Annotated in this window: 34 protein-coding genes and 1 rRNA gene; 24 read left to right on the top strand and 11 right to left on the bottom strand. The window is 43.2% G+C overall.

The features are described 5' to 3' along the window. From rrf to FTU42_RS13260, 6 genes are all read left to right on the top strand, one after another. Positions 1-96: ribosomal RNA gene (rrf, locus tag FTU42_RS13285) — 5S ribosomal RNA — on the top strand; the annotation flags it as partial. Positions 97-260: 164 nt separating this feature from the next. After that, positions 261-1508: an esterase-like activity of phytase family protein gene (locus FTU42_RS13280; protein ID WP_257225597.1), complete on the top strand. Its 1248-nt coding sequence runs from the start codon at positions 261-263 to the stop codon at positions 1506-1508. 288 nt (positions 1509-1796) lie between these two features. Further along, positions 1797-3161 (top strand): MFS transporter, encoded by a 1365-nt coding sequence (locus FTU42_RS13275; RefSeq protein WP_171294226.1) that lies wholly within the window; start codon positions 1797-1799, stop codon positions 3159-3161. A 336-nt stretch (positions 3162-3497) separates the two neighbouring features. After that, on the top strand, positions 3498-4847 hold the full coding sequence (locus FTU42_RS13270; protein WP_074383777.1) for an aromatic acid/H+ symport family MFS transporter: 1350 nt from the start codon (positions 3498-3500) through the stop codon (positions 4845-4847). A 95-nt stretch (positions 4848-4942) separates the two neighbouring features. Then, entirely contained in the window at positions 4943-5617 is a 675-nt protein-coding gene (locus tag FTU42_RS13265) for a hypothetical protein (RefSeq protein WP_159516523.1), read from the top strand. 17 nt (positions 5618-5634) lie between these two features. Next, on the top strand, positions 5635-5958 hold the full coding sequence (locus FTU42_RS13260; RefSeq protein ID WP_180083578.1) for an ankyrin repeat domain-containing protein: 324 nt from the start codon (positions 5635-5637) through the stop codon (positions 5956-5958). 47 nt (positions 5959-6005) lie between these two features. Here the strand turns inward: FTU42_RS13260 and FTU42_RS13255 are convergent, their stop codons facing one another. Beyond that, positions 6006-6557 (bottom strand): type 1 glutamine amidotransferase domain-containing protein, encoded by a 552-nt coding sequence (locus FTU42_RS13255; protein ID WP_005173569.1) that lies wholly within the window; start codon positions 6555-6557, stop codon positions 6006-6008. Positions 6558-6936: 379 nt separating this feature from the next. Then, the gene (locus FTU42_RS13250) at positions 6937-7626 is read right to left on the bottom strand and encodes a TIGR04219 family outer membrane beta-barrel protein (RefSeq protein ID WP_180072911.1); all 690 of its coding nucleotides are present in this window, start codon (positions 7624-7626) and stop codon (positions 6937-6939) included. Positions 7627-7761: 135 nt separating this feature from the next. On the opposite strand from FTU42_RS13250, the gene FTU42_RS13245 reads away from it, so the two are divergent. From FTU42_RS13245 to zupT, 4 genes are all read left to right on the top strand, one after another. Next, entirely contained in the window at positions 7762-9210 is a 1449-nt protein-coding gene (locus FTU42_RS13245) for an aldehyde dehydrogenase family protein (protein ID WP_180075602.1), read from the top strand. Between the two features lie 596 nt (positions 9211-9806). Beyond that, entirely contained in the window at positions 9807-11282 is a 1476-nt protein-coding gene (locus FTU42_RS13240; RefSeq protein WP_074383770.1) for a sodium-dependent transporter, read from the top strand. Between the two features lie 10 nt (positions 11283-11292). Then, positions 11293-11403 (top strand): methionine/alanine import family NSS transporter small subunit, encoded by a 111-nt coding sequence (locus tag FTU42_RS13235; RefSeq protein WP_005173576.1) that lies wholly within the window; start codon positions 11293-11295, stop codon positions 11401-11403. A 90-nt stretch (positions 11404-11493) separates the two neighbouring features. Next, a complete protein-coding gene (gene zupT / locus FTU42_RS13230) occupies positions 11494-12303 on the top strand; it encodes a zinc transporter ZupT (protein ID WP_074383769.1) in 810 nt (269 codons plus the stop codon). 71 nt (positions 12304-12374) lie between these two features. On the opposite strand, the gene rsmB is transcribed toward zupT, so the two are convergent. Beyond that, on the bottom strand, positions 12375-13682 hold the full coding sequence (gene rsmB, locus FTU42_RS13225) for a 16S rRNA (cytosine(967)-C(5))-methyltransferase RsmB (RefSeq protein WP_180083575.1): 1308 nt from the start codon (positions 13680-13682) through the stop codon (positions 12375-12377). Then, positions 13679-14641, bottom strand: a complete 963-nt coding sequence (fmt, locus tag FTU42_RS13220) for a methionyl-tRNA formyltransferase (RefSeq protein WP_100329643.1) — start codon at positions 14639-14641, stop codon at positions 13679-13681. The genes rsmB and fmt overlap by 4 nt, the downstream gene beginning before the upstream one ends. Positions 14642-15049: 408 nt before the next feature. Here fmt and ilvD (FTU42_RS13215) point away from each other — a divergent pair, with 408 nt between their 5' ends. The 5 genes from ilvD (FTU42_RS13215) to FTU42_RS13195 all read left to right on the top strand — a co-directional run bounded on the left by ilvD (FTU42_RS13215) (position 15050) and on the right by FTU42_RS13195 (position 21936). After that, positions 15050-16879 carry a dihydroxy-acid dehydratase gene (gene ilvD, locus FTU42_RS13215; protein ID WP_180083573.1) on the top strand — a complete coding sequence of 610 codons (1830 nt, stop codon included), beginning with the start codon at positions 15050-15052 and terminating at the stop codon, positions 16877-16879. Between the two features lie 196 nt (positions 16880-17075). Continuing rightward, positions 17076-18383, top strand: coding sequence for an RNA-guided endonuclease TnpB family protein (locus tag FTU42_RS13210; protein ID WP_180083570.1), 1308 nt, complete (start codon positions 17076-17078; stop codon positions 18381-18383). A gap of 126 nt (positions 18384-18509) precedes the next feature. Then, entirely contained in the window at positions 18510-20195 is a 1686-nt protein-coding gene (gene ilvD, locus FTU42_RS13205; protein WP_004280835.1) for a dihydroxy-acid dehydratase, read from the top strand. A 150-nt stretch (positions 20196-20345) separates the two neighbouring features. Further along, a complete protein-coding gene (locus FTU42_RS13200) occupies positions 20346-21668 on the top strand; it encodes a hypothetical protein (protein WP_180083567.1) in 1323 nt (440 codons plus the stop codon). Then, positions 21649-21936, top strand: a complete 288-nt coding sequence (locus FTU42_RS13195; protein WP_005173592.1) for a chorismate mutase — start codon at positions 21649-21651, stop codon at positions 21934-21936. The genes FTU42_RS13200 and FTU42_RS13195 overlap by 20 nt, the downstream gene beginning before the upstream one ends. A 122-nt stretch (positions 21937-22058) precedes the next feature. Here FTU42_RS13195 and FTU42_RS13190 read toward each other — a convergent pair whose 3' ends face one another. The 3 genes from FTU42_RS13190 to FTU42_RS13180 form a co-directional block, all read right to left on the bottom strand. Next, complete coding sequence (locus tag FTU42_RS13190) at positions 22059-23354, bottom strand: solute carrier family 23 protein (protein WP_148334914.1); 1296 nt, start codon at positions 23352-23354, stop codon at positions 22059-22061. Positions 23355-23660: 306 nt separating this feature from the next. Further along, entirely contained in the window at positions 23661-26345 is a 2685-nt protein-coding gene (gene ppc, locus FTU42_RS13185; RefSeq protein ID WP_180083564.1) for a phosphoenolpyruvate carboxylase, read from the bottom strand. Positions 26346-26495: 150 nt separating this feature from the next. Then, complete coding sequence (locus FTU42_RS13180; RefSeq protein WP_100535506.1) at positions 26496-27119, bottom strand: TetR/AcrR family transcriptional regulator; 624 nt, start codon at positions 27117-27119, stop codon at positions 26496-26498. 148 nt (positions 27120-27267) lie between these two features. On the opposite strand from FTU42_RS13180, the gene FTU42_RS13175 reads away from it, so the two are divergent. From FTU42_RS13175 to FTU42_RS13155, 5 genes are all read left to right on the top strand, one after another. Then, on the top strand, positions 27268-28371 hold the full coding sequence (locus tag FTU42_RS13175) for an efflux RND transporter periplasmic adaptor subunit (protein ID WP_180083560.1): 1104 nt from the start codon (positions 27268-27270) through the stop codon (positions 28369-28371). Between the two features lie 2 nt (positions 28372-28373). Further along, entirely contained in the window at positions 28374-31511 is a 3138-nt protein-coding gene (locus FTU42_RS13170) for an efflux RND transporter permease subunit (protein WP_180083557.1), read from the top strand. Positions 31512-31641: 130 nt separating this feature from the next. Beyond that, positions 31642-32019 (top strand): hypothetical protein, encoded by a 378-nt coding sequence (locus FTU42_RS13165; protein WP_180083555.1) that lies wholly within the window; start codon positions 31642-31644, stop codon positions 32017-32019. 104 nt (positions 32020-32123) lie between these two features. After that, positions 32124-33242, top strand: a complete 1119-nt coding sequence (dnaJ, locus tag FTU42_RS13160) for a molecular chaperone DnaJ (protein WP_005094779.1) — start codon at positions 32124-32126, stop codon at positions 33240-33242. Positions 33243-33547: 305 nt separating this feature from the next. After that, positions 33548-34018, top strand: coding sequence for a spore coat U domain-containing protein (locus FTU42_RS13155; protein WP_159138977.1), 471 nt, complete (start codon positions 33548-33550; stop codon positions 34016-34018). A gap of 12 nt (positions 34019-34030) precedes the next feature. On the opposite strand, the gene FTU42_RS13150 is transcribed toward FTU42_RS13155, so the two are convergent. From FTU42_RS13150 to FTU42_RS13135, 4 genes are read right to left on the bottom strand one after another with little or no spacing between them, the layout of a single operon-like run. Next, positions 34031-35017, bottom strand: coding sequence for a spore coat U domain-containing protein (locus tag FTU42_RS13150; protein ID WP_180078782.1), 987 nt, complete (start codon positions 35015-35017; stop codon positions 34031-34033). Continuing rightward, the gene (locus FTU42_RS13145; RefSeq protein ID WP_180078784.1) at positions 35008-37353 is read right to left on the bottom strand and encodes a fimbria/pilus outer membrane usher protein; all 2346 of its coding nucleotides are present in this window, start codon (positions 37351-37353) and stop codon (positions 35008-35010) included. Before FTU42_RS13145 ends, FTU42_RS13150 begins: the two co-directional genes overlap by 10 nt. Positions 37354-37390: 37 nt before the next feature. After that, positions 37391-38140: a molecular chaperone gene (locus FTU42_RS13140; RefSeq protein WP_166134614.1), complete on the bottom strand. Its 750-nt coding sequence runs from the start codon at positions 38138-38140 to the stop codon at positions 37391-37393. A gap of 24 nt (positions 38141-38164) precedes the next feature. After that, complete coding sequence (locus tag FTU42_RS13135; protein ID WP_180078786.1) at positions 38165-38704, bottom strand: spore coat U domain-containing protein; 540 nt, start codon at positions 38702-38704, stop codon at positions 38165-38167. A 707-nt stretch (positions 38705-39411) separates the two neighbouring features. Here FTU42_RS13135 and FTU42_RS13130 point away from each other — a divergent pair. From FTU42_RS13130 to FTU42_RS13115, 4 genes are read left to right on the top strand one after another with little or no spacing between them, the layout of a single operon-like run. After that, the gene (locus FTU42_RS13130; protein WP_005108768.1) at positions 39412-39690 is read left to right on the top strand and encodes a DUF4258 domain-containing protein; all 279 of its coding nucleotides are present in this window, start codon (positions 39412-39414) and stop codon (positions 39688-39690) included. Between the two features lie 15 nt (positions 39691-39705). Continuing rightward, positions 39706-40143, top strand: coding sequence for a hypothetical protein (locus FTU42_RS13125; protein WP_005108767.1), 438 nt, complete (start codon positions 39706-39708; stop codon positions 40141-40143). Beyond that, positions 40143-40472, top strand: a complete 330-nt coding sequence (locus FTU42_RS13120) for a hypothetical protein (protein WP_005108764.1) — start codon at positions 40143-40145, stop codon at positions 40470-40472. Before FTU42_RS13125 ends, FTU42_RS13120 begins: the two co-directional genes overlap by 1 nt. Before the next feature lie 31 nt (positions 40473-40503). After that, positions 40504-41379: a hypothetical protein gene (locus tag FTU42_RS13115; protein ID WP_180083552.1), complete on the top strand. Its 876-nt coding sequence runs from the start codon at positions 40504-40506 to the stop codon at positions 41377-41379. Positions 41380-41685: the final 306 nt, after the last annotated feature.

Raw genomic sequence — 41685 nt, 5'->3', positions numbered from 1 at the left:
GTGAACCACCTGATCCCTTCCCGAACTCAGAAGTGAAACCTCTTTGCGCTGATGGTAGTGTGGGGTTACCCATGTGAGAGTAAGTCATCGCCAGCTCATTATTCGAAACACCCTCAAGCCAAGGCTTGGGGGTGTTTTTTTGTGCGCGGGATAATATTATTAAGATAAAACTGTCCTTAAAACTTCATCTCATCGCAACTGTCCTGTCATTCAAACTGTATTAAATAAGACGTCGACTTTATAAAAAGATGAATAGACGTATGAGAAAAATTTCTTTAAGTTTGCTGGCGGTCTCTGTATTCTCTCTGACGGCATGCAATGAATCCGATGATAAAACCCTTCAGCCCATCGAAAGCGTAACTGAACCAACTTTGGTGTCTTTTGCCAAACTGGATGTAGAGACCTATGCAGAAGGACCTGATTCAGGACGAGATGTACGTGGGACAAATGGTATTTTTCCTCCATTTTCAGGCCAGCCTGTACAGGGTTTTTCTGCTGCATTAAAGCAGCCGGATGGAACTTATCTGGTGATGTCGGATAATGGCTTTGGCTCGCAAGATAATTCTTCTGATTATTTATTGCGTTTGCATCATCTTTCTAGCGATTTCAGAACCAAGGCGGGCGGTACAGCAACTGTCAAACATTTATCTTATATTCAGCTTCGTGATCCGAACAAACTGATTCCTTTTGAAATTGTCCATCAGAATACTCAAGAGCGTTTATTGACAGGTGCTGACTTTGATCCGGAATCTATGCAGCGCGCGCCCAATGGCGATATCTGGATTGGAGATGAATTTGGCCCTTATTTATTACATTTTAGTGCAGATGGAATATTAAAAAGTCCGCCGATTGCTTTAGCGCATCCATTAGAAGCTGGAACTGAACTCAGATCTCCACAAAATCAGCTAAACAAGGGGACTACCGGTTATATTGAACCTTTGGTACAGCGGAGTGGGGGCTTTGAAGGTATGGCAATTTCCCCCAATGGTCGCTATTTATATCCTTTACTTGAAAAACCTTTATTAAATGCCACGACGCCACAACTAATCATTTCAGAATTTGATCTGGAAAAGAAAGTTTATACTAGAAATTTCTATTATTTTGAGTTGGCTTCGAAAGCCTCTGCAATTGGTGATTTTCAGTTATTTAGTGCCAAAGAAGGTGTGATTATTGAACGTGATGACAGTGAAAATAATCTGGGCGGCTATAAAAAATTAATCAAGGTCAGATTGAATCAGTCCGGTGAGTCTGTCGCACGTGAAGAACTGGTTAATTTAATGGATCTGGCCAATCCAGATTTACTTTATGGTCCGGTACGTCCGGGAGATCTTGCCACCGGTCAGCGCTTTGGTTTTCCATTTCAGACCATTGAAGACATTATTATTGAAGGGCCTGATTTAATTACCGTCTTGAATGACAATAACTTTCCCGGTTCAAGTGGTCGTAATCGAAATCTGGCAGATGATAATGAAATTATTCAGATCCGATTAGCTCAAGCATTATATTAATTTCAGTTTTTTCTAAATTTTAAAACGTTCCCTGAGTCTGAGAACTCAGGGATTTTTATATCGAAGAAGTGGCTTGAATTGTTAAGAAATCATTAAAAACTAGACGCATGGGTTTAGAATTTTGAGTAAAGCTTAAGACTTTAGTCGCATATTGCCTGAAAATTAGCTGTGTTGAACTAAGTTGTTGCACGAACATGGCGATAAGAATCATCAAAAATAATAAATAAGAGTTAGTGGCATGTGTCGTGCTGAAAACAACGAATAATAACTCACAGGAGGTGAGTAAAAATGGTAGAAAACACGAAAATGGCAGCAAATACGGTTAGTGTGAATGATGTGATTGATCAGGCAAAATTCACGAAATTTCACTTAAGCATTGTATTGTGGTGTTTGTTTATTGTTCTATTTGACGGGTATGATTTAGCAATTAACGGTGTCGTTCTGCCTCTACTGATGCAGGAGTGGGGCATGAGTGCTGTTGAAGCAGGCATGCTTGCCAGTACAGCACTAGCCGGCATGATGTTTGGTGCCATGCTGTTTGGGATGCTTGCAGACAAAATCGGTCGTAAAAAAGTGATTTTAATTTGTGTCACTTTATTTAGTGCTTTTACATTTTTGGGTGGATTTACCACCACTCCAACAGAGTTTGGTATTTTACGTTTTATTGCCGGCTTGGGCATAGGCGGGGTATTACCTAACCTGGTTGCTTTAACCTCTGAATATGCGCCTAAACGTTTAAAAAGTACACTTGTAACCACCATGTTTAGTGGTTATGCCGTAGGTGGGATTATGGCTGCATTATGTGGTACATGGTTTACCCCAAGTTTTGGTTGGGAAATTATGTTCTTCATTGCAGGTATTCCCTTACTTTTTGTTCCATTGTTTTGGAAGTTCTTACCTGAGTCTCTAACTTTCTTGGTTAAAGAACAAAAAATGAATGAGGCACGTCATTTTATAAAACGAGTTGAGCCAACTGCAGACGTACGAGCAGACACTGAACTGGTTCTAGCCACAGGCGATCAGACACAAAGTGCATCAGTAAAAGCGTTATTTACAGAAAATCGTGCAATGGGAACATTCTTATTCTGGATTGCTTTCTTTATGTGCTTGCTCATGCTTTATGCACTTGGAAGTTGGCTGCCAAAACTCATGATGGCTGCGGGATATTCTTTAGGCAGCAGTTTAATGTTCTTATTAGCACTGAATATTGGTGCCGTGATCGGAACCATTAGCGGTGGTATTCTGGCAGACCGTTTTGACTTTAAACCTGTTCTTATTAGTATGTTAACTGTGGGTGTACTGTCTCTGGTTGGTTTAGGCTTTAACTCTCCAACACCTGTTATTTATTTACTTGTCAGTTTGGCAGGTGCTTCATCTATTGGTACCAGTATCTTGTTATATAGCTATGTTGCTCAATACTATCCTGTTGCAGTACGTTCTACCGGTATTGGTTGGGCGTCTGCTGTGGGGCGTACAGGTGCAATTGTAGGTCCAATTGTGATTGGTATGCTGCTGGGTATGGAATTACCACATAAATGGAATTTCATCGCGGTTGCCATGCCGGGTATTATTGGCATCATCGCTATTTCAATGATTCGTCAACCACAACCCGGTCGCGTTCAGGTGAAACAATTAAAAGCAGCCAAAATTTAAACGATCCTCATAGATTCATTCAGCTAAAAAAGCCCCTTTGTCTGAAGGGGTTTTTTATATTTTTAGTATGAAATAAAACCACTCAAAAAAAGTGATTGAGCTAAAAAATCTACAAATTCTGCTTAAATTAAAGTCATTATGATTAATAGCTTAAAATTTAATTTTAATAATAATGTGACATATCACGCAAATAAATGGCATTACATTTATCATAGCAGAATATCAATTAGTCTTATTGTGCCTTAAATCCCGCTTGCGTATATTGCCTGACATTGAAGATTGCCTTCAATCTTCAACAAAGATGTTATGGACAAGTACTCATGGGAGATGAGAACGATGACAACGGAAAAAATAGATGTAAATTCTGTAGTCGATAATGCGAAATTCACGCCTTTCCACTTCAATGTAGTTGCTTGGTGTTTACTCATTATCTTATTTGATGGCTACGATTTAGCAATCAATGGTGTGGTTTTACCCTTACTGATGCAAGACTGGGGCTTAAGTGCAGTGCAAGCGGGCATGCTTGCAAGTACCGCACTGGCTGGCATGATGTTTGGTGCGATGATCTTCGGTTCCCTCGCGGACAAGATCGGTCGTAAGAAAGTGATCATGATCTGTATTGTATTATTCAGTGGTTTAACTTTTGCGGGTGGCTTTGCCTCAAATCCAACCGAATTCGGTATTTTACGTTTTCTTGCCGGTCTGGGTATTGGTGGGGTCATGCCGAATCTGGTGGCATTGACTTCGGAATATGCGCCACAAAAAATGCGCAGTACCTTGGTAACCACCATGTTTAGTGGTTATGCCGTCGGTGGTGTAATGGCTGCGTTGTTGGGTTCATGGTTTACCCCAAGTTTTGGTTGGGAAATCATGTTCTTTATCGCGGGTATTCCATTATTTTTATTACCAGTGATCTGGAAATTTTTGCCTGAATCGCTGGCATTTATTGTGAAGCAAAACAAGCAGGCTGAAGCACGTCAAATTGTACGTCGTCTGGCACCAAATCTAACGGTTACCGAGAATACAACGCTTACCCTGCCACAGGAAAATGTGCCTGAAGCAGCGAACGTGGTGAGCTTGTTCCGTCGTGGCCGTGCGGTCAATACCTTATTGTTCTGGGTCGCGTTCTTCACTTGTCTGTTAACCATGTATGCTTTAAGTAGCTGGTTACCGAAGTTGATGATGGCAGCGGGCTACTCGATGGACAACAGTCTGATGTTCATGATGGTGATGAACGTGGGTGCGGTCGTGGGTATTGTGGGTGGTGGTATTCTGGCGGATCGTTTCCACTTGAAACCGGTACTGATGTTCCTGGGTATTATGGGTGCGATTGTGATGAGCCTGATGGGCTTCGCATCTAACCAATTCTTACTTTACATCCTGGTGTTTCTGGCGGGTGCAGCGTCGATTGGTTCACAAATGTTGCTATATAGCTATGTTGCGCAGTTCTACCCGCTTGCGGTACGTTCGACAGGCATTGGCTGGTCTTCTGCGATTGGTCGTATGGGCGCGATTGTAGGGCCGATCCTGATTGGTGGTTTGCTTGGTATGAACCTGCCTGCTTACTTCAACTTTATGGCAGTCGGCTTACCGGTTCTGATTACTGCAATTGCGGTTGCGTTAATCATGCATGACAATGAATCTGAAAAGATTGGTGCAATTGAGCCAGCAGTGTCTAAAGCTTAAAGCTAAGTTTTTAAATAAGAAGCCTCCGAAAGGGGGCTTTTTTATTATTATCATTAAATGATAAATTTTAAAAATATTAAAAAAGTGATAAATAAATGAACCTAAATGATCGTTTTAAGAAGTTTGCGGATTCTGAATATGAATCGATAGATGATATACAGGATATTAAATTTATAGGGCGTAAGGCAGATTATTTTGCTTTTGAGCGCTCATGGATTTTGGAAGTCAAATTTTTAGAAAAAGATAGACAGAGTACAATTAATGACTTTACAAATGATCAAGTAGATAAAGATCAGGATTTCCCAGAATTTTTTGGGACTGTACATATTGAAGAGTTGATCCAAAAACATAAAGATCCTAATTTTATTAGAAATAAATTATGTGATTATGCCTCTCGAAATTTGCGATCACTTCTTTCATCAGCAGATAAACAAATCTCTGAAACTAAAAAAGCTATAGGAAAAGATGATTGCACAGGGATATTAGTTCTTCTAAATGAAAGAAATGATTTTCATGATCAAGATTTTATTTACCAAGAAATAAGTCGTCTATTACATAGAAAAGATGAACAAGGCAATATTCAAAGAAAACATATACAGGGTGTATGGTATATCCATGAATATAAAGAAAATAATAAAAGAAATGTTTTCTCTAGTTTTTTAATGGGTCCTACAGCTAATATTGAGTCAGTTAAATCATTAGGAAATTTTTTGCACATGGATTGGATTAGTTATAATGGATATGCTTTTATACCCTCAGACTTAAAATAAATCTTGAGGTAGATTCTATGCAATTCGACTCATTCTCCCCAATCCCTGAAGATGATGACGAATTACATCTTCCTGAACTGGTGTACTGGGCATCTTTAGGCGACATCGAACAGGTCGAGCAGGGCTTGCAAGAAGGTCTGGACGTCAACTCCGCCGATGAAGAAGGCTATAGCGCCTTACAGGCCGCCGCTGAAAATGATCATCTAGACGTAGTCAAACTTCTGGTTAGCAAAGGTGCAGATATTGCCCATCGCAGTCCACATACGGCACTAGAACTGGCCGAAATGGCAGGCAATAAAGAAGTGATGGTTTATCTAAAAAGCTTGACCGGAACTATTTAAAGCAAAAGAGAACCTCAATCATGAGATTCTCTTTTTATGGTAGGAACTTAGGCAGCATCGCCTTCAAGTTCTTTTAAAATGGCTTCATTAAAGGCCGGAAGATCATCCGGATTCCGTGAAGTAATCAGTACCCAGCCGCCGGTATTACAGCGATGCACTTCTTCATCGACCCATTTACCGCCGGCATTTTCCAGATCCAGCTTGATGCTCTTATACGAGGTCAGATTCTTGTCTTTAATTCGATCTGCATCAATTAAGGCCCATGGCCCATGACAGATCGCCGCAATCGGTTTGTGATTGTCGGCAAAATGCTGAATAATTTTCTGGGCATCCTGATTAATTCTTAAAGTATCTGCGTTGACTGTACCACCTGGAATCACCAACAGATCATAATCATTCAGGTCGACATGGTCAAAACTGGTATCAGGCGTATATTGGGTAGCAGCTTTGGTATCACCTTTGACAGTGGCTACATCTTCATTTTTTTCTGCAGCATGAATCACTTCAAAACCTTTGGACTTTAAAAAATTTAAAGGCTCAGTCAGTTCATCATGTTCAATACCTTGATTGGATGTAATAAAGAGGACCTTTTTTACCATGATTGCTGTTCCCAAAAAATGTGAGGATTTTTAGCTTAACAACAAGCCGATTTTTACAATGTTGGAGTTTTAACTCGGAACTGTTAAGCAAAGATAAATAAAACAATGCACAGAAAAAGAAATAGCAGAAAAAAAGCCCCAACATCCTGTTGGGGCTTTTTCCGTATCTCGTGATTTAGGTATAACTCCTGTCGTACCTCACGTCCTGATGCTTGTTTATTCTTGTTGTTTTTAGGTTTTCGGAGCATCCTGCTCTCTATGTGTCTAAAGTAATACACAAGCAGATTTTGTACCAGCAGCAGATTGCGCTTATTGTTGTACGCTTTGACTTACATGAACGCAGAGAAATTGAGCACGACCAGCTGCTGAATTCTTGGCATCAAAAATGTACATCTAAGCCAATATACGGGCCTTTAAATTCCAGCTGTAAATCTGGACGTTGCTCCTGTTGAAAATCTACCGTCATCATGCGATAACCGATTTTGGCACCGACATCGACCAGCAGATTATCAATAAAATCATATTGTAACTCAGCCTGTACATCGGTCTTTTTACTATCGCTGCCATGACTGTAAACGGCTTCTGCTTTGGCACTCAGTCCGGTAAATGGCAATTTAACCCCTGCAGTTGCATAGAGCAGTGGAGTGTATTCATCCAGATCGTATTGCGTGAAAGCCCCGGTATTCAGGTTTTTTACCGTACCCTCCAGATTGCTTAAGCCTGCGCCTATATCGGCATGTACCACGGTATCCAGCAATTCGTAATACAGAATATAGTCAATATTCTTCAGTTTGATTTCTGAGGCATTGATCGGAGTGCTTTGTTCGCTGTTGCTGTCCAGATTGACATATTTGATTTTGGCATTTGGCAACAGTGGCACTGGATGTTCAAAAGCCACGGACAGCTGCGCCGTACCTTGTCGATCCAGATCATGTTTCATACTGCTATTTTCGCTATAACCGTTAAAATTCCAGTAGCTGAGATCGGCTTTTGCCCCGATGAAATCTGCATGACTGAGCGTGCTTAATCCAAAACTGAAGAATAATGTGGCGAGTATTTTTGTCTGCATGACAGTGAGTCCCTAAAGCTTTATTAAAATTGAGCGTGTCTGGTTACTTAAAAACATCTTCTTAATATTTATCAGCAAGTGCATGATATAGAGAATTTCAAAAATGTATATCCTGAGATTTTGAAGGACTAAAAAATGCGATCTACAGCAGTACAACAGTGTAAAGACTATTCATTCTATGTGGCTGGTCAGGCGGTTCAGACCGGAGAATGGCTAGAGGTTAAACATAAATATACGCAAGCACTCTATGCACGTGTCGCTTTGGCCGATGCCAAAAGTCTGGAGCAGGCCATCCAGTCTGCCCTAGACACCGAGGCAGAGATGGCGGCTTTAGAACCCTTTCAAAAACAGAAAATTCTACTGCATTGTGTGCGCCGTTTTCATGAAATTCGTGAAGAACTGACTGAAATTCTGATTGCAGAAGGCGGTAAACCGCGCAAAGCGGCAGAAGCCGAAGTCGAGCGTCTGATTAATACCTTTCAAATTGCCGCAGATGCCGTGACTCAAATTGATCAGGGACGTATGCTGCCTTTGGCTGTAACCGCGGCAGCATCGGGGTATCAGGGTATGGTTAAGCAGGTGCCGATTGGCGCAGTGTCTTTAATCAGCCCTTTTAATTTTCCCTTAAATCTGACCGCCCATAAAATTGCACCGGCAATTGCTGCCGGTTGTCCTTTCGTGTTGAAACCCGCCAGTCTGACGCCGATTTCTGCCTTGAAAATTGCCGAGATTCTGGCGGAAACCGATTTGCCGAAAGGCGCATTTTCAGTTTTACCCTGTCCGCGCGAGCTGGCCGATGTGCTGGTCACCGATGACCGTTTTAAATTACTCAGTTTTACCGGTTCCGATGTGGTGGGTTGGGATATGAAAGCGCGAGCTGGCCGCAAAAAAGTGGTTCTGGAGCTGGGCGGTAATGCCGCAGTGATGATCGAGCCGGATACCGAAATTAATGATGCCTTGATTACCCGTCTGGTTGGTGGTGCTTATGGTCATGCCGGGCAGGTCTGTATCAGTGTGCAGCGCATTCTGGTGCATCAGGATATTTATGCCGAAGTCAGAGATAAACTGCTTGCAAAACTCAAACATCTGAAAGCCACCGATCCAAATCTGAGCACAACTTTGGTGGGGCCGATGATCAAGGAAGCAGAAGCCAAACGCCTGAAAAAATGGCTGGAAAAAGCACTGAAAAAGGATGCCAGAATTCTGGTAGGTGGTGAGCTGGATGGAGTGATGTTCGCACCGACTTTATTGGAAAACGTGGATCATAATCTGGAAATTTACCGTGATGAAGTCTTTGGTCCGGTGGCGATGATTGAACCTTATCCTGATTTTGAAGCGGGGATTGCCTGTATCAATCGTAGCCGTTTTGGCTTGCAGGCCGGAGTTTATACCCAGAACTTGAACAAGATGCTGTATGCCTGGGATCATCTGCATGTCGGTGGGGTCATTATCAATGACATTCCATCTTTCCGGGTGGACAACATGCCCTATGGTGGGGTGAAGGATTCAGGTTTAGGCCGTGAAGGGATTCAATCTGCCATTCGCGATATGCAGGAAGAACGGATGCTGGTGATTAAATCTTAAGTAAATGACATCAATCGCTCAGATCCCGTGATGGATTTGCTGCAGGTCAGACCGGGGTATTGCAGTCCATTTTTAGATGTCAAAAATGCACGTGGAGCAGGGCGATCAGATCTCTGCTCCGCGCATTTCAGCTATAGAGTGGCTCACATCGCGATAAGCCTTTGACTTTAATTCTTCTATAAATATAAGGCGATTTGGATGATCGCAGCATGAGCTTTGCTTGACTACGGTTCTGTAGTCAAACTTAAGAAAGATATATTCCAAAAAGTTTGTCAATATATAACCTGTAAAATCAGGTAGGTTTCGTTGAATTATTGAACGCTTAATTCGAATAGATTATAAATAACGAATATTTTCAGCAGAATTTACAGAAAAAATTTAAAAAAGTCAGTATTGTTGAACCATCTACAAGGTCAGCTTTTCGATCAGACTTTAAGCAAGATGTAAGACCTGCTGACCTGTTTGTACATTAGAATTCGACGCCCAAAAGGTGCAGCTCTAATCCAAACACCCAAAATAATTGAAATGCTTCTTTATTTGCTTGCGCTATAACCATAACAAGCAGCATCTGAAGGGGTTTAAAGTTTAGGTGTTCTATGACAGAAACTCGTGAGAATTGGTCTGCACGATCAGGATTCATTATTGCAGCCATTGGTTCCGCCGTTGGCTTGGGAAATATCTGGCGTTTCCCTTATGTGGCTTATGAAAATGGGGGTGGGGCATTCCTGATCCCTTACCTGATTGCGATTTTTGCAGCAGGTTTGCCTTTATTGTTTTTAGACTATGCGGTCGGACACAAGTTCCGTAAAGCACCACCCATGGCCTATAAAAAACTCATGAATGCCGAATCCTTGGGTTGGTGGCAGGTGATGGTGACCCTGATCATCGGGATTTACTATGCCAGCGTCTTGTCTTGGGCCGGCAGTTATATGTTCTATTCCTTTGGGCAGCAGTGGGGCACAGATACCCAGGACTTTTTCTTTAACACTTATCTGCAAAATGGTGAAGGTTTAAGTTTAGGTTTTGTTCCTGTCCTGTTTTTCGGTCTGGTGGTTGTTTGGGCTGCGGTGATGCTGATTCTTTACGGTGGGGTACGCCGTGGGGTGGAACTGGCGAATAAAATCTTTATGCCACTTCTGGTAATTTTATTTTCTATTCTGGTGATTCAGGCGGTACGCTTACCGGGTGCAGTCGACGGCTTGAATGCTTTCTTTACGCCGAACTGGGAGGCCATGAGTAACTATAAAGTCTGGCTGGCCGCATTTGGTCATATCTTCTTCTCACTGTCGGTGGGCTTCGGGATTATGTTGACCTATGCCTCTTATTTGAAACGCAAAACCAACTTGACCGGTTCTGGGATCGTGGTAGCACTGGCCAACTCATCCTTTGAAATTCTGGCGGGTATTGGTGTATTTGCAGCGCTTGGTTTTATGGCCTTCAGCGCAGGTGCAAATGTTGAAGATGTCGTATCTGGCGGTATTGGTCTGGCCTTTATTGCTTTCCCGAAAATCATTTCCAGTTTAGGTGCAGGCGGTGACCTGTTTGGCTTCCTGTTCTTTGCTTCATTGACCGTTGCCGGTATTACCTCGATGGTCAGTATCCTGCAAGTTCCGATTGCCGCATTCCAGGACAAACTGGGCTGGTCGAAGAACAAGTCAGTCACGATTATTGCCGGTGGTTCAGCGGTGATTTCTACCTTGATGTTCTCGACCCATAGTGCGATTACCTTTGTCGACATTATTGACTACTTTGCCAATAATATCGGTATTGTCGGTGGTGGTTTGATCTCCATTATTCTGTTGTCGTGGTTCCGTCGTCCATTAATGAAGCAGCTGGAAGGCCATGTGAATCAGTTCGCCAGCGTGAAACTTGGTCGCAGCTGGAACTTCATGCTGACCGTCATCACGCCGTTGTCCTTATTAATGGCATTGGGTCTGACCCTGAAATCGATCATGGCAGAAGGTTATGGTGGCTATGCTGCCAGCACCCTGTGGATGGTGGGTGGAGGTGTCATGGCATTCTTTATTCTGGGCGCCATTCTGTTTAGTCTGGTCAAAGACCGTCATAGCTAGGAGAGCGACTATGAATACATCTGCACTGGTGATGATGATCATCTCTATCGTTTTATTGTGGGGTGGTCTGGTACTGTCCGTGATTCATCTGGCAAAAAATCCGGAAGAACCAGAAGACTAAAAATCTTCACATAAACCTACTGTTTTACTGTAAACGAAAGTCATTATCATCTATGGTGATAATGACTTTTTTAATGGCTGACGATTTGGCATGATTTCCGTTTCAGATGGACAAGTCTATACAGCCTTTGCCGTGACCTTCTTCGCTGGGCTTGCCACCGTGTTGGGTGGGGGACTGATACTCTTCTTAAAAAAACCCAATTTCCGTCTGCTGGCCTTTGGTCTGGCCTTTGCCGCGGGCGCCATGATCTATGTTTCTTTAACCGAAATTCTGAATAAATCGATTGCCTCCTTTAGTCTGGCTTTTGATGAAAAAACCGGTTTTGCCTTTGGCACCTTTGCATTTTTGTTGGGCGTGATTCTGGTGTTATTGCTGGATCATTTTGTGCCGAATCCGCATGAAACCGTTGAAACGCATGCCAGTGAAGGCGTCAGTTCACCGCAACTATTGCGTACCGGCATGCTGACTTTATTCGCCATTAGCGCACATAACCTGCCAGAAGGTCTGGCGACCTTTTTTGCCACGCTGGAAAGTCCTGCCTTGGGTGCGCCTTTGGCGGTGGCAATTGCGATTCATAATATCCCAGAAGGTGTGGCAATTGCCTTGCCAGTGTATATGGCGACCGGACGCAAAGATTATGCGCTCTGGGCCAGTCTGGTGTCGGGACTGGCTGAACCTTTGGGTGCCGCCTTGGGTTACTTTATTCTGGCACCTTATATGAGCGATACAGTATATGGTCTGGTTTTTGGTTTAATTGGCGGGGTAATGGTCTATCTGGCACTGGACGAGTTATTGCCGACTGCAAAACGTTATTCCGAAGGGCATGAAACGGTATATGGACTGGTGAGCGGTATGGCTGCGCTGGCCAGCAGTCTGGTGATCTTTAAGTTTATTCAGTAAGTCCTGTTGCCATCCGGCAACTCCATAAAAAAAGCAGCCTAAGCTGCTTTTTTTGATTGTAAACTAATGACTTATGAAGTTTTTTCAATACGGCAATAGAAGAAACCATCACCTTGATCGGCTGTTGGTAACAACTGACGACCGTGAATCTGTTCGATGCCCCAATCGGCTTCAATCTTGATTTCTTTGGCATCGCTATGCTGGGCAAAGAACTCGACCATCTGCTGTTCATTTTCCGCTTTTAGAATCGAACAGGTGATGTACAGCAAAGTACCACCCACTTTTAGTTGTTGCCACATATTTTCCAGAATCTGCTTTTGCAGCGCGACGGTTTGCGGAATATCTGTGGAATGACGCAGCAAGCGAATATCCGGATGACGACGGATCACACCAATCGCAGAACATGGCGCATCTAGTACGATACAGTCGACCGGTTCAGGCGCTGTCCAGTTGATGGCATCGGCTGCGATAATTTCAACTTCGGCATATTCTGTTAACAGTAGGCGTTCCAGATTTTCTGCCACACGCACTAAACGTTTGGCATCCTGATCAATTGCATACAGCTTTTTCGGGCTGTATTTTTCCAGAATATGCGCAGTTTTCCCACCCGGCGCAGCGCAGGCATCCACCACGACCTTGCCTTCAAGATCAGGCACTAAAGTTGCGCAAAGCTGTGCGTGTTCATCCTGAACCGAGAAACCGCCAGCTTCATAGCCCGGCAGGTTTGGAATATGTACATTCTGTTCCAGCACAATGCCGACTTCAGACAGGGTACAGGCGCGTGCCTCATAACCTTCTTCTTCCAGAATTTCCAGATATTCATCACGGCTGACCTGATTGACATTGACACGCAAGGTCAACGGCGCAATCTGTTTTAACTCGTGCGACAGTTCAGCCAGCTGTTCCGGCCAGTCTTTCTTTAAACGCTTAAATAACCAGCTTGGCAGGCCATGTGCCTGATTTAAAGCCAGATCAAATTCTTCTGTTTCACGTGAAACACGACGCAGCACTGCATTGACCAGACCACTTAAAGGTTCGAATCCCAGTTGTTTGGCTGCTGTCACCGTTTCTGAAATCGCAGCATGCGCCGGAATACGGGTACATAGAATCTGGTATAAACCTAAATATAAGCAGCTTTCCAAGGCCTGGTTATCGAGAGGTTTGGTTAATAGCGGCAGAGTAATGGCTTTCAGGCCATGCCATTGACGTAAACAGCCCAAGGTTAACTCGTGATACAAGCCACGGTCACGTTCAGACACAATATTGATATGTTGGTTGAGTACAGAAGCAAGTGATTGGCCGTTTTGTACAGCCAATAGCGTTTTGACAACTTGCGCGCGCAAATTCAAGTTTTTAGCTGATGATTGAATTTGGCTCATGTGAATTTATATCCTAGCGATAGTTTTTGAGTTTGATTAATTTGAACAGCATTCAGGGCTTTGCCGCCCGGCCATTGCAGATTGGTGATGCAAATGGCGCTCTGATCACCACACATCACATGTACGCCGTCTTTATCCAGGGCAATCACTTCACCAGGCAGAGCAGTGCTTGCGTTGTGCGTAGAAAGTGATGAGTTCCAGATGCGTAAATTGTTTGTGTCATCCAGCGGGGTAAAGGCTACCGGCCAAGGATTAAAAGCGCGGATATTACGGTCAATCTCTGCCGCAGCTTGTGTCCAGTCAATTTGCGCTTCTGCTTTAGACAGTTTATGTGCATAGACCGTCAGGCTGTCATCTTGCACTTCACGCTGTGCTAAATAGTGCTGCAAGGTCTGTTCCGATTCTAAAACCTTTAGCGTCGCTTCAGCGCCCTGTAGCGCCAGTTTGTCATGCAGGCTGGCAGAGGTATCTTCGGCGGTAATTGGGCAGATAGTTTTGTACAGCATGTCTCCGGTATCCAGACCGGCTGCCATTTTCATAATGGTCACACCGGTTTCGGTATCGCCAGTAGCAATCGCGCGCTGAATCGGGGCTGCACCGCGCCAGCGTGGCAACAGGGAACCATGAATATTCAGGCAACCATATTTTGGTGTATCCAGAACCACTTGTGGCAGGATCAGGCCATAGGCCGCCACCACCATCACATCTGCATTTAAGGCTTTGAGTTCTGCTTGCGCTGCCAGACCTTCTTCAGTCGAAGATTTGAAATGAAGCGGTTGGTACACTGGAATATTGTGTTCAAGCGCCAACTGCTTGACCGCAGATGCCGTGAGTTTTTGTCCGCGTCCGGCCTTGCGGTCAGGCTGGGTATACACCGCCACAATTTCATGCTCGGTTTTGAGCAGCGCAGCCAATGCAGTCGCTGCAAATTCTGGTGTGCCTGCAAATATGATCTTCACACATGAAATTCCAAATAAACTTAAAGCGTATTATAAGCCAAAAGCCAAATTTCAGCCTAATCGTTGCAAAAACTTATTGAATAAGACCGGTGAGTGCTTGAATTTCAGTGGAATTTTTATATAAAAAAAACTCATGCAAATTGTAAAAATTATTCATGAAAGTTTTGTATTGTCCTGATGATGATGACGGTATAGTAGATTTCATCAAGAAATTTTTATCGTCAGATCATTACGACCTCTCTATAGACATTTTTGCCTGCATCTACAACCAAAGGGTCATCTTGTAAAACAAGGGCTTGTAGTATGATAGGTGTAAAATTTAACTGATTTAAGCTTATTGTCAGTATGATTTAGCCAGAGTGGATCTGTCCGGTTCATTTCAAGCTCAAACTTTGTTGGAAATATAAAATGCCTGACTATCGTTCAAAAACATCGACACACGGAAGAAATATGGCTGGCGCACGCGGTTTATGGCGTGCTACCGGAATGAAAGATGAAGATTTCGGTAAGCCGATTATTGCGGTGGTGAACTCGTTCACCCAGTTTGTACCGGGTCATGTGCATCTCAAAGACCTGGGTCAGCTGGTGGCACGTCAAATTGAAGCGTCAGGCGGTGTGGCAAAAGAATTTAATACCATTGCAGTCGATGACGGCATCGCGATGGGTCATGACGGCATGCTGTATTCATTGCCTTCGCGTGACCTGATTGCAGACTCAGTTGAATACATGGTCAATGCGCATTGCGCTGATGCCATGGTGTGTATCTCAAACTGTGACAAAATTACCCCGGGCATGTTGATGGCTGCGATGCGTCTGAACATTCCCGTGGTATTTGTCTCTGGTGGCCCGATGGAAGCGGGTAAAGTCCAAATCCGTGGTAATGAACAGGCGATTGACCTTGTTGATGCGATGATCGTGGCTGCAGATGACAACTATACTGACGAAGAAGTCAAAGCCTATGAACGTTCTGCATGTCCAACCTGTGGTTCATGTTCAGGAATGTTCACGGCCAACTCCATGAACTGCTTAACCGAAGCGCTTGGTTTATCTTTACCGGGTAATGGCTCTACGCTGGCAACACATGCCAACCGTAAAAAATTATTCGAGCGTGCAGGTCAGTTGATTGTGGAAATCACCAAGCGTCATTATGAGCAAAATGATTACAGCGTATTGCCGCGTAATGTTGCGACCAAAGCATCGTATGAAAATGCCATGACTTTAGATATCGCGATGGGGGGGTCAACCAATACCGTTCTTCACTTGTTGGCGGCTGCACACGAAGCAGAAGTTGACTTCACCATGGATGACATTGATCGTTTATCGCGTAAAGTGCCAGTGCTATGTAAAGTTGCACCTGCGGTCAAAAATGTTCACATGGAAGACATTCACCGTGCTGGCGGCATTATGTCAATCCTCGGTGAATTAGACCGTGGTGGCTTACTCGATACCTCTGTACCTACCGTACATGAAGCAACCTTAAAAGATGCTTTAGACAAGTGGGATATTATCCGTACTGAAAATGAAGAGGTGTATAACTTCTTTAAATCAGCACCGGGCGGTGTACCGACGCAAACAGCATTCTCACAAGATCGTTACTACACCCGTTTAGATGGCGACCGTGAAAATGGTGTGATTCGTAATGTTGAACATGCCTTCTCGCAAGATGGTGGTTTAGCCGTCCTTTATGGCAACATCGCACTGGATGGTTGTATCGTCAAAACAGCAGGCGTGGACGACTCCATCTTAAAATTCAACGGCACAGCACGTGTCTTTGAGAGCCAGGATTCTGCAGTAGAAGCAATCTTAGGTGGCAAAATCACAGCAGGTGATGTGGTGGTGATCCGTTACGAAGGTCCACGTGGTGGTCCGGGTATGCAAGAAATGCTGTATCCAACCAGTTACTTAAAATCGAAAGGTTTGGGTAAAGACTGTGCGCTTGTTACAGATGGTCGTTTCTCGGGCGGTTCATCAGGTCTTTCCATTGGTCACGTTTCTCCAGAAGCAGCTGAAGGCGGTGCGATTGGTTTGGTTGAAGATGGCGATCGTATCGAAATTGATATTCCAAACCGTACGATTCACTTAGCGGTTGAAGATTCGGTGATGGCTGAACGCCGTGCAGCGCAAGAAGCCAAAGGCTGGCAACCCGCTGAAGAGCGTCCGCGTAAAATTTCAAAAGCATTGAAAGCCTATGCAATGCATACCACTAGTGCGGCGAAAGGTGCGGTACGTGATATCTAATTTGTAATTTTACAGATTTAAATAGCACTCCAGATGGGGTGCTTTTTTATACAAGAAACTATCTTAAAATGAAAGAGGACTCCACCCGACAGTCAGGGTGGAGGTGAATTTCGTAAGTTTTTTAATTTAGCTTTAATTCGTTTTTATGTTAAAATAAAAGAAATATAACATTGTATTTAAATAAGTTTTAAAAAAAATGAAAATCAACAAGGCGTATAAATTTAGGCTTGAGCCTAATGAAGAGCAAGAGGTTATTTTAAACAATCTTGTTGGTTCTGCGCGTTTTGTTTGGAATCAAATTTTAGTTGTGTCATTTGAAATGTTTGCAAAGAATGAATTTATCAATGCAACCAATTTGGTGAATAAAATCACCAGTCTTAAAAAGAATCCTGAATATGCTTTTTTAGCAAATCATTCTAATGCTGTTTCCCTACAGCAAAAAATTCGTGATCTGGCTTCGGCTTGGACAAGGTTTTTCAATGCAAAAGAACATGCAAGATTAAAAGAAAATAAGCGTAAACCACGCACGCCCAAATTCCTCAAACTCACTGATGGTTCTGAAATCCAGTTACGCCCACTGATGCCTAGATTTAAGAAAAAATCAGATGGTTACGATTCAATTAGATTGGTGCAATTTGATAAATATTGTCGAATTGAGGGTAATCGAGTTAAGCTGCCAAATGGCATAGGATTTGTGAAATTTAGAAAATCACAAGATATTCTAGGCACAATTAAGAATGTGACAATCAGTAAGAGATCAGGTCATTGGTATATTTCATTTGGCAGTGAAAAAGAGTTATTGGAAAATCCAGTACATCCATCCAAAACCGCAGTTGGTGTTGATTTAGGTGTCAAGAAATTAGTCACAACATCTGAGGGTGAGGTATTTAACCCAAAGAACAGTTTTAAAACCAACCAAATTAAATTAGCTAAACTTCAACGTAAGTTGAGCAAAAAATTGAAGTTTAGTGAAAATTGGAAAAAGTTGAACACCACAATTAACAAGCTACATTATCATATTGCTAATATTCGGCATGACTACCTACATAAAGTCACGACAACTCTCAGCAAAAACCACGCAATGATCGTAGTTGAGGACTTAAAAGTAGCCAATATGTCGAAGTCAGCAAGTGGCACAATCGAGAAAAAAGGAAAGAATGTCAAAGCCAAGTCGGGCTTAAACAAGGCAATCCTAGATCAAGGTTGGTCAATGCTTGTTGATATATTGGAGTACAAACAACAATGGCGAGGTGGTTTACTCGTTAAGATTGACCCGAAATACACAAGTCAAACGTGTAGCTCCTGCGGTCATGTTGCAAAAGAAAATAGGCTTACTCAGGCACATTTTGAATGTGTTGCGTGTGGCTTTAGCGAGAATGCGGATATTAACGCTTCTCGTAATATTTTGGCGGTGGGACACACCGTTTTGTCTGTGGAGGGTGGATGCGGTAAAGGTCGCCCGATGAAGCAGAAAGCAAGCGAAATCCGTGAGGAAGTCACCTAAGAGCTGATGCTTTTAGAATCCCCCACTTGAATAAAGTGAAAGTGGTGGGAGTATGTCAAACAATGATCTTAAAATAAATTGCCAAAGACCCATGTTTAAAATTGGTCATCGCCAAGGAATAAAATAATGAGTAAAGATAATATTCGTGAGCATTCAGCCCCTGTCTATGAAGGTATTGAAAATGCACCGGCGCGTTCCATGATGCGTGCCACCGGTTTTCAGGATGCCGATTTTAACCGGCCATTTATTGGCATCGCTTCGACCTGGGCCAATGTCACGCCTTGTAATATGCATATTGATGGTCTGGCCAGAACCGTAGAGCAGGGCGTGAGTGCGGCGGGTGGCAAGGGCATTATCTTTAATACCATTACCATTTCAGATGGCATTTCCAATGGCACCGAAGGCATGAAATATTCCCTGCTGTCACGGGAAGTGATCGCAGATTCGATTGAAACCGTGGTCGGCTGTCAGGCTTATGATGGTGTGATTGCCATTGGTGGCTGTGACAAAAACATGCCCGGTTGCATCATGGGATTGGCGCGCCTCAACCGTCCGGGGCTGTTTATTTATGGTGGAACCATTAAACCGGGCGAAGGCCATACCGACATGATTTCGGTGTTTGAAGCGGTGGGTCAATATGCCAAAGGTGAAATCAACGCGATTCAGGTCAAGCATATTGAAGAGGTTTCCTTGCCAGGTCCGGGTTCGTGTGGCGGTATGTACACGGCCAACTCGATGGCCTCTGCGATTGAAGCTTTAGGCATGAGCCTGCCGGGCTCTTCGGCACAGGAAGCGGTATCGGAAGACAAGCAAATTGACTGTGCCCGGGCCGGTGAAGCGGTGATGAACCTGTTGCGACTGGATATTAAGCCGCGCGACATCATGACCAAAGCCGCCTTTGAAAACTCAATTAAAGTCTTGATTGCGCTGGGTGGTTCGACCAATGGTGTACTGCATCTTTTAGCCATGGCACATACCGCAGGAGTGGAATTGAGTCTGGATGATTTCGTGCGGATTGGTAAAGATATTCCGGTGGTGGCCGACGTGCGTCCATCAGGTAAATATCTGATGTCAGAACTGATTGCGATTGGCGGGATTCAACCACTGATGAAGCGCATGCTGGATGCCGGCATGCTGGATGGCTCATGTCTGACGGTCACAGGTAAGACGCTGGCAGAAAATCTGGCCGATGTGCAGGACTATCCGGAAGGCCAGCAGATTATTCTGCCTTTTGATGCGCCAGTGAAAAAAGACTCGCATCTGGTGATTCTAAAAGGCAATCTGTCACCGAAGGGCGCGGTCGCCAAAATTACCGGTAAGGAAGGACTGCATTTTGCTGGCCCGGCTCGCGTGTTTGAAGGTGAGCAGGGTGCCATGCGCGGTATTCTGGATGGCGAAGTCCAGCCGGGTGAAGTGGTGGTGATTCGTGGCGTTGGTCCCAAAGGTGGCCCGGGAATGCCAGAAATGCTGAAACCGACCTCTGCGATTATCGGGAAGGGCTTAGGCGCTTCAGTTGCCCTGATTACCGATGGACGCTTCTCGGGTGGCAGTCACGGTTTTGTGATTGGTCATGTCACCCCCGAAGCTTATGATGGCGGCCCGATTGGTCTGGTACAAAATGGCGACCAGATTTCAATTAATGCGGAAACCCGGGAAATGACCTGGCATGTGGATGAGCCGGAGATTGCAGCACGTCAAGCAGCTTGGATCAAACCAAAACCGAACTATACCCATGGAGCACTGGCCAAATTCGCCAAACTGACCTCAGGTGCAGAAACCGGGGCGGTCACTGACTTGAATCTTGACCTCTAATCCATTGTTAAACATTGAACATTTGCTTATGACTTGATATAAGTTTTTACACCATGCAGGGCTTTGGCTCTGCGATCTTAAAAATAGATTATTCTGCGCAGATTTAGCTTTGTCGAGCTGCGCACTGTCATTCTTGTCGAGGCCGATCTCATGTCGCTGTTACGCCGTTGGTTTGATCCAATCCGATCGAGTTGGTTTTACCAGAAACCAATCCGTCAAACGGTGTTATCTATTCAAGATGGGCTGAGTATCCATTTAAGACTGGATGATGTGTACAGCTATCTGGCGGTACAGCAGTTACCGCAGCTTGAAGAAATTTTAAGTCCGCAGCTCAAGCCGCTGAAAGTCGTCATTTCCAGTGCGCATGCCGAAGCACCCAATCAGATGTCTTTTGAGGAATGGCAGCATTACACGATTAATGATGCCAAGATCTTGTCGAAACAGCATCGTTTCAGTTTTCATGACACGCCAGAATTGCCAAGCGCTGAAGCCTTGCAACAGGCGGAACTGATTTTACGGCGCACCCCGCTACGCGGGCAGGATTTCCTGTATCTGCTGGAAGATGTATTTCATATGCTCTGGCAAAAGCAGACCGGAAAATTACGTACCTTATATGCCATGGCCAGCCGCCATCATCAGCCACAGGATTTTCCCGAACGCATTTTTGACCAGACCCCGGTTCTGGCCAGCTATTTTGATTTGGGGGGCCGCCAGTATCAGGCGGTGGATGACCTATTACGTCTGACTCGGCGTCTGGAGCAGCAGAAACTGCTCACCGGCAATCCGATTTTCCTGATCAATCATATTGAATGGCGTGAGCATCTGATCAGTGATGCCGAAGAGCTGAACGAGATCCAGTCGATGGACCCGGAACTGGATTTATATATTGCGCTGGAAGATCCGATTTCCTGGTTGTTGCTGGCCTATATCAAAGAAGAACTGGCGGATTATTATAATATCCAGCTGAAAGTCTATCCTTTGTCTTACCGTGGCCGGGATGAGTTTGACTGGAGTCTGGCCACGCGTTTATCGAAACGGACTGAGGTCGAATTTACCCCGTTCTGCCGTCCGACTGAGCCGGCGATTGCCCCCATGGCGCAGTTATTTTATAGCTGTCCTGAAGAACAGCGCATTGAGGCCATGTATCAGATCTTGCAAGCTGTCTGGACCCGTGGTCAAGACTTGTCCTATGCACCGCATTTCCAGCGTATGCAGCAGCAACTCAACATTGCCGAGCTGAGCCAGGACGATATTCTGGCCAAGTTGCAGGACAATGATATACTCTGTGAAATGAAGTCGCAGCCGAACTTTCCGGTACTGGAATTGCGCATCGATGATCAAAGTTATACATTTAATAGCTTATATCGGGTCTGGATGATTGAAAGTATTTTCAGTAATGTGTTAGAAGAAAAGTATAAGAGTAATAATCAAACTGAAAGTGAACTGAAAAAACATGGAAAAGATCAAAGCTGAATCATTAGAACATGCACGTCAACAGATCGATGCCATTGATACAGCTTTAGTTGAGCTGATCGCTGCGCGTCAATTTTATGTTGATCAAACCACCCGTTTTAAAAAAACTGAAACCGATTTACAGTCACCTGAACGTATGGAACAGATTGTAGAACATGTCAGAGCACTGGCGCAGCAGCAGGGCGTCGATCAGGAATTTATTGAACATCTGTATCGTGAAATGTTTCATTATTTCATTCAACGTGAATTGAAAGAGTTTCGCCCTTAACCAGACTTGTGCTTTAACAGAAGCCTTGCGGGGCTTCTTTTCATTTCTTTCATCGCAAAGTTGCAAAATATAAAGATAAAAAAAGCAGCCTAAGGGCTGCTATAAATTTTCAATTTTTACGGTTATTTTTTATCGACCAGACTGAAGAACCAGTTTAAGAACAGGGCTGCAAACGTTGCCGTACCAATACCACCCAGATTGAAGCTACCAAAAGTCAGGGCAAAATCACCCGTACCTAAAATAATGGTCACCGCAGCCACCATCAGGTTCTTGTTCTGCGAAAAATCGACCTTGTTCTCAATCCAGATTTTGGCACCAGCAATAGTAATCAAACCAAAGACTATAATCGAAGCACCGGTCAGAATCGCCGTTGGAATAGTATGAATCACCGCACCAAACTTAGGCGATAAACCCAGGAACACAGCAAAGACACCCGCGACTGCAAAGATGATGGTCGAGTAAACCCGTGTCACGGCCATTACACCAATGTTTTCACCATAGGTGGTCATACCCGGCGCACCCACACCACCGGCTAAAGTGGTTGCAATACCATCTGCTACAAAGGCTTTACCAATATGCGGATCTAGGTTTTCACCGGTCATCGCGCCTACGGCTTTAATATGGCCCAGATTTTCAGCCACCAGAATCAAGGCAATTGGCGCAATGATTAACATCGCATTCAATTCAAAGGTCGGTGCATGGAAAGTCGGTAACCCAAACCAGGCCGCTTGCTGAATGGGAAGGAAGTTGATTGCAGTACCATAACCCATGATATTGCTGAGCATGAAATAGATCAGATAGGCCAGTAACAGACCGACCAATAATAGCAGGCGTTGCAGCAGGCCTTTGGTAAAGACGGCAATCGAGCCCATGCACATCACGGTAACGAGAGACATCCACATATTAAAGGTGTTGCCCATGACGCTTTTAACCGTGACTGGAGCAAGGTTCAGGCCAATGATCATCACCACGGCACCGGTCACTACCGGTGGCATCAGCTTTTCGATCCAGCGGGTGCCCGTCGCCATGACCAGAAAGCCCATCAGCGCATAGAAGATGCCACATGCGATAATCCCGCCTGCTGCAACGCCAATATTCGGATTCAGTCCGCCACCACCCGCATAACCAGTTGCTGCGATGACCACACCAATAAAGGCAAAGCTTGAACCTAGATAACTTGGAACCCGGCCACCGGTGATTAAAAAGAACAGAATAGTACAGATCCCTGACATTAAAATCGCCAGGTTAGGATCAAAGCCCATTAAAAAAGGTGCCAGTACAGTCGCGCCAAACATGGCAAAGGCATGCTGTACACCCAAAACTACCGTTTGTGCGGGTGGCAAATACTCTGCGGTACCTACTGGTCGTGCATCGATACTGCCCTCATAAGGGCGCCATTTGGGAAACCAACTGGACATAAAATGAGCACTCAAAAGATAAATTGTGCACATCATACTCCGGTTTTTTGGAAGTTTTAATCACTCCTTTCAACTTTTTGTTCAAGTTAATTCATTGACTTTTATTTATTTTTTATCAATTGGTAAATATTTTTAATATAAAAGTAGCGTTAAATCAGTGGATTAATCATATAGCTATGCTTAAAATTCACTCATAAAGATTTGTTATTTTAGTTATAAAAAATACGATGCAGTGAGTGGTTTTGGCCAATTCATGTACAAAAAAAGCACATCACCAGGATGTGCTTTGAATGCGAGGGCGAAAAATCAGCCGGTATTGCGTAAACCCGCAGCAATTCCGGCAATACTGACCATCAAGGCATGATCCACCGGGGTATTTTCAGCTTGCTGCTGTTGCAGATAGAGACGACGACGTTTCATCAGCTCGGCTTGCAGCAAATGTAGTGGCAACAAATACGGTTTACGGACTTTCATGGATTGATCCAGTACGCCGTTGCTACTCAACAATTTGGATTCACCCTTTAACGTCAGCAAGGTCTGTACAGCATCCTGCAAACGCTGGCGCAGCTCTGTGCCGAGTACTTTGAGATCTTCATCTTGGGTCAGATGTGATTCATAGTACAAGGCCACATGTGCATCGGCTTTGGACAGCACCATTTCCAGCATATCAATCAGGGTCTGAAAATATGGCCACTCTGCCAGCATCTCATCGAGTACCGCCCGTTGCCCCTGATCCAGTACTTTATTCAGCGCGGCACCGGTACCCAGCCAGGCAGGTAACATCAGACGAATCTGGGTCCAGGCAAATACCCACGGAATCGCACGCAAGGACTCAATCCCGCCACTGACTTTACGTTTCGCCGGCCGTGAACCCAGCGGCAACATTTGCAGTTCAAGTTCCGGAGTGACAGTGCGCAGGTATTTGACAAAGTGCGGGTTTTCCCGCACGGTCTGGCGATAGACCTGAACCGAGAGTTCGGTCATTTGATGCATCAAGTCGCGCCATTCCTGTTTCGGCTCGGGTGGCGGGAGCAAGGTCGCTTCTAAGGTCGCAGCGGTATAAATTTCCAGATTCTGCAGGGCAATCTCTTCCAGTCCGAATTTAAAGCGGATCATTTCGCCCTGTTCAGTCACCCGAATCGTGCCTGAAATCGACCCCGGTGGCTGTGAGAACAAGGCTTGCTGGGTTGGCGCACCGCCACGGCTGATCGAACCGCCACGGCCATGGAACAGGGTCAGCTGAACGCCATGTTGCTGGGCAATCGTCGTCAGTTCTTCCTGAGCACGGTACTGCGCCCAGTTGGCCGACATAAAACCGGCGTCCTTGGCTGAATCCGAATAGCCAATCATCACTTCATGCTTGCCCTGAATATGCTGTTTATACCAATGCATATTGAACAGGGTCGACATGGTCTCGGCTGCACCGTCCAGATCTTTGAGGGTTTCAAACAGCGGTACTACTCGTAATGCGTGCTTGATACCCGCTTCTTTTTGTAGAAGCAATACCGCCAGCACATCACTTGGATATTCCGCCATGGAAATAATATAGGCACCCAGAGACTCACTTGGCTGTTCTGCCAGAGTGCGCATGGTGGCAAAGACTTCCTGTACATCCGGATGTTGAATCAGACTGCCGGCTGGTTCATTCAGATGTTTTGGGAGCAAGGGACGTTTGCTTTGCAATTCTTGCAGTAAAAAGTTTTGACGTGCCTGTTCGGTCCAGGTTTCAAAATTTCCCAGCCCTAAATATTCGGTAATCGCCGAGATCGCCTGACGGTGACGTCCTGATTCCTGACGAATATCCAGTTTCAGTAACTCAATTCCAAAGCTGTTGACCCGGTAAATAAAGTCCAGCAGGCTGCCATTGGCAATTTCGGCCAGATTGCAGTGCATTAAGGAGCGATAGCAGGTCAATAGTGGCTGTAATAGCTCATCTTTACTTTTAATGACTAAACTATCATCGGCATCATTGCCCTTTAATTTTTCTGCCAGCCAGTGTCGGGTCGCTTTCAGGCGGCTACGGGTGTCACGTAAATATTCACGGTAGGGTTCCGGATGATCCAGACCCAATGCCTCGGAGATTTCCGTACTACATTGCTGAATGGAGAGTTCCCAGCGCAGGTTCTCAATATCGCGTAAATACAGATCGGCAGCTTTCCAGCGTGACAGCCATAATACTTCTTGCGTCACATTATGGGTAACATTCGGGTTGCCATCGCGGTCACCGCCCATCCAGGAAGCAAAACGTACCGGTGCAATATCTAAGGGCAAGTTCTGGCCGCATTGTTGTTCGACCATGCCATTTAATTCCCGGATAAATTTCGGAACCGCATTCCACAAGGTCTGTTCAATGGTAGTAAAGCCCCATTTGGCTTCATCGATCGGGGTCGGGCGATGCTGACGGATTTCATCGGTTTGCCAGGCCGAGCTAATCAGCTGTTTCAGATCTGCCAACACCGCCTGACGTTCACGCGGCGTGAGTTTCTGCTGGTCGAATTTGGACAGGGCATTATTGATACCATCATATTTCTGGATCAGGGTGCGGCGGCTGACTTCTGTCGGATGCGCGGTCAGTACCAGTTCAATTTTTAATTCACAGATTTGCTGGTACAGCGTGTCGGCAGAAATCTCCTGCTGTTTAAATTTTTCAAATAACGGTACCAGAGGATTAGGGGATTCTGCCGTGTCATCGAATTCGCTTTGACGGCGACGACGCACCACATGATATTGTTCGGCAATATTGGCAAAGTTCAAAAAATGGGTAAAGGCACGGGTTAGAGGCAGGATTTCCGCATCTTCCAGGCTCAAAAATAATTGTTCTAGCTGTTTTTCTGCTTCGACCTGTCCATCACGTGCGCCTTTAGATAAAGCACGAATCTGCTCAATCTGATTAAACAAATCCTGCCCCGCATGTAATTTTAAGGTTTCCCCCAGCAAATTACCCAGTAAGCGTACGTCTTCGCGTAGTGGTGCATCAATTTGTTGAATCATTTTTATATTCCCTTAAATGCTTGCTTTGACTATACCGCGACTGTAGGACAATCCAAGTCCTTTACAGACAAAAGTTGCAGATATTTTGCAGGTTTTTTAGCAAATTTTAGCCAGTATCCTGTCGCCAGCACTCAAGCGATCAGAAGGAATTTAATCAGCAATGGCATATTTCAGCATAAACAATTCAATCGCCTGATTAATGATCTGCTGCTGTTCTGTACTGGAGGGCGGAGCTGTAAGTCCGAGCAGGATTTTTTGATGACGTGTTCCGGTCAATAGGGACACGATCAGTTCGGTCTGTTTCTCGGGTCGATCGACCTGAATAAACTGGTAGTGCTGCGCCAGCGCAAAGAAATCATGCCAGACCGCCTCCAGTTTGGCATGCGAGGCCTGATAAAACTGCTCTGCCAGCGGGCTTTGCTGCGAGGCCAGCTCCATGAGTAATAGGTCCAGTTTGATGGCTTCAGGCAGGCTAATAATATTCAAAGCGCGTAAACAGGCCCGATAAAATTCCTGAGCAAAGTCACTGCTTGGCTGCAAGACCTGCGGATGCTCATGCAGAATGGCTTCACAGGTATCTTCAATGGCACAGCTGAACAGCGTCGCCTTGTCCTGAAAATGGTTATAGACCGTCAGTTTGCTCACCCCTGCTTCACGGGCAATCTGGTTCATGCTGGAGGCATGATAACCATGCGCTAAAAATAGCGCTTTGGCCGCGCTCAGGATGCGTTGGCGCTTCTCCAGATCTTTCGGTCGTCCTACAGGTATTTGCACAATTTCTTCCAAAAAAAGTCAACTTGGTCATTGCTTTGAGGGTTCTGTTGTAATTAGTGTACCGGGTGGTATATTAATTAAAAAACAAGCAATTCAATATATCAGCATAGTTTGCCCGAAAAAAGATGATCAGATAAGAGCGAATAAGATGAGCAGGATTTACAGCGTGTTGGCTGGCATGATGATGCTTTGCAGTGTGACCTTAAATGGGTGCAGTAAAGATACAATCGCCGCAGAACAGGAAATTCCCTTTGTCATGGTGACCACACCGAGCACTTCACAGCATGAACTGAAAAGTTATGCCGGCGATGTGCAGGCGCGTCAGCAAACAGCACTGGCCTTTCGGGTAGCGGGACAGGTGACCCAGCGCTTCGTTGATGTCGGGGACCAAGTCAAAGTCGGACAGGTGCTGGCCACACTGGATGTAAAAGATGCCCAGTTGCAGCTGAATGCGGCACGTGCCCAGCTGGAAAACGCGCAGTCTGCCAGTAAAATTGCTCAGGATGAACTACAGCGTTTCAAGCAGCTGTTACCGGTCAATGCCGTGAGTCGCTCGCAATATGATGCCATCGATAATCAATATAAAGCTGCACAGTCGAGTCTGAAACAGGCGCAATCCAATTATGATACTGCCAAAAACCAGACCACTTATAACCAGCTGATTGCCACTAAAAATGGCGTGATCACGGCACGCAATATCGAAACGGGTCAGGTGGTTGCCGCAGGGCAGGCGGCATATGAGTTAGCCATTTCCGGTGAGCGTGAAGTGGTGATTGGCGTGCCGGAACAGGCCATTTCAGAGATCAAGGTCGGACAGCCTGCCACGGTGACATTATGGTCCAAACCTGAAGAAAAATTTGCCGCTTTTGTTCGCGAGATTTCACCGGCAGCAGACCAGTCGCGTACCTTCAGGGTTAAAGTTTCCTTACGTGAAGGCAATGGCCAGATCCAGCTGGGACAAAGTGCCCGGGTATTTTTTCAGCACAGCCGCGATAATATGCTTAGTGTGCCGCTATCGAGTGTCTCGGCAACAGATCAGCAGGCTTATGTGATGGTGGTCCAGCCGGATCATACCTTACGTAAAGTTCCGGTTCAGCTCGGTGCCTATGGCCGGGACAGTGTTCCTGTACTCAGTGGCCTCAAGCCGGAAGACTATGTGGTGATTGGCGGCGTACATCTGCTGCGTAACCAGCAAAAAATCAATCCGATTGATCGTGAAAACCGTCGTGTGACCATTCAGGCAGGGAGTTAAGCATGAACTTTAACCTGTCGGAATGGGCCTTAAAAAATAAAGGTCTGGTGCTGTATTTCATGATCCTGCTCGGTCTGATCGGCATCGTCTCTTATTCCAAACTGTCACAAAGTGAAGATCCACCTTTTACCTTTAAAGTCATGGTGATCCAGACCTATTGGCCGGGTGCCAGTGCCAAAGAAGTATCCCTACAGGTCACTGACCGGATTGAAAAGGAACTGATGACCACGGGACAGTATGACCGCATCATGGCCTATTCGCGTCCGGGTGAATCCATGGTGACTTTTGTTGCCAAGGATTCCCTGGCTTCGAAAGATGTCGCTGATGTCTGGTATAACGTGCGCAAGAAGGTGGGCGATATCCGGCATGAATTGCCACAAGGGGTACAAGGTCCGTTCTTTAATGATGAATTCGGCGATACCTTTGGCAATATTTATGTGCTCAAGGGTAAAGATTTTGACTATGCGACCCTCAAGGAATACGCCGACCGCTTACAGCTGCAATTGCAACGGGTCAAAGATGTTGCCAAAGTTGAGCTGATTGGCCTGCAAGACCAGAAAATCTGGATTGAGATTTCCAATACCAAGGCCATTCAGCTGGGCGTTCCAGTCATGGCGATTCAGCAAGCTCTGCAGCAGCAAAATGCCACCACCCAGTCCGGTTTTTTTGAAACCAGTTCAGACCGGATTCAGGTGCGGGTCAGTGGTGCATTAAACAGTGTTGAAGAGTTAAGACAGATGCCGCTGCTGGTCAATGGCAAAACCATTCAGCTGGGGGATGTCGCAGAAGTCTATCGTGGCTTTAGTGATCCGGCGCAGCCCCGGATGCGCTTTATGGGCGAAAACGGCATTGGTATTGCTGTATCGATGCGCAAGGGTGGGGACATCATTGCCTTGGGTAAAAATCTAGAACAGGAATTCGCCCGCCTGCAAAAAGCCCTGCCACTTGGCATGGAGCTGCAAAAAGTCTCGGACCAGCCGGTGGCGGTCAAACGCAGCATTAACGAATTTATGAAAGTGCTGGCAGAAGCGGTGATTATCGTATTGCTGGTCAGTTTTTTCTCGCTCGGTTTCCGGACCGGTCTGGTGGTGGCTTTCTCGATTCCACTGGTGCTGGCCATGACCTTTGCCGGTATGCAGCTGTTTGATGTCGGACTGCATAAAATTTCCTTGGGAGCCCTGATTCTGGCCCTGGGTCTTTTGGTCGATGATGCCATTATCGCGATTGAAATGATGGCGATTAAAATGGAGCAGGGTTATAGCCGTTTACAGGCGGCCGGGCATGCCTGGCGCACCACCGCTTTTCCGATGCTGACCGGGACTCTGATTACCGCTGCCGGTTTCCTGCCAATTGCCACTGCAGCATCGAGTACCGGGGAATATACCCGTTCGATTTTCCAGGTAGTGACCATCGCATTGCTGGTGTCTTGGATTGCCGCGGTACTGTTTGTCCCATACTTAGGCGATAAACTTCTGCCGGATTTCAACAAAGATTTAATTCAGAAAGCACCGTGGTACCAGCGTCTTTGGGCACGTCTGCGCAGACAGCCAGAACCTCAGCCGATTGTGCATCATGCCGGCGAACATTATGACCCTTATCAAACCCGGTTTTATCAGGGCTTTCGCCGTTGGGTCAATGCCTGTGTGTCCTATCGTAAAACTGTCATTGTTGCCACGGTCGGAATTTTTATCCTGTCTATTTTAATGTTTAAGCTGGTGCCGCAGCAGTTTTTCCCACCTTCAAATCGAGCTGAAATTCTGGTGGATCTCAAACTTGAAGAAGGTGCATCACTGAAAGCCACTGAAGCTGCAGTAAAAAAAGTCGAAGCCTTTTTATCGAAACAAGAGGGCATTGATAACTATGTGGCTTATGTTGGGATGGGATCGCCGCGTTTCTATTTACCGCTCGATCAGCAGTTGCCGCAAACCAGTTTTGCCCAGTTTGTAGTGCTGGCATCCTCTTTAGAGGATCGAAATGAAATCCGTAAATCCTTAAGTGATCAGATTCGAAAGTTATTGCCAGAAGTGCGTACCCGGGTGTCTTTGCTGGAAAATGGCCCACCGGTGGGTTATCCACTGCAGTTCCGGGTGTCGGGTGAAGACCTAGGATTAGTCCGTGAATGGGCGCAGAAAGTTGCAGCCACCGTGGGAGAAAATCCGAATACCACCAATGTGCATCTGGACTGGGGAGAGCCGAGCAAAGTCATCAAATTGCAGATTGATCAGGATCGTGCCCGTCAGCTTGGGGTGAGCAGCAGTGAACTGGCCAATGTGCTGAACAGCTCGATTTTGGGGGCTGGTATTGATCAATATCGGGAAAAACGTGAACTGATCGAGATCCGTTTACGTGGTGCTCAGGCTGAACGGGTGGAGGTAGCATCTTTAGCCAGTCTGGCTGTTCCGACCGCAACCGGTACATCGGTACCTTTGGCGCAGCTGGCCAAGATTGAATACAGCTTTGAAGAAGGCCTGATCTGGCATCGGAATCGTTTACCGACCATTACTGTGCGTGCCGATATTCGTAGCAAGTTGCAGCCCGCTACTGTGGTCAATGAACTCAAAGAGCCACTGGAAAAAATCCGGGCAGAGCTGCCGAATGGCTATCTGCTGCAAGTGGGCGGTACGGTTGAAGAATCTGCTCGCGGACAGAACTCGGTCAATGCCGGCATGCCTTTATTCCTCGCAGTCGTCATGACCCTGCTGATGATTCAGCTCAAAAGCATCTCACGGGCCTTTATTGTGTTCCTGACTGCACCTTTGGGCATTATCGGAGTGGTGTTATTCCTGTTAATTTTCAATAAACCTTTCGGTTTTGTTGCGATGCTCGGAACGATTGCCTTATCCGGAATGATCATGCGCAACTCGCTGATTCTGATTGACCAGATTGAGCAGGATATTCAGGCCGGAGAGTCGCAGTGGGATGCCATTATTAATGCCACAGTACGCCGTTGTCGCCCGATTGTCTTGACCGCATTGGCCGCTGTTTTAGCCATGATTCCCTTGTCCCGCAGTATTTTTTTCGGGCCGATGGCAGTGGCAATTATGGGCGGTTTAATTGTGGCGACACTTCTGACCCTGTTTTTCCTGCCTGCCTTATATGCACAATGGTTTAAAGTGAAAAAAAGTTTAAATTCTGTTTAAAATTGTCATAATTTCAGGTGCGAAATATTGAAATTTTCAATATAGTAGCAGCTGAGATTTTTATAATTTAAAAAAATAAGTAACTACTGCATTGGCCGAACTGCCAATCCGGTAATGAGGTTAAACCAACATGACTCAAACTACATTAACCAAGATGCGACGTTCCGTAGCGATGGCTTATGTCTTCATGTTTTTGGCCTTATTTACGCTATTTAGTGGACTTTTTGCCTACTGGTTGGCCCGTAAAGTGACACAAGTCGATTATGCCGAAGTCTGGTTACAAGCACAGGCCTTGTGGATCATGCGAAATATCGTGATTTATACCATTTTGGCGCTCTTTGCTGCGCTGTGGTTTATTCCGCTGTTTTTCTTTGCCTGGGACAGCCAGTTATGGGTCAAAGCCTGTGTCGTGACCGGGGTGATTTTCAGCTTTATTGCCTTTGTTTTCCTGCTCAATGCCTGGTTTAAAGGCCTGCATAAATTCTCTCAAAATAAAGCTGTGTTCTAAAGCATATAATTTTTTTCATATTTCCCCTTGTAAAATCAGGTTTGACCCCAATTTCAGACCTCAGTTGAATATTAAACAAAATTCCGTGAGGAGCATCGCCAGACATGGCTAAACGTGATTATTATGAGGTTTTGGGCGTCGCTAAAACCGCTAGTGATGATGAAATCAAAAAAGCCTACCGTAAGTTGGCGATGAAATATCATCCAGACCGTAACCCGGACAATGCTGAAGCTGAAGATAAATTTAAAGAAGCAGCAGAAGCCTATGAAGTGCTGTCTGATGGTGAAAAGCGCAGCATGTACGACCGTATGGGCCATCAGGCCTTTGAAGGGGGTATGGGCGGCGGTGGTGGCTTCGGTGGTGGTTTCAGCGCAGAAGACATTTTCAGCCAGTTCGGTGATATTTTCGGTGGTGCTTTCGGTGGTGGCGGTGGTCGTGGCCAGCAACGTGCGCGCCGTGGTTCGGACTTACGCTATGTGATGGAATTGACCCTGGAAGAAGCGGTCAAAGGCGTCAAGAAAACCATTACTTTTACTGCACCGGCACCATGTGATGCCTGTGATGGTAAAGGCTCAAAAAATCCAAATGATGTAGAAACCTGCCGTACCTGCCATGGTGCCGGTCAAGTGCGTATGCAGCAAGGTTTCTTCTCGGTGCAGCAAACTTGTAGTACCTGTCGCGGTCAGGGCAAGATCATCAAGAACCCATGTAATAAATGTCATGGTTCAGGTGTGTCGGATCGTCAGCAAACGCTGGAAGTTACTATTCCTGCGGGTGTGGATAATGGCGACCGCGTACGCTTGACCGGTAAAGGTGAAGCGATTCGTGATGGTCAGTCAGGTGATTTGTACGTCGAAGTGGTGGTGCGTGAGCACGAAATCTTCCAGCGTGATGGTGCTGACCTGTATATGGATGTGCCGGTTTCAATCGCCGATGCAGCGTTAGGTAAGGAGGTTCAGATTCCGACTCTAGACGGTCGAGTAAGCCTGAAAATTCCTGAAGGGACGCAAACGGGTAAACTGTTCCGCTTACGTGGCAAAGGTGTTAAACCGGTACGTACCAGCATGCAAGGTGATTTGCTGTGCCGTATTGTAGTGGAAACACCAGTTAATTTAAGTGCACGTCAACGTGAACTGTTGAAAGAGCTGCAAGAAACTATGGATGGTGAAGACAGTAAATCATCACCAAAGAAAAAATCATTCTTTGATCGTTTGTTTGATTGATCGAATGAAAATAAAGAAGGACGCTGCGGCGTCCTTTTTTGTGCTTTAAATTTATACTATGATAGAAATAGAATTAGGTACTTGAAATGGGATTTCGCATAAGAGTTTTTATGTTAAATCTAGCCTGTTTGCCCTTTTATTTTTGAATTGTTTACTAGATGGCAGCATAGTTGAGTAAAATCGAATAATATGATTAGAATCATGAAATTTAGTGCGTAATCCAGACTATTACTTTAAATAGTTAGCTTTTTACTCTCTACAATTCAGATTAATATAATTATCTATATTGGATATAGGCACATTCAATGAAAATTTTTAAATATTCATTTGTAATTCTAGCTGTAGTTTCAGTCTCTGCTTATACCATGAGTGACCGGCAGTCCACACAGTTTCAGGTCAAAATAAAAGTCAATGAAATTTGTGATATCGGCACAGGTTCTACTTCTAATATAGATTTTGGTACGATTTCTCGTAATACCCAAAATATCCAGGCAACGGGTAGTCTAAATGTCTCATGTACTAATGGTACGCCTTACAATATTTCACTAAATAGTGATGGTACACTAAAGAATACTCAGGATGCTTCCTTGAAGCTTTCATATCGACTTTATCAAGATGCATCTATGAGCAAAGAATGGGGAAACAGCTCTGAAAATCTTTTTTCACAACACGGTACAGGACAAACTCAAAATATTACCATTTGGGGGAAAGTGCCTGATACTAACGTTCCTGCCGGTCAATATATAGATACAGTTACTGCTACGATTACCTATTAAATATAGAGTTTTCTAATAAGTTAAAGTCACAGTAATGGTATCGGAATATTTCCCTATACTGCTAATGCTTTGCGATGGGACCATCGCATAAACAGGGATAGTCTGGTGGGTTATAGAATATGAAGTATCCGCCTGCCAAATGTTCGAGTGACTTGGATCCTGATATAAACCGTATTGAATATAACTTCCTAAAGAATTTTTCATACGTCTTTGTGAGCCCAATGGATTTAGACCATTATTTAAACTTACCTTCATATTGGTACCCATTGGACATGCTAATTGAATAGTCCCTGAACGATATAAAGTATTATTCAATAGCTCCACTGAACCAAAATCTATATCTGATGCAGATAAAATCAAACAGCTATTTTCATAGTTAGAATTGACGACTATATTGTTAGTTGAGCTATTTTGACTAGCTAGAGCTTCTAAATCTGAAGGTGTTTCTAAGCCATAGCGATAAGCATAGTATAGCTTTATAGAAGTACTATTGGTTTTATAGGAGCCAGCAGGTACATTTTGTCCTGCAAGAACTTGACCATATATTTTGACTAATGTACTTGGATTTCCTGTATTAGCACCTACTTGAACAGACTGGCACTGAGCTGTGTTTTTAGCGTCTGAGTTTGGTATCTTGCGTGTTCGTGCGACATCATAATATAAGTTATAATTTAATAAGGAAGCAGGATAGTTATCATAGTTAATCATTGTGCGAGGATCTTTAGCCGCTGGATCTATACTATCAACTACCATACATATCTTATATGTCACGGGCTGACTCCAGTTTGAATTACATGTTACGGTAATATCCGTAGAAGCTGTCATCGAGCCTTGAATGTTCGCTGTGCCTAGGCTTAAATTACCTCCACTTACCCAGCAACTCTCTGCATAAGCAGATGAAGAGCATATGCTATAAGCTAAAAACAATAAGCTCATACAAGCTAAACGCTTGATGAGGCCATAAGCTTTGATTCGGTTAAATTGATGAGTTATTGACATACCACCCTTCCTAAATCGCTAAAACCTTCAAGAGTGGAAACTTCAGGAAGATTCACTTGGCATTGCTTAAGCTCATCGCCAATATATAATTTATTATTTTTCACATCATCTAAATATACAATACCATCATGAGCTACAATGGTTTTAGAAGGCTGCTGTATTGATGGTTGAATATCCCAAACCGATTTACCCACTGCGAGATTCTCTCCCTGATCATCGACTGCCTGTAATTGCACGGATTTCACTTGATACATTGGAAAACGAACGAATACACCACTTGCCTGACGAGGTACAACATCTTGCTGTGTTGTTTCTATTTTTAAATTTATTGGTAGGTTTAGGGTATCAACTGCTACACTATTATGCTGATATGGATTTAGACGATCCAATAGCAAATATCCTTTCTGATTAGTTTTACCAATCAAACGATTCTCCATACGCACCGGTACGCTAGCAATATTATCTGTTGAGACAATAGCAAATGAACCGTTACTCAAACGTGTGGGGAGTATCACATCTTTTAGAATAACTAAACCTCCGTTGACTGAGGCAAAAGCGCTGGTATTATTTTGTTGGTCTGATGCTGTATGTTGCACATTTAATTGTGCTAACCCATAGCGACCGAGATAGTCGATCTGCCCCTGAAACTGTGAGTATTGATCTGTACGATTGGCCATGGCTTGCCATCCCATCCCTCCCTGATCTTGATTTAGCGCATGCATTATATTGAGACCAAACTGTTGGTTATCATGACTACGCTGTATTGATGCTGTGGCTGAGTTGCGTTGCGCCCAAGGGATATTAAGTGATAGATAGTAACTATCTTTTTTATTAATTAAATCATGACTATAACCTAAATTCATGTTCATACGTCGCGGCAAGATATAAGACCAGTTCAGCAATACAAACTTACTCTCTTGCTCTGTGTATTTTTGCTGGATATAGCTACTTCCCAACTGACCAATTTTAGTATTAAAACCTATATAAAATTGGTCTGATTTACTGGCAAATGCCGCATCATTCAAGCTGGCAATGTCATTAAACTCACCAAACTGTCGTAGTCCATTATAATTTAAACTTATTAATGTAGAGTTCCAGCTATAACCTAGGCCTAATAATTGTCCATGTTGCTCAGGTGTACGACTATAAGCATAAGAGAGATTAAGCTGTCCTGCACGTTTGCCTAATTGATAGAGTGTGCCTAGTCCTACCTGTTGCAATTGATCGGTCAATTCAGTATGTGTTTCCAGAGTAAGTTTATTTAATATTCCATAACGATAGCTCCCACTAAATGCAGGATCTTGTGCATAATCAAATGAAGATAAGCCATAATTTAACTTTGGATAACCTACATTAAAAGACCAGTCATTTAAGCCTTGTGCGAGTAGGTTATTTGTACCATATAAGGGAATACTCAGTACTTGCTGTTGGCCATTAATATCTGTAATGACCATTTGTGCATTGCCTGCACCTGTAATACTCGGTACTGATTGAATATCAAATTGCCCAGGTACTATATTTTCTGAAAACTGCTTAATACCATTAATTATTAAATCTACTTGTGAAGGCAATGCTACCTGGCCTTTAAAACTCATTAAGGGGGTCGTCACGGTATAGGGTTGTAAAGCGAAATTTTTCGATAAGCTAAGACCACTCAATCGAGTAGAGCGTGTCCATGATAGTGCATTACTTTGTGCATCACCTAAACGTAGTCTAAGCAATTTTTCTGGGATATCTTTTTCCCAATATGTATCCAGTATATGATGATTTATAAAGGCATTATCTTGATATTGGTAGTTACCAGAAAGGCTGAATACCCCACCAAATAGCCCAAAAACACGAAATTCATTCCAACCATTTAAAGAAAATATATTCTCATACTGCTGAGCAAAAGCAGTGTAATTGAGTAAGACACCTGTTTTTTCATGCAATGGATTAACTTTTGCAGCAGGCAGATGCTGATAGCCATATTGATGTTGACTGCTTAACAGTGTAATAGGTACTTGGATTGAGATTTTTTGATTGAGGTCGTCATATTTATAGCTTAGCCCTTCAATCTGATCAAGTGCGATATAGGATACCTGATCAATTATGATTGGTTCTATCTCGGTAGTAATGGCGAAATTTTTTAAGGAAGCTACATCAATATAGAGTTGCTGATCTTGTTGTAAAAAATGACCAATTTGAATCTGTGTAGACTGATTTACTTCTACATCCAAATACAATTCCTGTTGAATCGCACTGGCTATATTGGATGAGTATTGTTCTGCAAATGTTGTTGGTGCTGTGACCAGCATCATTCCTGCAAGTATAAAATTGCTTGCTCGAACATTCAATGATCAGAAACTCCCTATCCCTAAAGCTTATTTTGTATTAGGGAGATAATGGTAGAGTTTGTTCACGAAGATCCATATTAACTACAGCTATAAACTTTCCACCACGCGTAACATTTATATTATTTGGAATTTTCCATTGCATGCTTTTCCCACTAAGTACATAACCCATCAATCCCATTTGAATTGGTATTTTTTTGCCTTGCGCATCCATGTAGGCAAACTGACTAAAGCGCTTATAATGACCAGACTGATTGTTGATTGTTAGTGTTTGCTTATTATATTTAAAGCTCATACCTTGCAGGGATGTTATGCCTTGATCTGTATCATTAATGTCCGATACTTTTAAAAAAACAGGAATGGAATATTTGAGTAACAATTGTAGACCACTTTGTACATTAGTCTGGGAGTTAGGTAATTCATCCACGATGAGGCGATAAGCTTGTTCAGTCGTACTTGCTATTTGAGTATTGCGGATCAATCGAACCAATTGCCGTTGTCCGGCAGGAATGCTAATGACCATAGGACTAGCAATTAGATCTTTGGAGTTTGTTAAAATATCTTGTTGATTGCTTTGTGTCCAAGCGTTCACTCGTACTTGTGCACGAATACTCTCATTACCTGTATTGGTCAACCAAAGTTCTTTGACTTTTTCTTGCGGTGAAAATTCTAATAAAATAGGCGCAACTTGCAAACTGGCAGCATGCGCCTGTGTTATAAAAATACTAGCTGCCAAGATTCCTGCACCACAAATGTGGAATACATGAGAGAATTTGGCTGGCTTTTTCATGTGGACTCTTTACGATAATAAAAATTAATAAGTTACTGTGGCTGTGACGGTATCTGCATAGTTACCAGCGCGTACATTTGTAGAGCCAGATAATTTAGCAACTACCGGGATAGTCTGTACACTACCTGAACCAGTTGCAGAATATCGATTATTGTCGTTGTCCCACTCTGCTGTATCACTGGATGCTTTAAATAATTGATAAGCAATGCTAGACGTAGGGTCGGTCGTATGAGTCATTTTTCCACTACTAGATAAACCAACGCTGTAGGGTGTCTGACTGGTACAGGTTACATTTAGATTACCTGTTTTATCTGTTGCTGCGATACCACTATTTACTTTATCAAAATCGATATCTGTAGCACTGATCGCACATGTTGATACAACTTCAATTTTAACTTGGAAGGTTGTATCCGCAGCTTTAGTAGAAGCATTCGTCTGTCCTGCTATAAATACGCCAGAAGAAAGCAATAATGCTGTAGTGATAAAGTTTTTCATATAAGGGCCTATTAATAATGAAACAGATGGTTTTTTTAAAAACTTGCTGTTATTTTTTAATAGTTTCATAAAAAAATTTTACTACTAAAAAATAGAGTGTGAAACATATCACATTTTATGACTTTTTCAATATTTATTGACGTTATTTTAAGCGACTTTAATTCGTATCCTGGACGGCACACCCGACGCTGATTTAAGAAATCTAAATAATAAAAAACCCCAGCATCCTGCCGGGGTTTTTTATCGTTGCTGATTGTGCTGTTGTACCCTCTGGTCCATGTGCAATAACTTATAATTTTTGTTTTATGTTATGGAACATCCTGTTCCTGATGACTTGATCATAGGAAAATTCCAGTATGCCGCATAGCAGCAAAGGGCCGAGATTGATGTGAGCCTAAGCGTACAAAATAGCCTAAATTTTATCCCCAGCAATTGGGGATAGTTTTAAGGATTCAAGCATTGATAAAATTTAAAAAACCCCGAAATTGAGCGTTTTTTAGACGATTTTATTGGCGAAAGATTACAAATCTGCTTAAAAAACACACGAGTTGTAAAAACGTGTGTTTTTTGATCTTTTGGGTTTTGGATTTATTGAGTTAACTATTTGATAAATAATACTATTTAAAAAGGCGTTTCGTATAACGCCCATTATGTTAAATAAGAAATGAAAAAATAATAAAAGTCAAAAAATGCAATAATCTGACTTTTTAATAAATTAAAATTTGACTTTAATTTATTTCAATTGTATCCTGTGTGTAGATTAAATGAGGAGATATATGGTGAACTTAACTAATCACTCTATCCAAAGAATGAAGCAGCGTAATATTAATCAGGATATGATAATGTTAGCTAATATTTTTGGGGAACCTAGTAAAAAAGGCGAAAAGATAGTTCTAAAAAGAAAAGATATTTATAGAATTATGAAAGCCTTAGAGGTTTTAGAAAGACGTGGTGGTATTACTATAGTTGATGATAAGGATACTTTAATAACAACTTATTTTAATGATTCATTTAATCGAAAATTAAAGTCAAATAATGACCTTAATTTAAGTTAAGAAATAGGAAAAATTATGCCACTTATCTTTAACACTGAAGCATTTGCAAAAGTACCTGAAAATTTAGTTGATTCTAATAAACCTAATATCAAAAAGTATAATGTCCGTGTACATAAAACTGATTTAGTTATTTTAGATGCTTTAGCTGCACGTTCTGGAATATCGAGATCTCAATTACTTAATCAACTTGTAGAAAAAATTCTATTGAATACTTTGTGCACCTTAGATACAAGAGCAGCATATTATGTTGCAAACGTTGCCAATAAATTAGCAGGTATTTCACCAAAAGAGGGATGGGTCTTGGATCTAGCAAGCCAAAAATATTCAGTGGTTCATGAGTTAGAAGAGTTATGTAGATATGAAAATGCTTGCTCAGAAGAACATACTGATCGAGATCAGATCCATGAAAAAATATCTCAAGCACATAAAGATGGAAAATTAGGAAAAATTTAATGGCTACATTAAGAGAGAAATTGAAAGATACATTGGAAGAAAGTAATACATCTGTTTATGAAGTGGTATCTCTACGGGTGCCAAGTAAAATTGCTGCTATGATAGATATTATATCTATTACAATGAAAACCCCAGTGGCTTCACTTCTAACTGATGATATAACTGAAGCATTAGTATTTGAACTGCTATCTGATTCTCGAAATATTGAATTAATTAATGATTTATACGCTATAGATAGTTCAATTATTTCTGGTGGATGCTTAAAAATTCTTGAGCAAAACCAAATTTTCGAACAAAAAATAGAGTTCCTTTTGGATAAAGATATTTAAAAATTTTCATCATATTCATCTTGAGATATAAATGTTTATTACCACATATAATCTAGACTTACTCATAAATGCTGTATGTTATGAAGAAAGCACAAATGGAATATCTTTTACTCCAAATTTTGAAAATATTGACTGTTTATCTAAAATTGAAAAAGATAAATTAAAAAAAATGGAATTTTTCTTTAGAAGTCTTAATCTAAACAGACCAATTAAATTTAATCCTATCGAAAGAGAGGATAGTAAAAAATATTTATATAAAGAAAACTATCCTGCTTTTCATAAAAGTGATAAATGTCCCAGATTAAAAGCAAAATGGTCTAATATTTATCTTCCTCAAGAGGTAAAAGATAAAGGAGATCATATTATTGCTAAGTTTAGAAAAATCGTTATGGATCAATTGTATAAGAGTCAAGATGCTTTAACTGATGAAGGCTTTATTACTTCATTAAAAATAGAGTTTGGTATTGCAGATATAAACTTTGGTCGTGAAATAAAAGATAATTCAAATGCAGTAGATTTTTCAAAGCAAATAGCAATGTTATCTTTAGAAGATGCTAATAAACAAATTGAATTTTTATCAAAAGAATTAGATTTTTTCCCAAAAAAATCAGAATTACATAAAAAAGTTTTTCAAATGCGGTATTGGGATGTAGCAAAAATTAGATGGATTGAAAAAAATCGTTCTGAGGAAGAGAAGAAAGTAGCAAATGAACTTGCAAATTTAAAAGCGAATTTAATTGTGGCTATAATGACAGCATTTCAATATGAAAATAATTTTGATATGAATAATATTGAGGAAGAAATTTTATTAAGTTTAAATTTTAGAAAATGTTCAACATGTTTTAAGGATGAAATCCCTAGTTTTAACGATGAATTTAAGGGAATGATTAATAAAAATATTTATTAATTATTTAAATGCATGAATAGCTGAAATTTAACTATAAGCGAAAGAGTTAATTTTAGGTAGCTTTGAGATTAACATAATACACGTTATACGAAGCCAAAATGTAAGCCCAAAATAGAAATGTCTGGTTTCTCCAAAGTAAAAATGTCCGCTTTTAGAATATGCACTTTTGCGATTATTGAAGCGGACGGTTTGATATGTTGGTGTCTATGTCGGATAAAGAACTTAAACGATTGTCGGTCTTGCAGGAAATCTGCGATCAACGCATAACTCAATCCCAGGCTGCTCAGCTACTTCATATTTCAGAAC

This window comes from Acinetobacter sp. YH12102, assembly GCF_013419125.1.
Lineage (GTDB): Bacteria > Pseudomonadota > Gammaproteobacteria > Pseudomonadales > Moraxellaceae > Acinetobacter > Acinetobacter pseudolwoffii.
This window is presented reverse-complemented; position numbering and strand designations above follow the sequence as displayed.

Excerpts from the sequence above, each read along its gene's own strand:
- FTU42_RS13280 (WP_257225597.1), top strand. The coding sequence starts at position 261 with ATGAGAAAAATTTCTTTAAGTTTGCTGGCGGTCTCTGTATTCTCTCTG.
- FTU42_RS13275 (WP_171294226.1), top strand. The coding sequence starts at position 1,797 with ATGGTAGAAAACACGAAAATGGCAGCAAATACGGTTAGTGTGAATGAT.
- FTU42_RS13270 (WP_074383777.1), top strand. The coding sequence starts at position 3,498 with ATGACAACGGAAAAAATAGATGTAAATTCTGTAGTCGATAATGCGAAA.
- FTU42_RS13265 (WP_159516523.1), top strand. The coding sequence starts at position 4,943 with ATGAACCTAAATGATCGTTTTAAGAAGTTTGCGGATTCTGAATATGAA.
- FTU42_RS13260 (WP_180083578.1), top strand. The coding sequence starts at position 5,635 with ATGCAATTCGACTCATTCTCCCCAATCCCTGAAGATGATGACGAATTA.
- FTU42_RS13255 (WP_005173569.1), bottom strand. The coding sequence starts at position 6,557 with ATGGTAAAAAAGGTCCTCTTTATTACATCCAATCAAGGTATTGAACAT.
- FTU42_RS13250 (WP_180072911.1), bottom strand. The coding sequence starts at position 7,626 with ATGCAGACAAAAATACTCGCCACATTATTCTTCAGTTTTGGATTAAGC.
- FTU42_RS13245 (WP_180075602.1), top strand. The coding sequence starts at position 7,762 with ATGCGATCTACAGCAGTACAACAGTGTAAAGACTATTCATTCTATGTG.
- FTU42_RS13240 (WP_074383770.1), top strand. The coding sequence starts at position 9,807 with ATGACAGAAACTCGTGAGAATTGGTCTGCACGATCAGGATTCATTATT.
- FTU42_RS13235 (WP_005173576.1), top strand. The coding sequence starts at position 11,293 with ATGAATACATCTGCACTGGTGATGATGATCATCTCTATCGTTTTATTG.
- zupT (WP_074383769.1), top strand. The coding sequence starts at position 11,494 with ATGATTTCCGTTTCAGATGGACAAGTCTATACAGCCTTTGCCGTGACC.
- rsmB (WP_180083575.1), bottom strand. The coding sequence starts at position 13,682 with ATGAGCCAAATTCAATCATCAGCTAAAAACTTGAATTTGCGCGCGCAA.
- ilvD (WP_180083573.1), top strand. The coding sequence starts at position 15,050 with ATGCCTGACTATCGTTCAAAAACATCGACACACGGAAGAAATATGGCT.
- FTU42_RS13210 (WP_180083570.1), top strand. The coding sequence starts at position 17,076 with ATGAAAATCAACAAGGCGTATAAATTTAGGCTTGAGCCTAATGAAGAG.
- ilvD (WP_004280835.1), top strand. The coding sequence starts at position 18,510 with ATGAGTAAAGATAATATTCGTGAGCATTCAGCCCCTGTCTATGAAGGT.
- FTU42_RS13200 (WP_180083567.1), top strand. The coding sequence starts at position 20,346 with ATGTCGCTGTTACGCCGTTGGTTTGATCCAATCCGATCGAGTTGGTTT.
- FTU42_RS13195 (WP_005173592.1), top strand. The coding sequence starts at position 21,649 with ATGGAAAAGATCAAAGCTGAATCATTAGAACATGCACGTCAACAGATC.
- FTU42_RS13190 (WP_148334914.1), bottom strand. The coding sequence starts at position 23,354 with ATGTCCAGTTGGTTTCCCAAATGGCGCCCTTATGAGGGCAGTATCGAT.
- ppc (WP_180083564.1), bottom strand. The coding sequence starts at position 26,345 with ATGATTCAACAAATTGATGCACCACTACGCGAAGACGTACGCTTACTG.
- FTU42_RS13175 (WP_180083560.1), top strand. The coding sequence starts at position 27,268 with ATGAGCAGGATTTACAGCGTGTTGGCTGGCATGATGATGCTTTGCAGT.
- FTU42_RS13170 (WP_180083557.1), top strand. The coding sequence starts at position 28,374 with ATGAACTTTAACCTGTCGGAATGGGCCTTAAAAAATAAAGGTCTGGTG.
- FTU42_RS13165 (WP_180083555.1), top strand. The coding sequence starts at position 31,642 with ATGACTCAAACTACATTAACCAAGATGCGACGTTCCGTAGCGATGGCT.
- dnaJ (WP_005094779.1), top strand. The coding sequence starts at position 32,124 with ATGGCTAAACGTGATTATTATGAGGTTTTGGGCGTCGCTAAAACCGCT.
- FTU42_RS13155 (WP_159138977.1), top strand. The coding sequence starts at position 33,548 with ATGAAAATTTTTAAATATTCATTTGTAATTCTAGCTGTAGTTTCAGTC.
- FTU42_RS13150 (WP_180078782.1), bottom strand. The coding sequence starts at position 35,017 with ATGTCAATAACTCATCAATTTAACCGAATCAAAGCTTATGGCCTCATC.
- FTU42_RS13140 (WP_166134614.1), bottom strand. The coding sequence starts at position 38,140 with ATGAAAAAGCCAGCCAAATTCTCTCATGTATTCCACATTTGTGGTGCA.
- FTU42_RS13135 (WP_180078786.1), bottom strand. The coding sequence starts at position 38,704 with ATGAAACTATTAAAAAATAACAGCAAGTTTTTAAAAAAACCATCTGTT.
- FTU42_RS13130 (WP_005108768.1), top strand. The coding sequence starts at position 39,412 with ATGGTGAACTTAACTAATCACTCTATCCAAAGAATGAAGCAGCGTAAT.
- FTU42_RS13125 (WP_005108767.1), top strand. The coding sequence starts at position 39,706 with ATGCCACTTATCTTTAACACTGAAGCATTTGCAAAAGTACCTGAAAAT.
- FTU42_RS13120 (WP_005108764.1), top strand. The coding sequence starts at position 40,143 with ATGGCTACATTAAGAGAGAAATTGAAAGATACATTGGAAGAAAGTAAT.
- FTU42_RS13115 (WP_180083552.1), top strand. The coding sequence starts at position 40,504 with ATGTTTATTACCACATATAATCTAGACTTACTCATAAATGCTGTATGT.